Origin of the sequence: Streptomyces sp. NPDC002888 (genome assembly GCF_042888465.1) — a bacterium.
GTDB lineage: Bacteria > Actinomycetota > Actinomycetes > Streptomycetales > Streptomycetaceae > Streptomyces.
In genome coordinates this window covers 115,343-168,797 of sequence record NZ_JBIAPU010000022.1, presented here as the reverse complement: position 1 = coordinate 168,797, position 53,455 = coordinate 115,343, and the positions used below count along the sequence as shown (strand labels likewise).

At 69.6% G+C, this 53,455-nt stretch carries 56 protein-coding genes and 6 pseudogenes (2 of these 62 cut by a window edge); 33 read left to right on the top strand and 29 right to left on the bottom strand.

Going from position 1 to position 53,455, the window contains the following annotated elements:
- From ACFYWX_RS32050 to ACFYWX_RS32035, 4 genes and pseudogenes are all read left to right on the top strand, one after another.
- A pseudogene (locus ACFYWX_RS32050) lies at nucleotides 1–249 on the top strand (Tn3 family transposase); its annotated part reaches 90 nt to the left of the window's first position; the annotation flags it as partial.
- Nucleotides 250–328: 79 nt separating this feature from the next.
- Nucleotides 329–520, top strand: coding sequence for an AsnC family protein (locus ACFYWX_RS32045; RefSeq protein WP_389428112.1), 192 nt, complete (start codon nucleotides 329–331; stop codon nucleotides 518–520).
- Between the two features lie 2 nt (nucleotides 521–522).
- Nucleotides 523–804, top strand: coding sequence for an Lrp/AsnC ligand binding domain-containing protein (locus ACFYWX_RS32040; RefSeq protein WP_389428110.1), 282 nt, complete (start codon nucleotides 523–525; stop codon nucleotides 802–804).
- Between the two features lie 266 nt (nucleotides 805–1,070).
- A complete protein-coding gene (locus ACFYWX_RS32035; RefSeq protein ID WP_389428075.1) occupies nucleotides 1,071–1,940 on the top strand; it encodes a recombinase family protein in 870 nt (289 codons plus the stop codon).
- Between the two features lie 31 nt (nucleotides 1,941–1,971).
- Here the strand turns inward: ACFYWX_RS32035 and ACFYWX_RS32030 are convergent, their stop codons facing one another.
- The 3 genes from ACFYWX_RS32030 to ACFYWX_RS32020 form a co-directional block, all read right to left on the bottom strand.
- Nucleotides 1,972–2,268 (bottom strand): DUF6417 family protein, encoded by a 297-nt coding sequence (locus tag ACFYWX_RS32030; protein ID WP_389428073.1) that lies wholly within the window; start codon nucleotides 2,266–2,268, stop codon nucleotides 1,972–1,974.
- Nucleotides 2,269–2,528: 260 nt separating this feature from the next.
- Nucleotides 2,529–4,682 carry a PP2C family protein-serine/threonine phosphatase gene (locus tag ACFYWX_RS32025; RefSeq protein WP_389428071.1) on the bottom strand — a complete coding sequence of 718 codons (2,154 nt, stop codon included), beginning with the start codon at nucleotides 4,680–4,682 and terminating at the stop codon, nucleotides 2,529–2,531.
- Between the two features lie 664 nt (nucleotides 4,683–5,346).
- Entirely contained in the window at nucleotides 5,347–5,955 is a 609-nt protein-coding gene (locus tag ACFYWX_RS32020) for a TetR/AcrR family transcriptional regulator (RefSeq protein WP_389428069.1), read from the bottom strand.
- Nucleotides 5,956–6,001: 46 nt separating this feature from the next.
- Between ACFYWX_RS32020 and ACFYWX_RS32015 the strand changes: the two genes are divergently transcribed.
- Both ACFYWX_RS32015 and ACFYWX_RS32010 read left to right on the top strand, forming a co-directional pair.
- The gene (locus tag ACFYWX_RS32015) at nucleotides 6,002–6,466 is read left to right on the top strand and encodes an SRPBCC family protein (RefSeq protein ID WP_389428067.1); all 465 of its coding nucleotides are present in this window, start codon (nucleotides 6,002–6,004) and stop codon (nucleotides 6,464–6,466) included.
- A gap of 176 nt (nucleotides 6,467–6,642) precedes the next feature.
- Nucleotides 6,643–6,798 carry a hypothetical protein gene (locus tag ACFYWX_RS32010; RefSeq protein WP_389428065.1) on the top strand — a complete coding sequence of 52 codons (156 nt, stop codon included), beginning with the start codon at nucleotides 6,643–6,645 and terminating at the stop codon, nucleotides 6,796–6,798.
- Nucleotides 6,799–6,805: 7 nt separating this feature from the next.
- On the opposite strand, the gene ACFYWX_RS32005 is transcribed toward ACFYWX_RS32010, so the two are convergent.
- Nucleotides 6,806–7,201, bottom strand: a complete 396-nt coding sequence (locus ACFYWX_RS32005; protein WP_389428063.1) for a hypothetical protein — start codon at nucleotides 7,199–7,201, stop codon at nucleotides 6,806–6,808.
- Nucleotides 7,202–7,603: 402 nt separating this feature from the next.
- Between ACFYWX_RS32005 and ACFYWX_RS32000 the strand changes: the two genes are divergently transcribed.
- Nucleotides 7,604–8,251 carry a hypothetical protein gene (locus tag ACFYWX_RS32000; RefSeq protein ID WP_389428061.1) on the top strand — a complete coding sequence of 216 codons (648 nt, stop codon included), beginning with the start codon at nucleotides 7,604–7,606 and terminating at the stop codon, nucleotides 8,249–8,251.
- Between the two features lie 240 nt (nucleotides 8,252–8,491).
- Here the strand turns inward: ACFYWX_RS32000 and ACFYWX_RS31995 are convergent, their stop codons facing one another.
- Both ACFYWX_RS31995 and ACFYWX_RS31990 read right to left on the bottom strand, forming a co-directional pair.
- Nucleotides 8,492–8,869, bottom strand: a complete 378-nt coding sequence (locus ACFYWX_RS31995; protein WP_389428059.1) for a fic family toxin-antitoxin system, toxin component — start codon at nucleotides 8,867–8,869, stop codon at nucleotides 8,492–8,494.
- Nucleotides 8,869–9,108, bottom strand: a complete 240-nt coding sequence (locus tag ACFYWX_RS31990) for a hypothetical protein (RefSeq protein WP_389428057.1) — start codon at nucleotides 9,106–9,108, stop codon at nucleotides 8,869–8,871. Before ACFYWX_RS31990 ends, ACFYWX_RS31995 begins: the two co-directional genes overlap by 1 nt.
- Nucleotides 9,109–9,255: 147 nt before the next feature.
- Here ACFYWX_RS31990 and ACFYWX_RS31985 point away from each other — a divergent pair.
- The 3 genes and pseudogenes from ACFYWX_RS31985 to ACFYWX_RS31975 all read left to right on the top strand — a co-directional run.
- Nucleotides 9,256–9,432, top strand: a pseudogene (locus tag ACFYWX_RS31985) (nucleotide sugar dehydrogenase); the annotation flags it as partial.
- A 90-nt stretch (nucleotides 9,433–9,522) separates the two neighbouring features.
- A complete protein-coding gene (locus ACFYWX_RS31980; RefSeq protein WP_389428109.1) occupies nucleotides 9,523–9,867 on the top strand; it encodes a UDP binding domain-containing protein in 345 nt (114 codons plus the stop codon).
- Nucleotides 9,868–9,969: 102 nt separating this feature from the next.
- A pseudogene (locus ACFYWX_RS31975) lies at nucleotides 9,970–10,068 on the top strand (helix-turn-helix domain-containing protein); the annotation flags it as partial.
- Here the strand turns inward: ACFYWX_RS31975 and ACFYWX_RS31970 are convergent.
- Nucleotides 10,038–10,357: pseudogene (locus tag ACFYWX_RS31970) on the bottom strand (class I SAM-dependent methyltransferase); the annotation flags it as partial. The pseudogenes ACFYWX_RS31975 and ACFYWX_RS31970 sit on opposite strands and share 31 nt — an antisense overlap.
- A 203-nt stretch (nucleotides 10,358–10,560) precedes the next feature.
- Here ACFYWX_RS31970 and ACFYWX_RS31965 point away from each other — a divergent pair.
- The gene (locus ACFYWX_RS31965) at nucleotides 10,561–10,959 is read left to right on the top strand and encodes a nuclear transport factor 2 family protein (RefSeq protein WP_389428055.1); all 399 of its coding nucleotides are present in this window, start codon (nucleotides 10,561–10,563) and stop codon (nucleotides 10,957–10,959) included.
- Nucleotides 10,960–11,021: 62 nt separating this feature from the next.
- Here the strand turns inward: ACFYWX_RS31965 and ACFYWX_RS31960 are convergent, their stop codons facing one another.
- A complete protein-coding gene (locus ACFYWX_RS31960; protein WP_389428053.1) occupies nucleotides 11,022–12,299 on the bottom strand; it encodes an MFS transporter in 1,278 nt (425 codons plus the stop codon).
- A 170-nt stretch (nucleotides 12,300–12,469) separates the two neighbouring features.
- Between ACFYWX_RS31960 and ACFYWX_RS31955 the strand changes: the two genes are divergently transcribed.
- From ACFYWX_RS31955 to ACFYWX_RS31940, 4 genes are all read left to right on the top strand, one after another.
- Complete coding sequence (locus tag ACFYWX_RS31955; protein ID WP_389428051.1) at nucleotides 12,470–12,694, top strand: hypothetical protein; 225 nt, start codon at nucleotides 12,470–12,472, stop codon at nucleotides 12,692–12,694.
- A 57-nt stretch (nucleotides 12,695–12,751) separates the two neighbouring features.
- Nucleotides 12,752–12,937: a hypothetical protein gene (locus tag ACFYWX_RS31950; protein WP_389428049.1), complete on the top strand. Its 186-nt coding sequence runs from the start codon at nucleotides 12,752–12,754 to the stop codon at nucleotides 12,935–12,937.
- Between the two features lie 566 nt (nucleotides 12,938–13,503).
- Entirely contained in the window at nucleotides 13,504–14,037 is a 534-nt protein-coding gene (locus ACFYWX_RS31945; protein ID WP_389428047.1) for a transposase, read from the top strand.
- 88 nt (nucleotides 14,038–14,125) lie between these two features.
- Nucleotides 14,126–14,773 (top strand): Ku protein, encoded by a 648-nt coding sequence (locus ACFYWX_RS31940; RefSeq protein WP_389428045.1) that lies wholly within the window; start codon nucleotides 14,126–14,128, stop codon nucleotides 14,771–14,773.
- A 308-nt stretch (nucleotides 14,774–15,081) separates the two neighbouring features.
- Here the strand turns inward: ACFYWX_RS31940 and ACFYWX_RS31935 are convergent, their stop codons facing one another.
- Both ACFYWX_RS31935 and ACFYWX_RS31930 read right to left on the bottom strand, forming a co-directional pair.
- Entirely contained in the window at nucleotides 15,082–15,684 is a 603-nt protein-coding gene (locus ACFYWX_RS31935; protein WP_389428043.1) for a hypothetical protein, read from the bottom strand.
- 85 nt (nucleotides 15,685–15,769) lie between these two features.
- Entirely contained in the window at nucleotides 15,770–16,522 is a 753-nt protein-coding gene (locus tag ACFYWX_RS31930) for a hypothetical protein (protein WP_389428041.1), read from the bottom strand.
- Between the two features lie 216 nt (nucleotides 16,523–16,738).
- On the opposite strand from ACFYWX_RS31930, the gene ACFYWX_RS31925 reads away from it, so the two are divergent.
- Complete coding sequence (locus ACFYWX_RS31925) at nucleotides 16,739–17,203, top strand: hypothetical protein (protein ID WP_389428039.1); 465 nt, start codon at nucleotides 16,739–16,741, stop codon at nucleotides 17,201–17,203.
- 64 nt (nucleotides 17,204–17,267) lie between these two features.
- Here the strand turns inward: ACFYWX_RS31925 and ACFYWX_RS31920 are convergent, their stop codons facing one another.
- From ACFYWX_RS31920 to ACFYWX_RS31910, 3 genes are all read right to left on the bottom strand, one after another.
- Entirely contained in the window at nucleotides 17,268–17,624 is a 357-nt protein-coding gene (locus ACFYWX_RS31920; protein ID WP_389428037.1) for an SgcJ/EcaC family oxidoreductase, read from the bottom strand.
- An 18-nt stretch (nucleotides 17,625–17,642) separates the two neighbouring features.
- Complete coding sequence (locus tag ACFYWX_RS31915; protein ID WP_389428035.1) at nucleotides 17,643–18,707, bottom strand: GDSL-type esterase/lipase family protein; 1,065 nt, start codon at nucleotides 18,705–18,707, stop codon at nucleotides 17,643–17,645.
- Between the two features lie 143 nt (nucleotides 18,708–18,850).
- Entirely contained in the window at nucleotides 18,851–19,000 is a 150-nt protein-coding gene (locus ACFYWX_RS31910; protein WP_389428114.1) for a hypothetical protein, read from the bottom strand.
- Between ACFYWX_RS31910 and ACFYWX_RS31905 the strand changes: the two genes are divergently transcribed.
- Together ACFYWX_RS31905 and ACFYWX_RS31900 are read left to right on the top strand one after the other, a co-directional pair.
- Nucleotides 18,948–19,586 carry a hypothetical protein gene (locus tag ACFYWX_RS31905; RefSeq protein ID WP_389428033.1) on the top strand — a complete coding sequence of 213 codons (639 nt, stop codon included), beginning with the start codon at nucleotides 18,948–18,950 and terminating at the stop codon, nucleotides 19,584–19,586. The genes ACFYWX_RS31910 and ACFYWX_RS31905 overlap by 53 nt on opposite strands.
- Nucleotides 19,583–21,223 (top strand): MATE family efflux transporter, encoded by a 1,641-nt coding sequence (locus ACFYWX_RS31900; protein WP_389428031.1) that lies wholly within the window; start codon nucleotides 19,583–19,585, stop codon nucleotides 21,221–21,223. Before ACFYWX_RS31905 ends, ACFYWX_RS31900 begins: the two co-directional genes overlap by 4 nt.
- Before the next feature lie 285 nt (nucleotides 21,224–21,508).
- On the opposite strand, the gene ACFYWX_RS31895 is transcribed toward ACFYWX_RS31900, so the two are convergent.
- The 3 genes from ACFYWX_RS31895 to ACFYWX_RS31885 form a co-directional block, all read right to left on the bottom strand.
- Nucleotides 21,509–21,751: a hypothetical protein gene (locus tag ACFYWX_RS31895; RefSeq protein WP_389428029.1), complete on the bottom strand. Its 243-nt coding sequence runs from the start codon at nucleotides 21,749–21,751 to the stop codon at nucleotides 21,509–21,511.
- Between the two features lie 446 nt (nucleotides 21,752–22,197).
- Nucleotides 22,198–23,064, bottom strand: a complete 867-nt coding sequence (locus tag ACFYWX_RS31890) for a DNA gyrase subunit B (RefSeq protein WP_389428027.1) — start codon at nucleotides 23,062–23,064, stop codon at nucleotides 22,198–22,200.
- A gap of 762 nt (nucleotides 23,065–23,826) precedes the next feature.
- Nucleotides 23,827–24,105 carry a hypothetical protein gene (locus ACFYWX_RS31885; protein WP_389428026.1) on the bottom strand — a complete coding sequence of 93 codons (279 nt, stop codon included), beginning with the start codon at nucleotides 24,103–24,105 and terminating at the stop codon, nucleotides 23,827–23,829.
- A 173-nt stretch (nucleotides 24,106–24,278) separates the two neighbouring features.
- Between ACFYWX_RS31885 and ACFYWX_RS31880 the strand changes: the two genes are divergently transcribed.
- Both ACFYWX_RS31880 and ACFYWX_RS31875 read left to right on the top strand, forming a co-directional pair.
- Nucleotides 24,279–25,775: a hypothetical protein gene (locus ACFYWX_RS31880; RefSeq protein WP_389428025.1), complete on the top strand. Its 1,497-nt coding sequence runs from the start codon at nucleotides 24,279–24,281 to the stop codon at nucleotides 25,773–25,775.
- A 619-nt stretch (nucleotides 25,776–26,394) separates the two neighbouring features.
- A complete protein-coding gene (locus tag ACFYWX_RS31875) occupies nucleotides 26,395–27,684 on the top strand; it encodes a M48 family metallopeptidase (protein WP_389428024.1) in 1,290 nt (429 codons plus the stop codon).
- Nucleotides 27,685–27,774: 90 nt separating this feature from the next.
- Here the strand turns inward: ACFYWX_RS31875 and ACFYWX_RS31870 are convergent.
- Nucleotides 27,775–28,092: pseudogene (locus ACFYWX_RS31870) on the bottom strand (relaxase domain-containing protein); the annotation flags it as partial.
- A gap of 295 nt (nucleotides 28,093–28,387) precedes the next feature.
- On the opposite strand from ACFYWX_RS31870, the gene ACFYWX_RS31865 reads away from it, so the two are divergent.
- Together ACFYWX_RS31865 and ACFYWX_RS31860 are read left to right on the top strand one after the other, a co-directional pair.
- Nucleotides 28,388–29,554: a hypothetical protein gene (locus ACFYWX_RS31865; protein ID WP_389428022.1), complete on the top strand. Its 1,167-nt coding sequence runs from the start codon at nucleotides 28,388–28,390 to the stop codon at nucleotides 29,552–29,554.
- A gap of 258 nt (nucleotides 29,555–29,812) precedes the next feature.
- Nucleotides 29,813–30,240, top strand: a pseudogene (locus ACFYWX_RS31860) (transposase); the annotation flags it as partial.
- Nucleotides 30,241–30,269: 29 nt separating this feature from the next.
- Here the strand turns inward: ACFYWX_RS31860 and ACFYWX_RS31855 are convergent.
- Nucleotides 30,270–31,259 carry an aldo/keto reductase gene (locus ACFYWX_RS31855; RefSeq protein WP_389428020.1) on the bottom strand — a complete coding sequence of 330 codons (990 nt, stop codon included), beginning with the start codon at nucleotides 31,257–31,259 and terminating at the stop codon, nucleotides 30,270–30,272.
- Between the two features lie 790 nt (nucleotides 31,260–32,049).
- On the opposite strand from ACFYWX_RS31855, the gene ACFYWX_RS31850 reads away from it, so the two are divergent.
- Nucleotides 32,050–32,808, top strand: a complete 759-nt coding sequence (locus ACFYWX_RS31850) for a hypothetical protein (protein ID WP_389428018.1) — start codon at nucleotides 32,050–32,052, stop codon at nucleotides 32,806–32,808.
- The gene (locus ACFYWX_RS31845; protein WP_389428016.1) at nucleotides 32,801–33,184 is read left to right on the top strand and encodes a GntR family transcriptional regulator; all 384 of its coding nucleotides are present in this window, start codon (nucleotides 32,801–32,803) and stop codon (nucleotides 33,182–33,184) included. The genes ACFYWX_RS31850 and ACFYWX_RS31845 overlap by 8 nt, the downstream gene beginning before the upstream one ends.
- A gap of 288 nt (nucleotides 33,185–33,472) precedes the next feature.
- Here ACFYWX_RS31845 and ACFYWX_RS31840 read toward each other — a convergent pair whose 3' ends face one another.
- The 3 genes from ACFYWX_RS31840 to ACFYWX_RS31830 are packed head-to-tail and all read right to left on the bottom strand — an operon-like array spanning nucleotide 33,473 to nucleotide 35,068.
- Nucleotides 33,473–33,757 (bottom strand): hypothetical protein, encoded by a 285-nt coding sequence (locus ACFYWX_RS31840; protein ID WP_389428014.1) that lies wholly within the window; start codon nucleotides 33,755–33,757, stop codon nucleotides 33,473–33,475.
- A gap of 17 nt (nucleotides 33,758–33,774) precedes the next feature.
- Entirely contained in the window at nucleotides 33,775–34,470 is a 696-nt protein-coding gene (locus tag ACFYWX_RS31835; RefSeq protein ID WP_389428012.1) for a hypothetical protein, read from the bottom strand.
- A complete protein-coding gene (locus tag ACFYWX_RS31830) occupies nucleotides 34,463–35,068 on the bottom strand; it encodes an RNA polymerase sigma factor (protein WP_389428010.1) in 606 nt (201 codons plus the stop codon). Before ACFYWX_RS31830 ends, ACFYWX_RS31835 begins: the two co-directional genes overlap by 8 nt.
- A 388-nt stretch (nucleotides 35,069–35,456) precedes the next feature.
- On the opposite strand from ACFYWX_RS31830, the gene ACFYWX_RS31825 reads away from it, so the two are divergent.
- Nucleotides 35,457–35,795: a hypothetical protein gene (locus tag ACFYWX_RS31825; protein WP_389428008.1), complete on the top strand. Its 339-nt coding sequence runs from the start codon at nucleotides 35,457–35,459 to the stop codon at nucleotides 35,793–35,795.
- Nucleotide 35,796: 1 nt separating this feature from the next.
- Here the strand turns inward: ACFYWX_RS31825 and ACFYWX_RS31820 are convergent, their stop codons facing one another.
- Nucleotides 35,797–37,884, bottom strand: a complete 2,088-nt coding sequence (locus ACFYWX_RS31820) for an RICIN domain-containing protein (RefSeq protein ID WP_389428006.1) — start codon at nucleotides 37,882–37,884, stop codon at nucleotides 35,797–35,799.
- A 364-nt stretch (nucleotides 37,885–38,248) separates the two neighbouring features.
- On the opposite strand from ACFYWX_RS31820, the gene ACFYWX_RS31815 reads away from it, so the two are divergent.
- Nucleotides 38,249–39,238 (top strand): LacI family DNA-binding transcriptional regulator, encoded by a 990-nt coding sequence (locus ACFYWX_RS31815; protein ID WP_389428004.1) that lies wholly within the window; start codon nucleotides 38,249–38,251, stop codon nucleotides 39,236–39,238.
- A gap of 507 nt (nucleotides 39,239–39,745) precedes the next feature.
- Here the strand turns inward: ACFYWX_RS31815 and ACFYWX_RS31810 are convergent.
- The gene (locus ACFYWX_RS31810) at nucleotides 39,746–40,609 is read right to left on the bottom strand and encodes an endonuclease/exonuclease/phosphatase family protein (protein WP_389428108.1); all 864 of its coding nucleotides are present in this window, start codon (nucleotides 40,607–40,609) and stop codon (nucleotides 39,746–39,748) included.
- Between the two features lie 647 nt (nucleotides 40,610–41,256).
- Here ACFYWX_RS31810 and ACFYWX_RS31805 point away from each other — a divergent pair.
- Nucleotides 41,257–41,682, top strand: a complete 426-nt coding sequence (locus tag ACFYWX_RS31805; RefSeq protein ID WP_389428002.1) for a DUF6003 family protein — start codon at nucleotides 41,257–41,259, stop codon at nucleotides 41,680–41,682.
- Nucleotides 41,683–41,715: 33 nt separating this feature from the next.
- Here the strand turns inward: ACFYWX_RS31805 and ACFYWX_RS31800 are convergent, their stop codons facing one another.
- On the bottom strand, nucleotides 41,716–42,681 hold the full coding sequence (locus ACFYWX_RS31800) for a YihY/virulence factor BrkB family protein (RefSeq protein ID WP_389428000.1): 966 nt from the start codon (nucleotides 42,679–42,681) through the stop codon (nucleotides 41,716–41,718).
- Between the two features lie 221 nt (nucleotides 42,682–42,902).
- Here ACFYWX_RS31800 and ACFYWX_RS31795 point away from each other — a divergent pair, with 221 nt between their 5' ends.
- The 3 genes from ACFYWX_RS31795 to ACFYWX_RS31785 all read left to right on the top strand — a co-directional run bounded on the left by ACFYWX_RS31795 (nucleotide 42,903) and on the right by ACFYWX_RS31785 (nucleotide 44,793).
- Nucleotides 42,903–43,445, top strand: a complete 543-nt coding sequence (locus ACFYWX_RS31795; RefSeq protein WP_389427998.1) for a GNAT family N-acetyltransferase — start codon at nucleotides 42,903–42,905, stop codon at nucleotides 43,443–43,445.
- Nucleotides 43,446–43,576: 131 nt separating this feature from the next.
- Nucleotides 43,577–44,281, top strand: coding sequence for a DUF6215 domain-containing protein (locus tag ACFYWX_RS31790; protein ID WP_389427996.1), 705 nt, complete (start codon nucleotides 43,577–43,579; stop codon nucleotides 44,279–44,281).
- Between the two features lie 131 nt (nucleotides 44,282–44,412).
- Nucleotides 44,413–44,793, top strand: coding sequence for an antibiotic biosynthesis monooxygenase family protein (locus ACFYWX_RS31785; RefSeq protein ID WP_389427994.1), 381 nt, complete (start codon nucleotides 44,413–44,415; stop codon nucleotides 44,791–44,793).
- Between the two features lie 667 nt (nucleotides 44,794–45,460).
- Here ACFYWX_RS31785 and ACFYWX_RS31780 read toward each other — a convergent pair.
- Complete coding sequence (locus ACFYWX_RS31780; protein WP_389428107.1) at nucleotides 45,461–48,274, bottom strand: FtsX-like permease family protein; 2,814 nt, start codon at nucleotides 48,272–48,274, stop codon at nucleotides 45,461–45,463.
- A 5-nt stretch (nucleotides 48,275–48,279) separates the two neighbouring features.
- Nucleotides 48,280–48,978 carry an ABC transporter ATP-binding protein gene (locus ACFYWX_RS31775; protein WP_389427992.1) on the bottom strand — a complete coding sequence of 233 codons (699 nt, stop codon included), beginning with the start codon at nucleotides 48,976–48,978 and terminating at the stop codon, nucleotides 48,280–48,282.
- Between the two features lie 24 nt (nucleotides 48,979–49,002).
- On the opposite strand from ACFYWX_RS31775, the gene ACFYWX_RS31770 reads away from it, so the two are divergent.
- Nucleotides 49,003–49,620 carry a PadR family transcriptional regulator gene (locus ACFYWX_RS31770; RefSeq protein ID WP_389427990.1) on the top strand — a complete coding sequence of 206 codons (618 nt, stop codon included), beginning with the start codon at nucleotides 49,003–49,005 and terminating at the stop codon, nucleotides 49,618–49,620.
- On the opposite strand, the gene ACFYWX_RS31765 is transcribed toward ACFYWX_RS31770, so the two are convergent.
- From ACFYWX_RS31765 to ACFYWX_RS31755, 3 genes are all read right to left on the bottom strand, one after another.
- Nucleotides 49,601–49,750, bottom strand: coding sequence for a hypothetical protein (locus ACFYWX_RS31765; RefSeq protein WP_389427988.1), 150 nt, complete (start codon nucleotides 49,748–49,750; stop codon nucleotides 49,601–49,603). The genes ACFYWX_RS31770 and ACFYWX_RS31765 overlap by 20 nt on opposite strands.
- Nucleotides 49,751–49,827: 77 nt before the next feature.
- Nucleotides 49,828–51,030 (bottom strand): hypothetical protein, encoded by a 1,203-nt coding sequence (locus ACFYWX_RS31760; RefSeq protein ID WP_389427986.1) that lies wholly within the window; start codon nucleotides 51,028–51,030, stop codon nucleotides 49,828–49,830.
- A 125-nt stretch (nucleotides 51,031–51,155) separates the two neighbouring features.
- Entirely contained in the window at nucleotides 51,156–51,656 is a 501-nt protein-coding gene (locus ACFYWX_RS31755) for a MarR family winged helix-turn-helix transcriptional regulator (protein ID WP_389427984.1), read from the bottom strand.
- Nucleotides 51,657–51,769: 113 nt separating this feature from the next.
- Between ACFYWX_RS31755 and ACFYWX_RS31750 the strand changes: the two genes are divergently transcribed.
- The gene (locus ACFYWX_RS31750; RefSeq protein WP_389427982.1) at nucleotides 51,770–52,618 is read left to right on the top strand and encodes an alpha/beta fold hydrolase; all 849 of its coding nucleotides are present in this window, start codon (nucleotides 51,770–51,772) and stop codon (nucleotides 52,616–52,618) included.
- A 168-nt stretch (nucleotides 52,619–52,786) separates the two neighbouring features.
- Nucleotides 52,787–53,455 carry the 5' portion of an SAM-dependent methyltransferase gene (locus tag ACFYWX_RS31745; protein ID WP_389427980.1) on the top strand. Its footprint extends 147 nt past the window's final position, so the window shows 669 of its 816 coding nt (coding positions 1–669); its start codon is at nucleotides 52,787–52,789; the stop codon falls past the right edge of the window.

Sequence of the window (53,455 nt, the reverse complement as noted above, 5' to 3'; positions counted from 1 at the left end):
CGCCGTCTGCTGCCGGCCCTCTTTGCCCTGGGCACGAACATGGGAATCCGGGCGATCGTGGCGACTGGCGAACACGGCGAGAGCGAAGCCGCGCTGCGGCACGTCCGGCGGCACTTCATCACCGTCGACAACCTCCGGACCGCCGTCACCAGGCTGGTTAACTCCACCTTCTCTGCCCGCGACGCCGCATGGTGGGGCCGCGGCACCGCGTGCGCGTCGGACTCGAAGAAGTTCGGGTCCTGGTCCTCGAACTTCATGACCGAGTACCACGCCCGATACGGCGGCAACGGCGTGATGATCTACTGGCACGATCCGGTTTACGCCCACCATGTACGACCGCATCGACCGGGCGATCCTGGACCACCTCCAGCGCCACGGACGCACCCCCAACGTCGACCTCGCCGAGGCCGTACGCCTGTCCCCTCGTCCTGCCTGCGCCGCACCAAGGCGCTGGAGGAGGACGGCGTCCTGGCCGGCTACCGGGCCGATCTGGACCGCGAGCGCCTTGGCCTCGGGCTGACGGTGTTCCTCTCCCTCAAGGTCGAGCACTCCCGCACCACCTCCCAAGTGGTCGAAGAGGCACTCAAGGCGATCGAGCACGTGGTCGCCTGCCACGTGGTCTCCGGCGATGCCGACTTCTTCGTCGAACTCGCCGTGCCGGACCTGCGCACCTTCGAAAAGGTGCTCACGGACCAGATCCTGGCCATCGGTCCCGTTCGCGACGCCCGCAGCACCTTCTGCATCCGCACCGTCATCGACCGCGGCCCGCTACCCCTCAACTCCTGGCCCGCCCCGCGTGCATGACCGGACGACACGGCTTCATGCGCTTGAGGAACACCGGGATTCCCCGGCCCGAAGATGAAGCAGTAAGCCGATCGCCGCAGCGGCCAACTGAAGTACTCAATGGCACCGTCCTGCACATGGCCAAGCCGTCCGCCCAGCAGACCGTGTTTCATAGGTGATCGCTCATGAAACACCCGGCCGCCCGGCGGTTCACCTGCGGCGATCATGTTTCATGAGTCGTTGCAATGACTGGACGATCGAAAACAGTCACATGAAACAGTTTGGGTGTGACCGACGACTTCAAGCGCGTGGAAGCCCACGACTGCCCGATGTCTACCTGCGCCGCGCCGGCCGGCTCGCCGTGCCGCACCGGCAAAGGCATGGTGGCGGTGCAGTACCACACGGCCCGCTTCCGTCTCGTGCCGCAGCTCGCCAAGGCGCTCAACGTGCCGACCCCCGCCGTTCGGAAACCGGGATCGGCGTGGACCGAGCTTCCCCGGCCCGCCCGTGCCGGCGCCGAACTGGTCGGGCACGTCCGCCTCGGCTATGCCCGCGCCTCGACCGCGCGGCAGACTCTGGACGCGCAACTGGACTCCCTCGCCGAGGCCGGGGTAACCCGTGTCTTCTCGGAGAAGATCTCCACCTGCGCACGCACGCGCCCCGACTTGGAGGCCGCCGTGAAGCTCGCCGGGGAGATCCGCTCGTCCGGCGTCGCCGTCACCCTCGTCGTCCACGAGCACAAACGCCTCGGCCGCGGCATCGAACTCGCCATGCTCGCCGAGGAACTGAAGGCGAGCAATGTCGGCCTGGAGTTCCTCACTGGAGAGCTGAAGGGCTCGCACGATCCCTCCGGCATCGTGTTCACCGTGCTCGCCGCGATGTCCGGCATGGAACGCGAGTACATCCGAGACCGCACCCTCGAAGGCCACGAGTCCGCCCGCAAGCGTGGCAAGACCACCGGCGGCGCGGGCGTGACCGACGACGACATGCTGTCGATGGCCCTGCACCTGCGCGACCAGGAGATGAGCCTGCGCGACATCGCCAAGCAGCTCGTCATCACCACCGGCGCGAAGAAGGGCCAGCACCCCTCACCCGCCACCGTCATGCGAATGCTGCGCGAGCACGACGAGCAGGCCGCCGCTTTCGTGGAGGCATGATCACCTCGCTACTTTGCGGCTGGTGGCTGAGCTAGGACTTCGGGGCCGTGTCCCGGTGGGACGGCCGCACATGACCGAACGCCGCACTGCCCGTTGTGTGAGCGCCTCGCCATCGCCGGCGCGGTCGGCTGCTCTTCTTGCGTGCGGCGTTCTCGTGCGCGAACCGGTCCGCCTCCGGTGAGAGCAGATGGTCGTCCTCAGCGACAGTCAGCAGGAGCCCGAGCAGACCGTGCGCCTCCTCATGCGTCAGCAGGGCCAGCCGTGCGGCGGGGTGGTCCACGGGTGCGACGTCGATCTCGTCCAGATCGTGGCGGTCGTAATCGTCCATGACCGGGGCAACGCCACCCCGGCCAGCTGTTCACGCGCAAGCCGCATCGCGCGTAAAGCCCTGGCCGGGCGAGGGCACCGGCCGGTGCTGCAGAAGTGTGGTCGTGGAGGGCGTTCGCCTACGCGGCGAGAAGCTCTGCAAGGCTTCAGCCCAACGGCCGGGTTTGCCCGGAATAGCGGCTACGCATGGAAACTGCTGCAGCACGGCGCTTGTCCACTGATCTGGCAGGGCGAGCGATCGGGCCCGGGCGCCGGCGGGCTTCAGGTGCTTGCGCGAGGGGCCGGCTCGATGCGCAGCAGCAGGAGGGCGGTGTCGTCGGTGCGATCGTCTGAGGGCTGGGCTTGGTCGATCAGCGTGTCGGCGATGTCCTCGAGCTGGTGGCCGGCTTGGGAGAGGGCTGTGATGAGGGAGGTGAGGTTGCTGTCGTGGTGGGTGCCGGGGGCCTCGATGAGTCCGTCGGTGTAGAACGCGAGGACAGTGCCGGGGTGCAGGGCGACGTCGGTGGTGGGATAGGCGGCTGTGGGATCGGCCCCGAGCAGTGGTCCCGGGGGCACAGGGAGGATTTCGGTGTGCAGGTCGGGGTGGCGCACCAGGGGAGGGTGGTGTCCGGCGGTGGCCAGGCGGGCGCGGTGGTGTGCCAGGTCGAGGTGGGCGTACAGGCAGCTGGTGAGCAGGTCGGGGTCGAGGTCGGTGAGCAGCCGGTTGGTGCGGGCGAGGATGTCTCCAGGGGCGGCGCCGGCGACGGCGTGGGCGTGGACGGCGCTGCGGACCTGGCCCATGAGGGCGGCGGCACGCACGTTGTGGCCTTGGACGTCGCCGATGACGGCGGCGACCTCGGTCGGTGTCATGCGGATGAGGTCGTAGAAGTCGCCGCCGATGTCCATGCCGTGGCTGGCGGGGAGGTAGCGCGCGGCCCGGTCCAGACAGGGGATCTTTGGCAGGTTGCGGGGCAGGAGCCTGGCCTGGAGGCCGTGTGCGAGCTGGTGTTTTGCGTCGTACAGGCGTGCCCGGTCCAGGGCCTGGGCGATCAGGGTGCCGAAGGTGGTGAGGGTGAGGCGTTCCTCGGTGGTGAAGGGGTGGGGCTGGTCGTAGCCGAGCACGCAGGTGCCCACGGGCTGCCCAGAGGCGGCCAGGGGCAGAAAGGCCCAGGCGGCCATACGGTCGTCCGCCCTGGCCTGGGCGGGAGATGCCTGCGTCAGCTCCTTCCGGGAGGCGAAGAACGACGGCGTCCCGGTGGCCAGGCCCGGTATGCCTGGCGTGTCCGCGGTCAAGGGTCTGTGGTCGAGGCGGCGCAGCCACTCGGTGGTGAAGCCGCGGGCGCCAAGGATCTGCACCCTGCCGGCTTCCGGGACGAGCAGTGCGAAGGCCTGGGCGTCGAAGGCGAGGAGCAACTGGTCGGCCACCACCTCGACGACGTCGTGGACGTCCACGGTTTCGGTCAGGGCGGCGGCCACGTGCATCAGGTGGTAGATCGCGCCCGGCCTGGTGGGCTCGGCCGACCGGGCCTCGGAAGGGCGTGGGTCCGGGGGACGGTGTTCGGGCCGGGTGGTGGTGATGCGCACGCTGACGCCGGTGGGGTCCGGGTAGAGCTGGAAGAGCAGGCACCCGCCGGCGGGCCGGGTGGCGGTGAACGAAGTCGGCCGCTGGCTGATGACCGTATCCCGGTGCTGGTGCTCGTAGCCCGGCTCGCCCAGCCATGACAGGGCCTCCCACAGCCGGGCGCCCAGCAGACGCGGGATGCTCTCGCCCACGAGATCGGCTGCGGTGCGGTCGATGAAGGTGATCCGTCCTTCCGGGTCCAAGGCGCATCCGCCCTCGGGAAGGCGGGTGACGAAGTCCACCACGGCGTGGTCCTCGGCCGGGCCTTCCGCATCGCGGGGTGCCGGAGGCAGGTAGCGGGGCTCGGGTGCAGGCACGAGAGGGTGTCCGGCTTCAGCGGTGTCCTCGAGCAGTCTGGTGAGGCGATCAGCGGCGGCGCCGATTGTGTGGCGCTCGACGCGGCTGAGCTCGGGCGGCCTCCCGTGCGGCCAGACCAGCACCATGGCCCCCCACACGGTGGTCCCCGTGGCGAGGGGGGCGAAGGCCGTGGCATACGGATACGGAAGGAGCATGAGGATCTGTGGATAGCGACGTGCGTAGTCCTCGCCCGAACCGATCCACACCAGGCGCCGCTCGCGTACCGCATCGACTGTCGGACTCGGAATCGCAGCGGTCAGACTCAGGCGCTGCAGCGGCTTGGCCCACTCCGGAGGCGCTCCGCTGGCCACCTCCAGGCTCAGGACCTCGCCGCCGGGCTCCGCCAGATAGACCGCACCGATGTGCGCGCTCAGACGCTCCATGATCCAGGCGAGGGTCTGGTCAAGCAGATACCGTACGGCGGCCTGCTCGAGGTCCTCGGCAGTGTGATCCGTCATATGCACTCCAGCACCACAAGACCCTTATCAGAAGAATATGCCGAATACGCCGACCGTCATTCCGGGTGGACCCGCCGTTCGCGAAGGCGTCGCTGTGACGGCAGCACAAACGGCGCGGTCGCCGAGCCTTTCAGTCATCTGACCAGCACCTGGGGTTCGAAGCACCCACTGAAGCCCGGGCCCTCTAGGGCACCGGCCGGGGCAGGAGGGTGTGGTCGTGAACGGCGGTCGCCTACGCGGCGAAAGGCTCTGCGGGGCTTCAGCCGAACGATCGTCCCTCGCAGGCAGTGGGTGAGGCCTGGGGACACCGTCCCCTTCACCATCACGCCCGCTCCGCTCCCGCGGGCATTCCCGCCCCGACCGGACAGGCCCGCGAGCTCCCGTCCCGGCTCGGGGGAAACACGGGACGGGAGCTCACCACCCATCTTCCTCGCATCGCGGCCGTACTGCTGCCTTTAGGGCGCTGCGTGGTCTGCGGCTGACGCTCCCGCGTCCCGGCGCGGGCTGGTTCATGGCATCCCGGACCGGTGCACGGGGTACGGGCCGCTGACCTGCGGTGTCTCATGAAAGAACTAGGACATCAGTCGGTCGGCCTGCGGTTGGTGAGATCCCGCAGGGCGGCCGGCAGGACTCTGCAGGGACGGGAGTGAGTGGCCAGACTTGGTCACTCCGGGCCGTAGTACAGCCGGAGGAACTCCTCCATCGCCGCGTCGACGCCGGCGCGGTCGCCAGTGGCGAGCAGGTCGAGCAGCAGACCGCGGACGGTGGCGAGTCCCAGTCTCGCGCGGTTCCGGGCCGCGAAAGGGTCCGCGCCCGCGGTGACCTCGGCGGATACGAGCGGTTCCAGCCAGTCCGCCACGAGCCCTTCCAGGATCGGGACGGCCTCGGGGCGGCCCCGCAGCGCGTACCCGCAGATTTCGAAGAAGAGCCGCTCCTGACCGGCCAGCCGAGGGTCCGTCAGCTGCTGCCAGAGGAGCCGCGCGACATCAGCGGGCGAGAGGCCGGGCTCCGTGCGGAGCCGTGACAGCAGATCGCGCTGGCGCCGCTCCGACGTCCGGACTATCTCGACGAGCAGCTGTTCCTTGGTGCCGAAGTAGTGGATCAGCATGCGATGGCTGACACCGATCGCGGCGCCAAGGCGGCGCAGGCTCAGGTCCGCGATGCCGTATGCCGCGACGTGGTCGACGGCCGCGTCCACCAGTTGAGCGCGCCGGTCCCCGCCCGTGCCGTGCGCGGCCTCGCCCTCGGGATGCGAGTCATCCGTATTCACCACATCGCAAGTGTACCAATTGGTACATGACCTATGTACCGTGTGGTACATGAGGTCTGTCACCGTGTCGATCAATGTCCCGCACACACCCGAGCAGGTCTACGACTTCCTCGATGTCATGACTCACCACGAGCGGTTCACGAACCACTATCTGACCGACTGGCGCTACAGCGGGCCCGGCCGCGGCATAGGATCGTGCGCCACTGTCACCGCCGCGCTGGGTGGCGTGAAGACCGACGTCACCATCGAGGTCATCGAGGCCGATGCGCCGCGGCGCATCGTCGAACGGAACGTCAGCGCGGCCGGCCGGCGCATGGCCCGCGGCATCTACACCATCGAACCGCTGCGAGCCGGCGGGACCCACGTCTCGTTCACGTACGCCTGGGTGCTCGCCCCTCTCGCCGACCGCCTGCTGGCGCCTGTCATCCGGGCCACGATGCGGCGCGCCAACCGCACGGTCATGCGGCGCCTGGCCGCCGAGCTGGCTCACCATGTGTCCGCTGCCGGATCCTGACCTTGGCGGGCTGGAGCAGTGACGAAGCAGTGCTGGAACGCTGTCTGGCTCACGGCGAAGCCCATCGGACCGACAGTCCCCACGTGATGGTCACCCGTTAGACGAAGTCCGGCCGGGGCCCGGCGTCCACGGCCTATGTCAGTCACGTTCTGGATGCCTGCGGCTTCCCGCCCCGAATGATCCGCTGCACTCGACTGCTCGACCTGGTCAACACCATGGGCCCCAAACTCGTCGCCGCCGGGTTCGGTATGGATCCCGAGGCCACCATGTTCTATCTGTCCGACCGCGCCGACGAGACCCGCTTGTCAGGGTGGGCGACAACCAAGGATTGACCTCTGGTCAGAGTTCGTAGGGGTAGAGAGCGATCTTCTCGCGCTCGATGAAGAGCTCGACCCAAGTGCCGGCGACATATTCGGGCAGCGGATCACCAAGGTCCAGCAGGATATGCGTGCCGTCCAGGTCCAGCAGGGCGGCACCGTCCTCTGTGAGGCTCAGTCGGCCCCGCAGCACAACGCAGTGCCCGCCAGTCCGGAGCCCAGGACCGATACCAGCAGCCGACTTCGCGTTCCGCCCCCAGACGATGTCCTCGTCGATGGTCCACTCGACGTGGTACTCGCCAGGCTCTGCGGCCCGATCCCCGCACCAGCGAACTGCGGTGTGACCAAACGAGGTTCGGACATCGGCCAGCCAGGAGGTTCCGGGAAACCTCGCGACCTTCACCAGTTCGATCAGCACGGGTCGATCATGCAGTATCCAAGGCGCCACCGGAACCCATGAAGTTTCGGTGCCGCCTGGCACAGGTTCGCCGGAACATGCGCCCTTTACTGAAACTTTCGTTCGAGGCTATGGTCACGCTGTTCTTCTCCTCCCGTTCCGTTAGAACGTGGAAACCCTCCGAGTGGGGCAGCGTAGGACGTCACGGCCAGTTCGCAGGCCCCGCTTGCGGCCCACGTATGTTTGAGGCCAGATCGCGACGCACGCTGGAGGAGAACAACTTGCTCCGCTTGTCCGTACTATCTACGGGCAGGTCTCCGCGCGTTGGCTCGATTCCGTCGTCCCGCAGACCTCCGCCCGGGAAGCACACGTGTTTGCAGGCTCTGCACCTTTGGCCCTGAACCGAGGAAGGTTGTGCGCCGCATGTCTGAGAACGCCTCCATCACCGAACTGACATCGCAGTACACCGCTCAAGTGACCGCCGATCTCGAACGCAACGCCAAGGAACAGGAACGCATCGGCAGCGAAATCGCCGCGCTGCAGGAGCAGTTGGCGGCCCTCCAGCGTGACCACACGGTGTTGGTCAGCATTCAGCGTGCGATCGACGCGGCACCGGCTCCCGCTGAGCGTGCGGCTGGATCTGACAGCGTCACGGTGCCCACCCCTCGCAAGAAGACAGCCGCGCAAGCCTCGAGCGGCAGGCGGGAACGGACGAAGAAGGCCGCAGCCGAGCCGCATCCCTCCCCGGCAGGCAAGCCGGCTGCCCGCAAGCACGGAGGCAGGATCACCGCAGCGAAGAAGACGGGACAGCCGACGCTGGTCGACTTGGTCCGCCGTCACCTCGCAGAACAGAGCGAACCGCGCTCGGCGGCGGAGGTCGCCACAGCCCTCGGCCAGGACCATCCGGAACGCGGTATCAAGACAAACGTTGTGCGCACCACGATCGAAGGGCTGGTCGCCAAAAGCCAGGCTCAGCGCACCAAGCAGGGCGCCTCCGTCTTCTACACCGCTCCCGACGCCCCGGAACAGGCCGCCCAGAGTGAGCAGCAGCCGGCACCAGCTGATGCCTGACAGCGCCGCAGCGCACGCCTTCGTCTGCCGATGTGGCTGAGCAAGGAGGTCCTGACCGTCTGCCCCGGGCTCGACGCCGGCGCACGGCACGTCTGCGACTTCGCCAATGATGCGTGAACTGCGCGGTTTCTCCGGAAGGCGCCTCGGTATGCGGCCGGGCACGTTCGTACAAGGGCTCAACCACTTTGCGCGGCCGGTATTATGTCCGGCGCCCGAGCAGTGATGCCGGGCCTGCGGGCGTCAGGTGGCGGTGGGCCAGGTTCGCAGCAGGGCGGCGATCTTCCTGACGGTGCAGGTGGGGTCAAGGAGCAGGTCCTTGAGGGCGACGGCGTCCTCGCGGGCAGGTTTGACGGGAATCCCGGCGGCTTCGAGGTACATGACGCCCGTGGCGGCGGCGACAGCCATGTTGGAGCGCTCCAGCCAGCGGCACCGGCCCAGCGTGTGCACCAAGGCGGCGGCTTTGGCGTAGGGACCGTCGTAGACGGGCTGCTCAAACAGCTCGGCCCGGTGGCGGGCGACCGCCGAGACCGGAACGCCGTAGTCGTCAGGGGCCGGATCGTTCGCCCCGGCCGCCTCGGCGACCTGCAGGATCCAGGGAACGTCGATGTGCAGATCCATCAGGCCGCGCGCGCTCCCCGAGGCGCCTGCTGGGCGTCTTCAGCCTCATCGAAGACCGCCTGGTGTTCAGTCAGGAAACGGGCGGCCGCATCCACCGCACGGGCGCGCAGGCCGCTGGCATCATCCTGCACAAGCCTGGCGAGGTAGTCACCGATGCTCAACCCCAGGTCGGCGGCGCGCTTCTTCGCGAGTTCCGCAACGTCCTCATCTACACGCGCGCCCAGCTGTGTCTTCGCCATACCAGCATGGTAACAGCCGTTACCACGATGTGGGGGTGACAGCAGCAGGAGCGGCGGTCTCGTCCGTCCAGTCCCCGTCGAAGAGGGCGGCGATCATGCGCTCGTGATCAGCGTCAAGCTGCCCGGCCCGGTGCTTGGTGCGAGCCTTGGCGAGCCAGGCTCCGATCCATGCTGCGGGCTGTCGGGCTCGACCATCGTCTGGGCAGTCACTTCCTGCGGCCGGGGATCGGCTGGGGCGGTTCCTGCTTCCCGAAGGATTCCGAGGCGCTGCGGCAGCTGGCCAGCAACACCGGCTTCCACCCGCCGCTGCTGTCGGCGGTGATCGACGTGAACAACATCCAAAAGCGCCGGGCGATCCAGAAGCTGAAGGACGAGATCGGTGACCTGGCCGGCGCGCGGGTGGCGCTGCTGGGGATGGCGTTCAAGCCGGGGACGGACGACATGCGCGAGGCGCCGTCGACGGTGCTGGCCGCGCGGCTGCTTGCCGAGGGCGCTGAGGTGCGGTGCTGGGATCCGCTGGCACGCCCGGACAAGGCGGAGCTGTGGACGTCTGCGGTCCGGTACGCGAGCCCTGAGAAGGCGCTGGAGGGGGCGGACGCGGCGGTCGTGGTGACGGAGTGGCCGCAGCTGCGGGATGCGGACTGGGCCCGCGTGGCCCCGACGATGCGGCGGCCGGTGGTGTTCGACGGCCGGAACCTGCTGGAGCTGCGGCGCATGCGGTCACTCGGATTCACATACATGGCGGTGGGCCGGCCGTAGCGGGGCCGCCGCGGGAAGCAGGCTGCCCCGGCCGGGATGGAAGGTTGTCCGTTCCGGCCGGGGCAGCGGTTGCAACCGCAGTTCCTCGTGACGTGTCCATTCGAGATCGGCCTGGCCTGCTTGGACCCTCGGTGGGCGGGAGGCCGTCCCCGCCGACTCAGCCCTGACGAGGAGGACTTCGTCGTGGCGACGGCCACCACCTGCCGGACGCCGGCCGCGGAGGCCTGCTCCAGCAGGTCGTCGAGGAACTTCGTCCTGATGATGATGGAGAACCTCACGCCCAGCCAGCGCCGCCGGGAGGCCTCGTCCCCGCGCGGCGGCAGGGCCGAGTCCGGCCCGAGCCCGCCGGCGGTGGCGAAGGCCAGCGCCAGCGCCAGCGGGTCATGGAACAGACGTTCTCCCGCGCGGTCTCCAGGGCCCGTACCTGGGCCGCCCCGACCGCCGTGGCCCACACTCCGGACGGCTGTACCCGCCCCCGCTCCTCAGCCATCGCAGCAGCCTAGTGCGGTGGCCGGATAGGCCCACCGCACTAGACGTGCCGACCAGGCCGGTGAACCTGATTAGTTCTCTTCCCTCGTCGCAGCGATGGCCTTTTGACGTCCCCGCCGGACGGCGGCGTTCAGATCTGCAGGGGTGGGGAAGGCGCGGTTGGCAAAGGTTCGTGCGCCGCAGTCTGATCAGGAAGGCCACACCATGGCAGACACCGCACAAGCGACAGCCGTCCCTGGCTGGGTCCTGGAGTTCATGGACGCCATCGACACCCTGGAGTTCGGCGAGGGCTTCGCGCCACTGACCGACAACACCGACATGTACTTCGGCACCGCGCACATCCACGGCGTCGAGGCCATCAAGGAGTTCTTCGTCAAGATCGACGCGCCGCTGATCATCAGCCATGAGGTCCTGGAGTTCTGGACCGCGGGCGACGGCGTCCGTCTGCTGCGCGGTGAGGCGGCCATGGCCAAGAAGAGCGAACCGGAGCGGGTGGTGCGCGCCCCCTTCATGCACATCTTCTACCTCGACCGGGAAGAGCCGGCGCGCATCCGGACACTCCGTGTCACCGCGGGTCCGCTGCAGACCGACGCCGTGATGTGACCCGGCTCAGGGGCAGGCCCCACAGACACGGGGGTACGAGCCCGGCGCCGTCGTGGTGGCCGCTAGGTTTGCTCTACCGTGCGATGACCGTTTGCGGCTGACGGCTGATCGTCTGGTGTCAGGCGGTTGATGCGATACACATCTGGGACGCAGAGGTTCAGGACAGTCGCAGCAGCAATCATTCCTGCGCAGGTCAGCAGCACTGCCTGGCTGCTCCATGAGTGGGCCGCAAGGGCGGTGATGAGGTAACCGACGGGGATGGCCAGGCGTTCCCCGACACCGTTGAAGGCGCTCATGCGACCCTGTTCCGCCTGAGGCACGCGCTGTTGGAACGCAGTGGTCCAGGCGACGATCGCGATATCGAGCCCGACCCCTGCCAGTGCAGCGGCCAGCAGGACGAGAGCCAGCGGCACCGTGCAGGCCATGGCGGCCAAGGGGAGCGCGAGAGCACCGGCCGCGGCGACCGCGACCGTAAGCAGCCGGTACGGCTTCCAGCGCAGACAGACGAGGGTCCCCGCCAGCAGACCGCACGTGAAGGCCGCCTGGATCAGGCCCCAGTCGCGGGCGCCCGCGTACTCCGCCGCGGCCACGAGCGGGCCGAGAAGCTGGAAACCCGCCAGCCACGCAGCGACCAGGACCGTGCCGGCAGCCGTATAGGTCCACAGCCAGGTACGCGACCAGAAGCCCACCCAGCCCGCCCGCAGATCCCTCAGGACACCGCCAGTTGTGACGAGCGGGGCATCCAGACGCAGGCCGAGAAGCAGGACGGCCGCGACGGCGAACGTGAACGCATCCCAAGCCAGTGCCCATGCCGCGCCGCTCGCAGCGACGATGACACCGCCAACCACTGGACCCAGTACCTTGACCGCGTTGCTCGGCAGCCTGAGCAACGCGTTGGCCTGCTGCAGGTGCTGCTCCGGAACGATCTGCGCAACGGCGCCCTGCGCAGCCGGCACGATGAACGACGACGCCGTTCCCGAGACGAAACCGCATGCTGCGATCGACACTGTCGTCGCATGTCCGGTGGCCACGGTGGCGGCCAGCGCACCCTGCGCGCCGGCCGCCAGCAGATTCCCCATGAAGAGGAGCCAGCTGCGAGACAGGCGGTCCGCGAACAAGCCGCCCACGAGCAGGAACACGATCGTGGGGACGGTGTTCGTGGCAAGCACCACACCAAGAGACCCCGCTCCACCGCCCTGTTCAATGACAGCGTAGGCCAGGGCAAGAGGGGCCATCGCAGACCCTGTCGCCGAGATGAGATTGGCCGACACGAACCGCCGGAAACCCACGATCTTGAACAGCGTGCTGATCGGCTTCGGTAACTCGTCAGCGGTTTTCATGATCTCCCCAGGGCTCGGCGCAGCGAGCACCCTAGTGCAGAAGCGCGCCGCACCGAACGTCAGTGACCAGAGTTGGCCGACACCCCCTCACCTCCGCAAAGACCAAGCACCACGCTTCCACCAACAGCGAGTTCGGCCACCCGCACGCAATGGCGGGCCCTGCCCCAGCTGTGAATAGCGCAGCTTTCGAACACTGCTGCTTCACCAGTAGAGCCGAGACGACCGAGGCGATCGTCGGCGCGGTCACGGGAAGCCCGGCCGCTCCCCACACCCTGCTGCTCGGCAGCTACGACGACGGACACCTGCGGTACACAGGCCGCACCACCAACCTCACCCAGGCGGCCAGTGGCAGACTCGTCGGCCTGCTCGCCCCGGCCTGGCGCGGCCATCCCTGAACGGGCTGCTCGTTCTCCGCCGGGTGGGGCCGCCGGGAGAAGCTGAACGTCACGCTGGTGGAACCCGAACTGGCCGTGGAAGTCGGCATCGACGTCGCCCGCGACGCCTCCGGCCGGTGGCGTCACCCGCACGCCTGCACCGCGCCCGCCCCGACCTCTCCCCCGCCGACATCCCCACATGACGTCGCCGCCGCACTGACGGCGGCACGGGCGCGGCGGCCCCGCCGACGCGCAACCAGCTGAGCGCGCCCCGATCCCCTCGCCCGCCGCCCGGGATGGCGCACGTCGGGTATGCCTCGAACCCGGCGTTCACCGCGGAGGTGGATTTCAGCTTACGTGTCCGTCTCTGCACTGATCCCATGATGCTGGTGCGCTGGCACGCGGGGCGCAGGAGGGGGGAAGGGGGTAGGCAAACGCAGCGCGCAGGCGACGCTGAGAAGGGTAGCTGCAGCCACCACGAGGGTAATGACCGCAGGACTCGCGTAATTCAGGAGGGCGCCATCCCCGGCCGCCCCGCCGACCGATCCGAAGTTGTAGCCGGAACTGATCCAGGAATTGGCTTCGGTCTGTCGGTGAGCCAGGAGCTGATCCACAAGCAGGTAGGCGATGACGAACAACGGAGTCATCGCGAGGCCTACTGCTGGGACGGCCAGCCATCGAAGAGGTGTGTGCATGGTGGCTCCGACCACAGCGGCGGTGTTGATGTGGCCTGTGTCAGCCGCAGCGGCAGGAAGGAGCACGCCCAGGCTGCCACCGACCAGACACCCGTACGAGGCGTTGCGTGACCCGGACCCGGGCCACGGCCCCCGGTGCGCACCCCGAGCTCCGACTGGTGCCACACCGCCGACGGGCTGAACCCGGCGCCGCGGGACAAGCAGCTCAGCCAGCGCTTCGAGACCCTGGAGGCGATCACACGTAGGCGACAGCACTCGCGCCAGAACACCGCCGCGGCGAGGGCCCTCTACGGCGGCCTCAGCCGATGGCGGATCGACGTCGCCCGGCTGCGGCGCGCGCTGGCCTCGATGCCGTTGCCGAGGGCGGCGGACGGACGGATCGTGCTGGCAGCGGACGTCTCACCGTGGCTGCGTCCGGACTCCAACGCCTGCCCTGACCGGTCGTTCTGCCACACAATCGGCCGGGGTGAGGGCAAGCACCAGATGGTGCCCGGCCGGCCGTACTCGATCGTGGCCGCGCTGGAGACCGGCCGCACCTCGTGGACAGCGGCGCTGGACGCGGTCCGCCTCCGGCCCAGCGCCGACGTCGCCGCGGTGACCACGGACCAGATCCGCGAGGTCGTCGAACGGATCATTGCCGCGGGCCAGTGGAGATCTGGACGGGTGTGATCACATTCGGGCTGGTCAGCGTGCCGATCAACGTGCAGTCGGCCACCGAGTCCACAGCATCCAGTTCCACCAGTACCACTTGGAAGACATGGGCCGAGTCCGGGTGCGGAAGGTGTGCGAGGTCGAGGACCGCGAGGTCAGCCAGAGCGAGATTGGCAAGGGCTACCAGCTCACCAAGGACCAGGTCATCCCCATCACGGACGATGAGCCGGCGAACATGCCGTTGCCGACGGCCAAGGCGATCGAGATCCGGGCATTCGTGCCCCTGAAGCCGATCGACCCGATCCAGATCGGGGAGGGCTACTACCTCCAGCCGAGCGGGCAGGTCGCGGCCAAGCCGTACAAGCTGCTCCGCCAGGCCCTGGGCCGCTCGTCGAAGGTCGCCATCGCCAAGTACGCGTGGTCGGGGCGGGAGCGGCTGGGCCTGCTGCGGGTGCGGGACGACGTGATCCTCCTGCATGCCATGCGCCGGCCCGACGAGATCAGCGACCCGACCGAGCTGCTCCCACCGCCCGTCGAGGTGTCCGACGACGAGATCGAGGGTGCGCTCGCCCTCATGGACACCATGACCCGCGACGACCTCAACGACGCTGAGTTCCGCGACACGTACACAGAAGACCTGGCGCAGATCATCGAGGCCAAGCGCGAGGACCGCGAGCTGCCAGAGGCGCCACAGCCAGAGCAGCCAGCCGCGGTACTCGACCTGATGGCCGCCCTGAATGAGTCCGTGGCCTAGGCGCGACAGTCCCGCAGCGAGTCCGATGCCCCGACCCCAGCCCAGAAGACGCCCTCTGGGGCACAGCCGGCGAAGCAGACCACGAAGAAAGCCGCGGCGAAGGAAGCGGCGGGGCGCCGTCCGCGGAGCGCCTGAGCCAAGGAGCACACATGTATCGCGGCCAGGAACGCCGTGCGAGACACGGCACGGGTCACGCCGACCCCACCGTCTCGGGGACGAGGCCGGCGACGATCGTGAGGGTGACGATGCCCACCATGGCGGTGCGGGTTCGGCTGCGGATTGTGCGGCGTTTGCTCAAGGCCTGCTCGTTAGTCCCCCAGGTTTTCTGGCGGCACGGTCGCTGTCACCGCTGCGGGCAGCTGGCCATTCAGGATTTCCTGGCGTGGCAGTGACAGCCCGAAGCGCTGCTGCAAGGCGGTCAGGGTCGCACGCAACGAGTCGAACTCCTCGCTCACGTCATCATCGAGAAGTCCGGCTTCTTCGAACGCCGGGAGCAGGAACGCCATGCCCTCGTCTGGGGTGTCACCGATGTCGAAGCGACCGACCGTTTGGCCGTCGCGGTAGTACCAGCACTCCCTGGGCGGGTCGTCCGGCTTCGGGGTCAGGTGCAAGACTTCGACCCCGCCTGCGGAGACGTCGGGGTGAGCCCACCAAGCCTTGGAGGGCCAGCCCTGCTCCACCGCATATGACCAGCCCGCGCATTCACCGAAGCGGGCCACGCGGGCTGATTCGCGGTCGTTGAACGTCAGCCGCTCGGCCTCGGCGAAGGTGATCGGGTCGAGCACTTCTCCGGGCCGGGCGCCGAGCCGGACAACGAGGTCGCCTGGGCCGATGCCGCGTGCGAAGGTGACGAACAAGATGGGGGCGTCTCCGCGCCAGGCGTCGGTCAGCCACGTGATGCCGTCGCTCAATGTCTTCTCCTGGTTTCAGGGGTGCGACTGGGGCGGGAGGGTGCGGCCGCCCCGCCCCCAGTCTGCGTCGTGTCCTACCAGCCGGTCACGGCTTCGGAACGGCGCACGACACAGTCACCTTGGACGCGTCGCAGTGCGCGAACTCAGGGAAGGCCACCCAGTACTCGTCCTTGTCCAGCAGACGGTACTTCGATGCCGAGGAGAACGTTCCGGAGAACGGCTGCATCGACTGGGTGTTCTGGTAATTCGACATCGACGAGCGTCCGCAGACTTCCTTCCACGTCGGAGAAGCGGTACGCATGTCGTCGTACAGCCTCCAGTCGCCCGTCGCGATGCGGGAGGCGTAGGTCTGCACGCAGTCGTTGCCGGTGTCTACCTCGTTCATGCCGCCCAGGGAGGCGGGCATACCGCCCGAGTTGTAGGAGCCGGCGTAGGCGAACTCATCGCAGCTGTCGGTGTCGCTCGTGTCGATCGGGGTGGTGTCGAGGTTGCCGTAGGTCTTGGCCCAGCCATCCGGGCAGATGACCTTCCGGTTCAGATCCGAATCCCGCACGGACGCAAGCAGGTACTTGATCGGCTTACCCACTGCCTTGCAGCCGGGGTGGTTGGGCAGCTTCGACTGGATCAGCCAGGCGTGCGCGACGGCGGCCAGCGTCTTGGCGAAGTTCATCACCCAGGTCGGCTTGGACGTCGTTTGGTACGGGGCTTCCTGTCCCGCGTGCACGCCAAGATGTACGTCCGGCCGGAGTTCATCGCCGTCCCCGAAACGGACCCCGGCCTTCACGACATCGGCGCTGGTGGCCGCGGTGAAGTACCCGGCCTTCGTGGCGATGCGCACGGGCGGGCGGTCCGGACCGGGGGCAGGAGGGTCTGCGCCTGCCCGGTGGCGTAGTTGGGGGCGGTATCCACTTACCGCAGGCGGGAGGCGACCGCACGGGGCAGCCGCCTCCGGGTGGCTTTGTTCACGAGTTCCCTCAGCCCTCGTTCGCCGAGGTGGAACAGGCGCTTACGATCGCCGCGATGACCAGTCGTCTGTCGCTTCGAGGGATCTCTCATGGCCGAACTTGTCCTGCAGCAGCACCTGAACGCCGATGTGGGTTATCACGCATTCGGGTTCCAGGAGTCTGATGACGCCGAGTTGCCGGTTCCTTTTCCAGACGGCTTCGCGCGGGGCGTGTTCCTCAACGCCTTTCCGGGGCGCCTGGACATCTACAGCGCCGGTCACACGCACACCGCCTCGGTCGACGTCGAGGTGTGGAACGGGCAGCCGCCCGCACAGGACCGCGCGGCGTGGGACGAGCAGGCCGAGGCCGACTTCGAGTCGGCCAGCGGTGAGGTCGCGGTGTGGTCGATGAGTCTGGGACGCACCGAAGAGGTCTTCGCTCTCGGCTCGCCAGGCCTGTGGCGGGTTCGGGTGAGCTGCGCCGGCCGAACGGAGGCCGCTGCCCTGTCGGAAGAGGATGGGACCGGCGTGGGCGTGGAGAGGTACCTGGTGCAGTGTTGGCCCGCCCGCCCCTGAGCGCGGCACGGCGGGGGCGGCCGGTGGAGCCGCCACCGCTCGTGCCCGTCTCAGGAGACGATCTTCACGATGAAGGCGTCGTTGTCGTCCAGCCCGTCGATGACGCGGTTCTTGGCGTAGAAGCTGAGCAGGATGCTGCCGCCCGCACCGCCGCCATATCCGGCCGGATGAAGACCACGTGCAGCACCTCGTAGGTCAGCACCTCGTAGGTCACCGTCGTGTCTTTCATCCCCCCGGGCAGCATCTGGTGCGTGAACGCCGAGATCTCGTCCCGCCCGTCGAGCCGCTTGCCGTGGCCCGTCGTCCAGATCGCGTCCTCGCAAAACAACGACACGAACTCGCCCGGGAGTTCGTTGCGCTGGGAGTGCTCGATCGTGGCGACGACCTGCGCGATCGCTTCGAGGTCCGTGTCCGTATCCATGCGGATCATCATGAAATTTCAAGCGGACTTGGGGTCAGACGTCGAACACGTGGCCGTCGCCGAAGGCGTGCCCGCCGCAGCCGGCGTACTCGCGAGGAAGCCGAAGGTGGTGCTCGCCCCCACCGCCACCGTGCCGTTCCACCCGGCGTTGCGCACCGTCGTCCCGGTCAGCGCGCCGTTCCAGACCTGGGTGAGCCGGCTGCCCGTCGGGAGTACGAGGGTCACCGCCCAGGAAGAGATCGCCGCCGTGGACGAGGTGTTGGTGACCGTTACCTCACCCTGGTAGCCGCCCTGCCACACCGACACCGCCCGGAAGGCCGCCGAGCAGCCACCGCTCCCGGGGTCCCCGGGGTCCCCCGGGTCGCCCGGGGTGAGCAGGGCCGCCAGCGCCGGGTACCAGCGGGCCGCCATCTTGGCGTCGCCGGAGGCGTTGGGGTGGACGCCGTCGTAGGTGTCGGTGGCCGTGTCGAAGCCCGTCCACTGGTCGACGACGGTGACCGGCGACTGCGCGGTGGTGATGCCATGCGCCCAGGCCGGAATGCGCTGGTTGAAGGCCACCGTACGAGCGGCGCACTCGGCACAGCTGCTCGGGTTGATCGGGATGAGCTGGGCGACCAGCACCTTCATCCCCGGGTTGCTGGCCCGCATCTGGCCGACCAGCTTGGTGTACGCGGCGAGGATGGTGTCCGGCGCGATGCTGCTCCAGACGTCGTTGGTGCCGAAGTGCATGACAACGATGTCCGGCTGGGTCGCCGCCAGCCAGCCGGGCAGCAGGTTCTGGTCGGCTGTGGCGGTGGCCTGGAAGCCGCCGTGGCCTTCGTTGTCGGCGTCGTGCGTGAGGGCGCAGCTCTGGGCGTTCAGTGTGCCGACGAAGTCGATGTCGGTGTAACCAGCGTTCTGCAGCTGGTTCCAGAGGAGGGAGCGCCAGCAGCCCGGGGAGCCGGTGATGGAGTCGCCGAGCGGCATGATCCGTACCGGGGTCGCGGCGGCGGCGGACGGGGCGCCGGCCAGGCCGAAGCCGGCGGCGAAGGCGAGCAGGGCGGCCAGGAAAGTGGCGAGGAGGCGGTGGTGTCTGCTGCGCACGGGGTGTCCTTCCCGAGGTGGGCGGGAGTGGGAGTGCGAGTGGGGTACGCACATATGGGAGCGCTCCCATACATGCGTATTGTTCATCAAGCCACCGTTGTCACTAACACGTCAATAACCCGGACAGGCCCGGACCAAGTCCGTCACGGCGCGAAGAACGCCGCCACCTCGGCCTCCGAGACCTCCCCCAGCGTCGCCGGGGCCCAGCGCTGGCTGCGCGCGACGGGGAAGACCATCGGGATGGTCACCGTCGAACCGGGCTCGTCACGGGGCGGTACCGAGGTGTCGTACACCCTTCTGCCGAAGTGGTGGGGGCGCGGCCTGGGGCGGGAGGTCGTCGCCGCCGCAGCCGAATGGGCGCGCGCTCTTCCCCGCGACAATCCGTGTGGCCGTGACGCAGAGCGCGAACACGGCGTCCCGGCGCGTACTGGAGGCCGTCGGCCTGGTGATGAGCGGCGAAGTCGTCGAGTACGGCGAGCGGGCAGTCGGTGTATCGATCCCTCTTGCGACCATCAGCGATACATGGCCGGTCGGGGTGGGAAGGCCGCTGGCGAGATTATCGGCCGTACGGACTCTGGGGCTCGTCACGGAGGATCGTTTAAAGAGCCGTGCGGAGCAGCTCGCCCGCCCCGATGGGAGGTCAAACGGCGGGGCACGCGGAGCCCCACGAGGTGGGCGGCGGCTGCCTCTTCTTCGGAAGAGGAAGTCGAGGTGCACCCTCAGCACCTTACGGGCGCCTTCATGCCGGTCATCGTGGCGGGACCACACAGCGGCCATCGCGGCCGTCGCCACGAGAAGGACCCAGCGGTTCTGCTGGCCGTCGCCGCACTCGAGCGCCGGCTCACCGGAGCGCTCCAGCACGGCGCTGACATCCAGTGACGCAGCGGCGAGGGGCGTCCGCCCCAGCGCAACGCTGTTCGATACATCAGCGGCAGAAGGGCACCATGACGAAGTCCAGGGAGACGACGGAACCGAAGAAGAGCGCGGAGCGACCGGAGAGCGCCGTAAGACGCATCGCCGGCGCGGCTCTTCCCCTCTATCTGACGATGATCTCCTCGTCAGCCGGGGCCCTTGTCGACACGGCGGTGCTCGGGCAGCACACCACGGCATCGCTCGCCGCCTTCACCGTCGCCATGGCCGTGTTCACGCCGTCCACCGCGGCGGTGAACGGCGTGATGCGCGGTGTCATGCCGTTCGTGGCCTCCCATCACGATGATCCGGACGTACTGCTGCCGACCGTACGAAACGGGACCTGGCTCGCGATGGTAGTGGGCACCGTCGCGGCCGTGGCTGTGCTCTGTGGTCCGTTCATAGGCGCGTTGACGGGGGTACCCCGCGCCGTTCTCGACGACCTGGGCTGGTTCCCGGCGCTGCTGGCCTGCAGCCTGGTGTGCACCGCGGTCGCTTCGTCGGCCGTCTCCGTCCTGGTCGGACTGGGACGGGGGAAGCTCGTCATGCGGGCGGGCCTGTGGGGCACGGGGACGGCGGTCGTGGTGTCCCTTCTGCTCGTGCCGGGTGCCGGCCCGCTTCCTTCTCTCGGGCTCACGGGAGCCGGCGTGGCCATTTTTGCCTCCAACGTCATGACCGCGGCTGTCGCCCAGATCTCGCTGCGCCGCTCGACGGTGCTGGCGGGGTACTCGTTGAACCCCGGCATGCCGGTACTCCGGGACACGCTGGCGCTGGCCAAGGTGGGCCTTCCGCTCGCCGGGACTGTGCTGATCAAGTTCGCCGTACTCGGTGTTCTGGGGTTCGCCGCCGCCAGGCTCGGTGCCGGGGCGCTTGAAGGCCACACTCGGAAATTACCGAGTCCCGCCGGGAGGACGTGGATAGCCTCAGCATGCGAATCGTCCAACGGGGAGGGGCAGGGCATGCCGGGGCAGGACTGGATCGCACGTGCGGGAGAGTTGTTCGAAGCGGCGATGTTCGGCGGGGACACGTCCGCGCTGGAGCGGTCCGATGACGCGCTGGACGCGATCGAGGCACCGCTCTCCATGGCGCGGGGAAAGGTGTTGCACGTCCGCTTCCTGAACGACCGCGAAGAGAACAGCCAGGAACTGGTGCTGTTCGAGCGCGCGGCCGAGTTGTACCAGCGTATCGGGGACGCGTCGGGTGAGGCGGACGCGTTGTTCTGGGTCGGCTGCTGGCATCAGGTGGTGAAGGGCGATGGCGCCACCGGCAAGCCCTACTTCGAGCGCTCATACGCGCTGGCGAAATCCGTCGACGACCGGATGACGATGTCCTACGCGATACGCCATCTCGGCTTTGCCGACAAGGATGCAGGCCGGTTCGATCAGGCCCGCGAGCGGTTGACCGAATCGGTGACGCTGCGCCGGGAGATCGGCTTCAGGCCCGGGGAAGCAGCCGGCCTGGTGGCGCTGGCCTACCTCTCGGCCGAGACCGGCGACCGATCGGCGGCGCACGACCACCTCGATGAGGCCGAGTCGGTCGCCGAGGGGTGCGGTGCCAAGGCCGTGTTGGGGTGGATCGCACATGCCCGCACGCTCATCCGCCCCTAGAAGGTCCAGCGGCCTCGTGGAGTGCCTAGCGGCCATGACGTCCTGACCCATCCGATCCGTAGCCAGGGACTCGGCCATGAGCAGCCCCCTCGCGGGAGGTACGTGACTGAGCTGCAGCGTACGCGCACCCGGTCGGTCAACCTGCGCCCGCCTGCAGGAAGGGAGACAGCCAGACACGCATGCCGAGCTGCCGATAGGCGTCTGCGTTATCCCGAATCATCCACCAGTTCCGGTGGGTGAACTGCAGCGAGGTCGACTGGCTGGGGTGGCGCTTGTACCCAAGGACTAACAGATCTCCGTCAGGTCGGGCGGGAAGGCCAGGTGGCCCGTCACGGCGAACGCTTCGTAAACGACAAGCGCATACCAGTCGACACCGGGGATGCTCCGAACCGTGTGCTCGTCCGTCCAGTCGGAGAGAGGGTTGGCGAGATACTTGACCTGTACGTACTCGCCGGCGGCCGATATCAGGTCGTAGTTCGCCTGCACCCGGGATTCGGCGAGCCGGCCTCCCCACAAGGCTGCCACCATGTGCTCGGCAAACTCGGCCAGGGGGTCTCAGTTCGACTGGCCGAGCGCATCGAAGACCTGTACTCCACAGCTCGTAAGCGCCGTGCCGCTATGGCGGTCGTCGGACCTGAGCGTGTCGCCCGGTCAGCCACCGAAGTCGTCCGCAACGTGGCGGTGATGAGAAACGAGGTCATGCACCTGCGCCGTTTCGGACGTCGAACAGGCGCTGGAGCTGTTCACTAGGGCAGCCCGTGCAGCCCTTGAGGACGACGGCGACGAGGCGACCGGATCAGGATGAGAGCTGCCGGACGGTGTCCTTCTCCGCAGCGACGTACAGGGCGTGCTCCTGGCCCTCGGGCGGGCCTCCGCCGGGCCGTCGCGGCTGTGCCGCGACGCTCTCACCGCGTCACGGCACCCCGCGTATCGCCCACTCGGCATGGTTCGCCGCGCAGGGCATCCGCCGCCGGTCATTCCCGGTGGCGGTCCCGGATGATCCGGTCGACGATCGCCGCGGCCCGGTCCGGGCGTTCCTCGAACCAGGCGCCGAGATGCTCCCGGACGGCCTCCCCGACGCAGGCGCGCACTTCGGCGCCGCCGAGCCATCCGCGGATGGGGCCGAGGAACTCGGGGCGGTCCAGCTTCACCGACACGACCGCGGTGAGGCCCTCGCCGATCCGGTCGGCACCGGGGCTGGCGTCCTGCGGCGTCAGCAGGGCCCGACTGCGTGCCCAGGCGGCGACCGCGGCCGCCACCCCGTCGTGGAAGCCGTCCACGTGCATGCCACCCTCGCGGGTGAACCGGCTGTTGGCGAAGCTGCGCAACCGCTCCTCGCGCGAGCCGCCCCACATGAGGGCGACCTCCCTCGTGCCAGCCATCCGCGGGTCCTCTCGCTCGAAGGCAATGACGTCCGGCTCCAGGGCCGCGTCCGTCTCGGCGTGGAGGGCGGCCACGAAGTCCCTCACCCCCTCCGGGAACCGGAATCGCACCTTACGGGCCCCTCCCGCCGGACGTTCGTCGGTCAGCGAGATCTCCAAGCCCCGGTTGAGGAAGGCAACTTGCCGGAAGCGCTCCGCCAGCACGGCGAACGAGCACCGCGTCGTCTCGAAGATCTCGGCGTCCGGCCAGAAGGCGACGGTCGTCCCGCGTGTGCCCGTGGGGCCCACGGCGGCGGGCGGGGCGAGAGCGACGCCACGGGCGTGCTCCTGAACCCGGCGGACTCCCCCGCACCGCGCCTCGGCCGTCAGCCGGCTGGACAGGGCGTTGGCGACGAAGAGCCCCCACACTGAAGTGGCCCAAGAGCGCGATGCGCCGGCCAGCGGGCTCCGGTCCGGCATGCAGGCTCGTCAGCAGAGCTTCGAGGCCCGGGACACTGCCGCCCCCGGCGTCCTCGAAGGGAACCTCCGCCCCGTCGTCCGCCACTCGGACGCCGCCGTCGGGTGTGAGCGTGACGTCGACGCAGCCGCCACCCGTGGCCAGAACCGCGTTCACCGCCCGGCCGACGACGTCGAACACCATCTGGTGCAGGCCGCGTTCACCGGTCGAGCCGACCCACATCCCTGGCCGCTTGCGAACGGCTTCCCGGCCGTCCAGCACCTCGCTGTCGGCAGCGTCGTACAGCATGCCTTCCCCACTCACGAAGACCCCTCCCGCAGGAGTCCGGCAGATCTCCACAGCCTATGAGGAATCCAAGAAAACGCCAGGTCAGAAGCTTTTCATCGAGGCCGCAGACGGGCGGGTCGGGACCTGCCGGGGAAGCGTCGCCCCAGGGAGCGCGCACCGTGTCCGTCGCGTGGCCGAGGGCCCGTCAAAGCCGCGCACGACCCCATTCCGAGCACCCCTCAGGCCACCAATTCCATTACGTGACGGGTCGCGTAGGGACGCCGCCTCATCCCGCCCGTCTGCGACGGGCCGTCATGAAGGCGCACCTGATCACGATGGCCGACGTTGGTCCCCAGAAAGGCGCTGCGACTCACCCGAGCGAGGACCTCAGCGGCTGTCCCACGCTCTCGGCCCGGCTCCCGCTCGCCGGTACAGTCGTGCGCGAGGGGCGGAAGCTACTGGGATTGGCTTGCGCCCCTCGCGACCGGTGAAGGGTCTCAGTCCGCCGGCTCCCGCAGGACGACACGGGAGAAGAACTCCTCCAGGGCCTGCGCGTCGAGTTCACCGTTCCTGCTCACGGATCGCTGCAGCACTTCGCCCGTCAGCTGAGCGGGGATACCGAACTGCGCCTTGAACTTGCCGCCCCTGCACCTCTGGACGCGGACCGAGGCAGCGAAGTCCTCCAGGACGGCATGGCGGATGGTCAGCCCGAGGGCGTCGGTGGGAATGATCCGGTTGAGGCTGTCGGCGACCTCGAAGGCCAGTTGGTCGGCCACCTCCCGAACTGCCGGCTCGTTGCGGTGCCGAAGGACCCAGCGCTTGCGGATGTCGGGCCGCTGCCACAGGAAGCGGCAGAAGCCTGGAAGCCTCCTTCACCCGGGACCAGCTGTATGAGGCGGCGCAGGTCCACGGGCAGGAACGGGCGCTGCTGATGGACGGGGTGCGGGACGTGAGCGCCAGGGTGACGGCGCTGGGGCAGCAGGTCGACGGGCTGGACAACCACTGGACGGCGGACTTCGCCCGGCAGGGCAAGACGGTGGTGCACACGCTGCGGGGAAAACACCCGCGGGCGCACGAGGTCTCGCCGATCACGTTGACGCTTGCCGGGAGCGGTCCTCTGGCGCCGGATGTGGCGAAGGCCGTGCGGCGCAGCCTGGGATACGGCCTGCCCGAGGAAGTGGTGCTGCCGCGCGGGGCGGTGGAGAGCCTGACGGTCAGCGGGCCGGAGTGGCTGTCCAGGGCGCACCGGGACGTCGAGGTGCGGTGGCAGCCGGCGGACAAGGTACCGCTGGCCGAGACGGCAGCAGAGGTGGTCTTTCTCGACGGCGAGCAGGTCACCGCTTCCTACCCGGGCACCCTGGCGCATGTGGGGCGCGGCAGTGTCGGCCGGTCCGTCACCGTGGGCCTGGACGGCGGCATGGAGCTGATGATCCCCGACGCCTGTAGTGCTCCGGCTTCCCTGCGGTTCACCGAAGACGGCCGTGTCCCGAAGGAGCAGGGCGTTCAGCAGTCCCAGCGTCGACGGGGTGGAGGCGACCCGGGCGGCCATGGCGTCCGCTCGGTACGCCAACGGTCCGGCGGAGCTGTCGCTCAGCCTGCTCAGCAGCCGGTGGAGTCGGTACGCGCCATGAGCCACCAGGTCCTGGAGCGGCCGGGCCAGCGCCGAGCCAACGGCGATCACCGCGATGCTGTCGCGGCGGTTGCCGATGCCGCCCGGTATGAACGCGTCGACCGTGTGCGGAGCTGCTTCGCTCAGCTGATCGGACCCGGGCCGGACCACGTCCTCCCAGACCGTGAGCGAGTCCAGGGCGGTGTGGATCCAGCCGGCGGCACGGCGTCCCGCGCCTGCGGCACGGCCGAGTTCATGGCCGAGCAGAGCGAGCCGCTCGTCCGGTGTGAGGGCCTCCCAGAGCGGGAGGCCCTACACCAGCACGCGGCGCCGGCGCGGGCCGACACTCAGGAAGCGGGAGCCGTACCGCGCGTCGACGGCGATCAGGTCCACCGGCCGGGCGCCGAGCTCGGCGGCGATCCGGTCGGTGACCGCGAACAAGCCGGGCGCCGTGGTGCGGTCGAGAGCGTTCTTCGGTGCCCGCCCGAGACGTGGGCGCAACGCCAAGGCGATCAGCAGTTCGACGGCACCCAGGATCCGCTGCGGCAAGTTACCTGCCACCAGCAGCCAGGCGCCCGTCCCCGCGAGAGCGACGGTGACCAGGTTGACCGCCGTGGCGAGCGCGAGCGCGCCGTACAGAGCGGCATTCCATGGCACGGCTCCGGTTCGGTGCGCCAACGCGCGCTGGTAGGCGCGTTCCTGACAGGCCGATCCACGGGCCCTGGTCCTGCGGCTCTCGTCCGCGCCGGTCGGGTCAAGGTTCCAGTCGCAGGCCCGACACCAGATGCTGAACCTGGGGTCCGCGGCTGGAAGTGCCGCGCGGCACTGGGGACATGAGAGGTCTGCATCCTCATTCACAAGTTGTGATCTTGCGCCTGGGAGAGGAGCGGCGGCAGACCTCCACCGAAGTTATCGACAGACTCTTGCCTTGCCGCATAGAACCGGTTTGCCCGCGGCAGTCGGACGATGAGACAGCCGCGGGCACCCTACGAATGAGCAGTACGCCCAGAGCAGGCCCACCGGGCGCTGGCACTGGCCACCGAGTCGGCCTTGCAGAAGCGCCCCAAGGTCCCCGAGCAAGTACCGCGTTCCCAGTCTGGGAACCCAGCGGCGCGACGTCGACGAACCCGCGGTGGCCGTACGGCCCGCTGCCCCCCGTTCAGCGCGTTCCGTCATTTCCGGTGCCGCATTTCGTCGGTTCCCCCACCCTGGTACAACGGCGCCGTCACCGCTGCCGCGCCTGAGTACCCCACCACCTTCTGTTTCAACTGCGCCACCAGCCTTCACCGCCCTGTGCGAGATCTGCGGCCAGCCGTTCCGTGCTGTGGACGAATTGTCCATCTGCGGCAACTGCCTCTCTCTCGGATCAGCCTTCACTGCGGCCCCGCCGTGTGATCAGATCGGCCCGTACCAGCAGGTAGCGGCCCGGGGAGGGGCCGCTGAGGAGGGGGAAACCGTGAAGCCCGACATCGTCAGAGAGACGACACAGCCGTGCCCGGAATGCGGCACGGAGATCCGCGGCGACAGCCGGTTCACCGTCTGGTGCGCCGCCTGCGACTGGAACGTGGACCCCGAGGAGCCGCGGCCGGATACGGGACAGCTGGACCGAGCCGAGCGCGCCCTGGCCCGACGACATGGCGAGCAGCTGCTCGCCGAGATGCTGAGCGGGCGGGAACCGCGCCCGTGGCACGACGCATCGGCGGTGACGGCCACCGTGCTCGCCTTGACCGTGCACGGCCTCACCCTCGCGCTTGCCGTCGGCGGTGTCTGGTGCGTGATGGCGGGCTGGGGTAGCGCCGGCATGGTGGCGGGTCTGGTGCCCTTGGTGCTGGCCTGGGCGCTCGCCCCGAGGGTTCGCCGCCTGCCCGACGACCGGCCCGTGCTGTTCCGGGCCGACGCGCCCGAACTCTTCGCCCTGGTGGACGAGGTGGCGCAGGCGGTCGACACCCGGAGCGTGCACGCGATCGCCGTGGACGGGAGCATCAACGCCGCCGTCATGACGTACGGTGTGCGCGGCCGGCGGCTGCTGGTGCTGGGCATACCGCTGTGGGAGGTCCTCACGCCCGGGGAGCGGATCGCGCTGCTCGGCCACGAGCTGGCCCACTACGCCAACGGCGACACGCGCAACGGCCTGGTGGTGGGCACGGCGGTGCAGGCCCTGTCCCTCTGGCACCACACCCTCCGGCCGCTTCCGCACCCGTCCGCGATCGAGATGGCCGTCAATGCCGTTTACGTGGTGCCACGCCTACTGGTCCGGGGGGTGCTCGTGCTGCTCGTCCGGCTGACGTCGCGGGCCGGGATCCGGGCGGAGTACCTCGCCGACAGGCTGGCCGCCCGCACCGCTTCCACGCAGGCGGCGGTGGGCCTCATGGACCGGTTGCTCATCACCGGGTCGCTCAGCGTCCTGCTGCGCAGCGAGGCCAACCGTGCCGCCCTCGGCGGGTCGAGGTCCGCCCGGGAGGCCACGGCCCGGGCCGACGAGCTGTGGGGGCTGCTCATCGCGTACGCGGCGTCCGTCCCGGAGCACGAATACGAACGGCAGCGGCGCGCCGGAGCCCGGCGCGGGCACCAGGTCGACACCACCCACCCGCCAACCCATCTGCGGCGCGCCTGCCTGCTCGTCGGGGAGCCCGTGGCGGCGGCGGTGGTGCCGCAGGCCCGCCGGACCGAGCGGATCGCCACGGAACTCGCCGCGGCCCGCACCGAGGTGGCACGGCGCCTGCTGCGCGACGGCCTCGGGGACTGAGCCCTCGCGGGCCGCCCCTGCCGCGTCTGGGGCCTCTCGTTTGGATCATGCCGGGCCCGCGGGGTCTGGCACCACGCCCTGATCCGGCCACCAGCCGATGAGCCGCTGGTCGGTCCCGGTGATCTCCATGACCGGCCTCCTGCCGGGCATCACCTCCCGCGGCTCCCACGCCCACCCGAGCCTCGCGGACACCTCCTCCATGAAGTGGAGGGCGTAGCGGGTGCCGGCCGCGACGATGTGCTCCAGCCTGGAGTCCGCAGACAAGTTGCCCCACGTCCCCTTGTCGTCCGGACGCCGGGCGCGGCTGGAGACGACCGCATGGTCATGGAGCAAGGGCTTCCCGGCTCTGGACTCATAGGGCCGGAACACCGCAACAATCCTGTCCTTCACCGGGGCACGATGCTTGCCGCAGCCGGGGGCGAGTCTGGTCGTTTCGGGCGCACGGACGATGGCCCAGCGGGCTGACGTCGTCGTCGAAGTGAGGACTTTGCAGCCGGGGCCTTTGGTGTCCTGCCACACCATCGGGTCATCACGGTGCGCTGAGCGTCGGCCACGAGGTCGATGCCGTGGGTCGCCGCTACGGGTCGCCTCATGTGGAGATCCGGCCTACCGCCAGCCGCCAGCCGGGCGTGCGTGCCTGCGTGTGTGCAACAAGATGCACCCGCCATCGCATTGATACACATGGGGGAGCGGTTCCTCCGGGATGGGAGAGAGCACAGTGACGGTCAAACGCAGGATCGCCGGGCAACTGGCAGGGGTTGGGGCGATCACGATGGTGATCAGCGGACCCGCCACGGCCGGGCCGGCAGGTGGCGGGGCGTGGGCGGAGACGTCGACGGGCCAGGTCTCGGTGATGAGCGTGGCTCAGCCGAGCCCGTCAAAGACCTGGGCCGGCGGCGCCGCGATCGTCGAGAATCCCCAGGATGGCACGATCCGGTTTACGCCCACCATGTACGAGCGCGACCTCGCCGGAGGCGGGGCGTGGAAGCAGACAGTGCTCCAGGGCGCCGACGCGTGGAACAGCAGAATCAACGACATCGCCACCGCGGCCGACGGCTCGGCGTTCTTCGTCGGTGACCAGGGGTCGGACGGCCAAGGCGTCCTGGTCGGGCGCTATGTGGCGGGCGCCTGGCAACTGACTCCCAGCACGGGTCTGCCTGCCGGGACAGTCGAAGCCAGTTTGCTCTCGGTGAGTTCGGCCTCCGGCCGGGACGCCTGGGCTGTAGGCCAGGGCTACACGCAGGACACTTTCACCCATATCCCGGTCGTACAGCACTGGGACGGCCGGCAGTGGCGGTCCGTGCAGATCCCGGGGTCGGCGAACTGGGGCCTGAACCAGGTCAAGGAGGTGGCGCCGGACGACGTCTGGATAGTCGGCGTGGATTACGACACCGGTCAGGCCGTCGCCGTGCACTGGGACGGCCACCGGTGGACGCGGACGCCCACCCCGGCGTTCCCCGACTCGGCGGTCCTCTTCGACGTCGCCGCCCGCACACCGACGGACGTCTGGGCGGTGGGATGGTCCCGCGACACCGACAAGCAGCGCCCGGCGGGACTGGCCCTGCACTGGGACGGCACCTCGTGGACCCAGGTTCCCCTGCCCGCGGGCACCTTCTCACTGCAGGCCGTGACCCTGCGGCCGCACGGCGGGCTCGCTGTCGTGGGCGGCAACGACGACGCGGCTGTCGGCATGACCTGGACTCCCGCCACGGGTTGGCAATCGCTCGGCCTGCCCGAGAACGATCCGCAACTCCCCCTCGGCGTCAGCTCTGTGGTGTCCTCCGGCACGCACCTGACCGTTGGCGGATGGCATTACCTGTCCAGCGACGACGGCGACTCGTTCACGAGCGGCGCCATCCTGACCAGGTAGAACGGCTTTGACTACGTGGAGGTGTACGAGGACGACCCGCCACGCCCGCTGCGGGACGCCTTCCTGCTCCGGGGTGCACTGCGCGCGGCTCAGAATGCCTTCCACGTCGCATCGTTCAGGGCCGGAGGCTCAGGCACAGCGGTCGCCGCAACGAACGCCGCAGGATTCCTGGCCAGCGACGGTGCCGGGGCGGCGTGGCAGAGGTCGGCTGCTCACTAAGAGAGTGTCCTACGTGGCCAGTTGGCGGTTGTGCTGGGCATGGGGAGTGGAGGGTGGGGAGGGATTGTTCCGGACGGCTTGTGGGAGGTCGTGAGGCCGTTGCTGCCGCCGGCGCGGGTGCGTCCGCAAGGTGGCGGGGCCGCGGACATCGATGATGAGGCGGTCTTCGCCGCGATCATCTGCGTATTGGTCAGCGGCTGTGCCTGGCGGGCGTTGCCGCCGTGCTTCGGAGCGTCGAAGCCGACCGTGCATCGCCGGTTTGCCATCCAATCCCGCGCCGGCGTGTGGGGAAGGCTGCATCACAGGGTCCTCCAACTCCTGGACGGACGGGGACTAATCAACCTCTCCCGTACGGTCCTCGACTCCGCCCACATCCGCGCTGAAAGGGGGGCGAACTTTCAGGTCCGAGCCCCGTGGACCGAGGTAGGCTGTGGCCGGCCAGCCGGGCCCTCACCTGCGCCGACGGCAGAACCTGGCAGCTGCTGCCGCGCCCCGGCTAGCGATTGACGGTTCGCATCCCCGCCTCGTCATACCGCTCGCCCGCCGCTTCGGGCAGCTCCGCATCGATGCGGGCCAGGTCGTCCTCGGTCAGCGCGATACCGACCGCGGCGGCGTTCTGTTCCAGGTAGGTGCGGCGCTTGGTGCCCGGGATCGGCACCAGGTCCTCGCCCTGGGCCAGCACCCAGGCGATGGCCAGCTGGGCCGGGGTCACGTCCTTCTCGGCGGCGATCTCCTTCACCTTTGCCGCCAGCCGCAGGTTCGCCTCCAGGTTGGCGTCCTTGAAGCGCGGGTTCTCGCGGCGCCAGTCGCTCGCGTCCAGCTCGTCGGGCGAGGTGAACCGCCCGGCGAGGAAACCGCGGCCGAGCGGCGAGTACGGCACGAAGCCGATGCCCAGCTCCCGGCAGGCGGGCAGCACCTCGGCCTCCACGTCCCGTGACCACAGCGAGTACTCGCTCTGCACCGCGGTGACCGGGTGCACGGCGTGGGCGCGCCGGATGGTCTGCGCGCTCGCCTCGCTCAGGCCGATGTGGCGCACCTTGCCCTGGGCGACCAGCTCGCCCAGCGCGCCGACTGTCTCCTCGATGGGGACGTTCGGGTCGACCCGGTGCTGGTAGTACAGGTCGATGTGGTCGGTCCCCAGACGCTTCAGGGAGCCGTGGACCGAGCTGCGGACGTGCTCGGCCGAGCCGTCCTGCGGGCCGACCGTGCTGATGTCGCCGGGTACGGCGTCATCCATCCGGTAGTTGAATTTCGTCGCGATCACGTACTCGTCGCGATGCCCCCGGATCGCCTCGCCGAGGAGCGACTCGTTGGTGAGCGGCCCGTACATCTGCGCGGTGTCGAGGAAGTTCACCCCGAGGTCGAGGGCGCGCCGGATGGTCGCGATCCCCTCCTGCTGATCGGCGGATCCGTAGAACGCGGACATGCCCATGCACCCCAGGCCGATGGCCGATACCTGGAGATCCCGCAGACTGCGCTTCTGCATACCGTGTCCCATGCCTTTCCCTGCACACTCGTTCGTCGTTCCAACGGCACGAAGCCCCTCATCCATTGAGCGACAGAGTCCACCGCCCGGCATCCCGTGAGAGGCACCGGGCGGCACGGGCTCCGTGCGCCGCGGTGTCTGCGACGCTACGACCTGGAGCGCACTCCAGCGCAAGTCTCAACCGTTCAGGCGGACCGCCGGCTCGGACAGGTCGTTCCGCGTGACCACCGGGGTAATGCCTGCTCCAGGCTCCAGCCCCTTATCAGGAAGGCCCTCGAACGAGGGCGCCTATCGATACTGCGGCACCTGCTCCGCCGCAGGCCCCCTGCACTGTGCAGATGATTGCGCTGACCGCCCCCCTCTGCCGGCCGATTGGCCCATCGACCCAGGACCGCCTCACCCCCCCCCACGCCTCTTGCTCAGACCTGGAACACCACCTGCCCACCAGCAATACGCCACTGCCTGACAACGCACCACTGCACCCGCGAGAAACACGAGATCTTTTCCATGCGACTGCAGGACCTCAGGCCGGCGCCCCGGACAACCAAACCGAACTCACCAGCAGACGGCGCAGGTCACCCCCGCGACGCCACCCCGACACAGCTCCGCTTTCGGCTTCTCAGGTTCTCAGCCCAAAGACAGGACACCGGACCGGAGCAGTCACGCCCCTGAAGATCACTGCTTGGTCACACGTGCCCAAGTCACCGCTTGTACCAATCATTTGACACAAGAACTCACCCCGGGCCATCTTGTACTCGACACTTGATACAAGTACCGACCCGGGGGATCCATGCTCGAGACCGTCCCGCCCGAAAGACTTTTGGCCCGCGCCGACCTCTGCGCCCGCTGGGCCGGACTGACCCTGGGCGCCGGGGTCGCCCAAGCACTGGCCACCATGAACAGCAACGACATGGCCATGCCCTTCGTTTCCGCCGTCACCGCCTTCGGGCTGTGCGCAGTGGGCGGGGTGCTCCTCGGGGACTCGCTCACGCCCGCCCCGCAGGACGCCGTCCGCACCGCCGGCCTCACCCTGCGCCGGGTCCGCGACCACGTACCGCCCCGGATGGCCCCGCTACTCATCTTCCAGTCGGTCTGCGTGGTGGTCCTGCTGGCCATCGGGGCCGCCGTGGCCGACCCCGACACCGCAGGCCGGGCGGGCCGGGCCCTCGCCGTCACCTGCACCATCGGCCCCACCCGGCACCTCGGCCCCTGGCCCGGCCTCTACTACGCCACCCCAATCCTTGTCTCCCTCACCCTCGGCACCGCCGCCTGCGTCTGGGCCCTGCGCCGCATCGCCCACCGCCCCGGCGAGAACCAGCAGCGCCATGACCGCAGCTGGGCGATCACCGCGGCTTGGGGACTGCTCATCTCCAGCCAGCTGCTGCTCGTCCTGGGGATGATCAGCAGAGTGCTGTTCTACTCGAGATGCGCCGGAATGCTGGGCAACATCACCGCCCTGGTGATCTACCCCCTGGGCCTGCTGAGCCTGTTCACCCTGGGCTGGTGCCTGTTCACCATCGTCGCCCCCCGGGCCGTGGACGATGAATGACCGGGCCGTCCGCGTCGACACCACCAGCCAGGTACCGCCGTACGAGCAGATCCGCGCCCAGCTCGCCGCCCTGATCCTCACCGGCCGGCTGACCGAGGGCGAACGCCTGCCGACCGTACGCCAGCTCGCCGCCGACCTCGGCCTGGCACCCGGCACCGTGGCCCGCGCCTACCGCGCACTGGAGGCCGCCGAGCTGATCCGCACCCGCCGCGGCGCCGGCACACGGGTAGCGGCCCTCCCCACGGAGCCGGCCGGCTTCGATCCCGGCCAACTCACCACACTGGCCCGCGACTTCGCCTCCTCCGCCCGCGCCCTCGGCGCCGACACCGAGGCCATCCTGACCGCCGTACGCGAGGCGGTGGAGCAGCAGGCGTAGACGCGGCGGGGCGGACGCCGGGGGCATCACCGCAACCGGCGCCCCCGACGGCCCCCGACGATCGCGTCAGCGTGCGGCGTCTTCCGCGGCTCACACTGGGGAGCAGCAAGAGCAGCAACAGGAAGGCTGTCGGCAATACAGCCCTGGCGGCCAGCAGCAGGACGGGCGAACCGGTCCGGCCCCGACGCCACCTTCAAGGGCGGCCTCGTCGGCTAAGCGCACAGACCGCCGGCCGGCCAGCAATCCGGTCGCGCAGAACAAGCACCGGCTGGCCGACCGACCGGCACGTCATGCGAGACCAGTCCCGGAGCCGGCCGGCGAGGCGAGGCGGTCGCCGCGGGCCGCAATCTGCAGGAACATGGCGCACACGGTCGCTGCGACGGCGAGGCCGGCCGGGCTGCCCAGGACGGGGAAGCCCGCGCGGACGGGGACGGCGACGTGCGGCGGGAACAGCGCGCAGGCGTAGAGCGTGGCGGCGTCGAAGCCCTCCGGGGCACTGCCCCATCCTGCCCGTCCCTCCCCGTTCATCAGCCGCAGGACGCTGTGAGGCTGGCCCAGCGCAGTCCCGGGCATCGCGCCGTCCGGCGGGGTCAGGGCCGGGCAAGGCAGTCACCCCAGAGTGCGGCCAGCCGTGCCGGGATCTCGCCGATGGCGGCGCAGCCCCGGGAATCGCGCGGGAGCCCGTCGCCGGCTGCAAAGGTCCACGCGCCGCCCTTGGCCTGGGTGAAGTACTTTTCCGCGCCCCCCTCGTCCTGGAGCTGGACCAGCTCGTTCTCCGTGGCGCCGGCCGTCGGTGTGAAGGAGGTCCCCGCGTAGAAGACGCCGTCGCACTCGCCGTAGTAAAAGGTGCCCCTGACCGGGGCGATGTGCACCAGCCCCGGCTGCGATCGCCGGTACGCCAGGGTCACCGCGTCCTTGACCTCCTGTGGCACCACCAGGGAACGGCACGGCGGTGGAGGGGTGGTCGACGGGAGTGTGGCCGCCGGGTCGTCCGGCGCCGCGCCGGGGGTCTTCGGGGTCACGGCCGGCGGGGCCGTGGACGTGGCCGGTGTGGCCGGGTCCACGACCGCCTCGGGCAAAGGGGCCTGGTGGGAATGGGCGGTGACGGCGAAGGCACCGCCGCTCACCGCGGCAACCAGGGCGACGGCCAGTGCGGCGGTGGCCATCCGGTGACGGCGCCGCAGCTCGTCGCCGCGAGAGCGGACCACCGCGGCGGGCCGGGCGCTGGTTCGCGCGGCGAGCTCCTCAGACCCTCCCCGGAGGATGGCCTCGAAGTCCTCAGTCATGGTGGTGCACCTCCTGGCAGGCAAAGCCGGGGACATCGGTTGCGACAGCGGGAGCGCTGCCCGGTGGTGCGAGCGCCGGCGGCAAACCGGGCGAGCGGCCGGCACCGCCCGGCCGGTCGCCCGCGATGTCGGACAGATGCTGCGCCATCGCCTGGCGCCCGCGCGACAGCCGCGCCTTGACCGTTCCCGGCGCCACCTCGGTTTCACGCGCAGTCTCCTCGACGGACAACCCGACCAGGTGATGCAGCACGATCGCCCGCCGTTGCTCGTAGGGGATGCGCCGCAACGCCACGACGATCGCCACGTAGTCAGGACTGACACCGGGCACCTCGTCGGGCATGCCGTGGCGGCGGTGGGCCGTGAGCCGGTTGGCCGCCTTCCGCCAGACGCTCACCCGGATACGGCAGGCCACCGAACGCACCCATGCCTGCGGGTCCGCATAGCCCGATACCTTCTCCCAGTTCTGCCAGGCCCGGGCGAAGGCCTCCTGCACCAGGTCCTCCGCCTCGGCGAGACTGCCTGTCATCGCGTACATCTGGCTGGTCAGCCGACGCACATAGCCGGCATAGAAATCGTCGAAGACGCGTGCATCGCGCATTGCCCCCTCCACATCACTGGTCTGAAGGGCCGTGCCCTCACCGCCTTGTCACGCCCGAGAAGGGTGCAAGGTTGCACAGCAGCAGCCACACGACTGCCCCCACACCCGTGGGCCCCCGCAGTCGTGGGCTCCGGCACAGGCCGAGCTCCTGCTGTCCCACCGCATCACGGGTCGGAGGCCGATGCCGTGCAGGGCGTCGACGGGCAGCGGCCCCGGCCACGCGGCGACGGCGTCGGGTTCGATGGAGAGGACGTCGCCGGGCGCGGGGACCTGCACTGTGGCCGCGACCGTGACAGTGGAGTTGCGCCGGGGTCCCGCACGGCTCGCTGCGCTCGTTCGGCCTGTTCATGCTGGTCAAGGGTGCATCGTCCGACGCACGGTACGCGGGGTGCTCGAGCAGGCCCGCGGCCGTATCGTCCTCAACTCCTCAACTCCCGGCCTCACCCAGACGGACACGACCCGCTCCCTCACCCAGCAGCACCACCGCAACCTCCTCACCCGCACCCCGGCCGGCCGCCCGGTCCACCCCGACGGGATGGCCGACGCGGTGGCGTTCCTGGCCGGCGCGGGCCATGTGCGCGGCGCGGTGACCCCGCTGGGCAGGGGTGCGGGACCAGGGGCACTGCGGCAGGGCCTGTGTCACCGCCCCCTGTATCGCCGTCCGCGCATGACGAAACCCCAGGTCAGCGACCTGGGGTTTCGTTGGCGTGGGCCACCGGGCCGATGAGTTACCCGGTCCGTGAACCGTCGTCGTCCCGCGCGGCGGCGCCCGTCACGCCGGTCACCTTCCAGCGCTGGTTGGAGCCGGAGTTCGGCCACCACACCCCGACGCCCGCGCCGTCGTTCGTGGACTGGCCGGAGACGTCCGGGAGCTGGCCGGTGGCGGCGTTGACAAGGGTCCAGGTGCCGTCGCCGGTCGTCGACATGATCCACTGGGCGGCCGTGTCGGGGCGGCCCTCGGCAGGCTCGGCCACCAGGGCGCCGTCGCGGACCGCCAGGCGCTTCTCTCCCCCGGCGGTGGTGAAGGCGTACCGCGTCCGGTTGTCCGTGCCCCGGCCGATCCGGTCCGGCTGCCACTGCTGAGCGCTGGGGTCGGCCGCGTCGGCGGACTTGATGACGAGGCCCTTGCCGTCGGCGGCGACGGTGAGGTCCTTGCCGCTCTGGACGCCGGTCAGCCGGTAGGTGTGGCCCTCCTGCAGCTCCGCCGCGTCCTTCGCGACGCCGGAGACGCCCTTGACGAGGAAGGAGGTCACGGACTGGGCGGGCACGGTGATGGTGGCCTGCTTGCCGGTGACGGGCACGGCCTTCTGCCGGGCGAGCTTGCCGTCGGCGCTGGTCACCACCGGAGTGACGGTGGCGTTCTTGGAGACCCTGCCGAACTTCGACAGGTCGAGCGTGACGTCACGGGCCGCGGTGGTGCTGTTGACGTGGACGACGGTCGCCCGGTCGCCCTTCTGGGAGAGCGCGGCGGTGCTGGAGGTGTCGTCGGTCTTGATCAGCCGGTCGCCGGGCTTGATGTAGTGGGTGAAGTTGCGGGCGGTGTCGAACTTGGTGTTGGTGTGGATGGGACACGTTTCGAGGGTGTCCTTGGAGGTGCAGCTGAACGGAAGCTGGATCTCGCCCCAGTTGCCGCCCTTCGCGGACTCGCCGCCGGGCTTCATGTTGTCGTAGTCCTCGACGGGCTGCCAGAACACCCAGGCGCGGGGCTCCAGTTCCCGCAGGTCGTCGACCATGCGCTGGGCCAGGCCGAGGCCGGGCCGCATGTCCGTGAAGCTCTGGCCGTCGCCCCAGTCGCCCTCGACCTCGCTCATCCACAGCGGCTTGTCGGCCGCCTTGGCCAGGTCGCGCACGGTGGTGCGCTGGCTGGTGCCGTAGGTGTGGACGTTCATCTGGCCGACGAGGTCGCGCACGTCCTGGGGGTAGGAGTTCCAGTTGTTGGCGAAGATGCCGGGGTTGGTCTCGTCCATCGCGGAGATCTCCGCGTTCGTCCGGGACTTCTCCAGGGTCGGGCCCAGCGCGCGGATCACCTTCTGCTGGAGCTCGGGACCGATGTGGGCCCCTTCCTGACGGCCGCCGGTCGGCTGGCCGTCCGCTCCGAGCTTGGTGCCCCAGTAGCCGGTGTTCGGCTCGTTGAACGGGTCCAGGGTGTCGACCTTGATGCCGTGCGCCTTCTCCAGCCGCTCGGTGGCGCCCACCAGGTACTTGGCGAAGTCGTCGACGGAGTCGGTCTTCAGCTGGTCGGCGTTCGCGTCGAAGTTGCCGGAGACGTAGCCGCTGTTGGTCATGAACCAGGGCGGCGAGTTGCTGAACGCCTCCCAGTGGGTGATGTCCTTCTTGATGCGGTCCACCCACCAGCGCTGGGTGGCGTCGGCGTTCTTGTTCCAGTCGGCGGGGTCGTCGGCGTTCCACCAGTCGACGTCCTGGCGGGTGGTGCCCGCCGGGGCCTTCCACCAGCCCTCGACCGCTCCGCCGGGGCGGAGGTAGTCCTTGACGTCCGGGGCGTTGCCGCCGCCGATGTTGTAGCGGGCGATGTTCAGGGCGAGGCCGTCGTCCCCGAAGAGGAGTTTGGCGAGCTTCTCCCGTATCGCGGGCGGGTAGTCGCCGGTGGCGTTGGCGAACCACACCAGGCTGGTGCCCCAGCCCTCGAACTTCTCCTGCTGATAGGAGGGGTCGGGCCGGACGGTGACCGAGGCCGCAGCGGCCGTCGTCCCGGCGTACGCGGCCGGCAGCGACGTGGTGGCCATGACGGTCCCGGTCGCGAGGGCGGTGATGCCGATGGCTCCGAGGAGCCGTCTCGTGCGGGTGCGGTGTGCCATCTCCAGTACTCCAGCTCTTCTGTGTGCCGCGCGTCCCGGCGAGACACGAAAGATCGGGGCCCGCATGATGCGGTTTGGTGCGTTTCGATGCGCTCTCGTATGGTTCTTGGGCGGTAATGTTTACGTAAACATCCCAGGCGCGATGTCTACACTGTCCGAATCTCGGCGGTCAAGGAGTCGTACCGAACGAGCACCGCACGGCCGGGGAACCTGGGGGGACAAGATGGACACAGCTGACCGTGACAGGGCGCAAGCGGCAACGGGCCGCGCGGGAAGCGCTGACCGTGACAGCACGCCGGCGGGAACGGGCCGCGCGGGAAGCCGTACGACAAGACGCGCCGCGCGCCCCCGGCAGGGCCCCTCCATGGCCGACGTCGCCCACCTCGCCGGCGTCTCCTCCCAGACGGTCTCGCGCGTCTCCAACGGCTTCCCCGGCGTGACCGAGCAGACCCGCGCCCAGGTTCTGGCCGCGATGCGGGAGTTGGGCTACCGGCCCAACAGCGCCGCGCGGGCACTCAAACGCGGCGAGTTCCGCACCCTCGGCGTGATCACCTTCTCCCTGTCCACCATGGGCAACATCCGCACCCTTGACGCGATCGCCACCTCCGCCGCCGCGGAGGGTTACGCCGTCACGCTCCTGCCCGTCGCCGTGCCCACCCAGGACGAGGTGAACGGCGCCTTCTCCCGGCTGGGAGAACTCGCCGTGGACGCCGTCATCGTCATCATGGAGACCCACCTGCTCGACGCGGCGACCGTCTCGCTGCCGCCCGGCGTCCAGGTCGTGGTGGCCGACTCCGACGCCGGCGACCGCTACACCGTGGTCGACACCGACCAGGCAGGCGGAGCACGTGACGCCGTACGGCATCTGCTGGACCTCGGCCACGCCACGGTGTGGCACCTGGCCGGCCCGGAGGACTCCTTCGCGGCCCAGCGCCGCGCCAACGCCTGGCGCACCACCCTCACCGAGGCCGGCCTCGTCCCACCCCCCCTGGTACGCGGTGACTGGTCGGCGCAGTCCGGCTACCGGGCCGGTCTCCACCTCGCCGGCCAGCCGGACTGCACAGCAGTGTTCGCCGCCAACGACCAGATGGCACTGGGCCTGCTGCGCGCCCTGCACGAACGCGGCCAAAGAGTTCCCGACGACGTCAGCGTCGTCGGGTTCGACGACATCCCCGAAGCCGCCTCCTTCCTGCCACCCCTCACCACCATCCACCAGGACTTCACCGAAGTAGGACGACGCTGCGTCGAGAAAATACTCAGCAAAATACGCCAGGACCCGCCAGAGCACGGCACCACGCTCGTCCCCACCCGACTCGTGCCACGCCACAGCACCGCACCACCACAGAAACACTGACGACAACTCCACAGCCCTGGCCACCACCACCGTCACCCCTGCCCCCCTCCCGCAGTGAAACCCAGCTCGCCCGTTTCCCGGCAAGACCGCCGGGCCCACCGCGAACCGCCCTGCCAGACACGGCTGATCGCCGACAAACACTCGACCTGACACACCAGCACCTGGCCCATCGAACGAACACGAACCCCGCCACCGGCGGGCGCAGTTGCCGTTGTACGCGGGCGGAAAGACGCTGCTGTGCTCCCGTCTCGGCACCATCCCACCACCCGCTCACAGGAGGAACTGCAGTCTGAGCACGAAGGTCCGGGCCGTCGCCTGCGCCTCCACCCGCCTCGAACCGGCCCGCGATCCGGGCCACGCTCCGGCCCGACATCACCCGCCAACGGGCAGCATCCGCTCTGTGAACCTGCGGCCACCGCATGCTCGTCATGAGTCCGGACAAACCTTGGTGATCACGCGGTGGCCCGTTCCAACTGGCTCCGAGGTGCCAGCGGTCGCGGAAGCGCTTTACGTTGGGTCCAGGTCGGTGTACAGCAGGTGGTGGTCTGAGTACGGGGTGGGCTGCACGCGGTGCGTGAGCGCGGCGATGCCTCGCAGGAAGACGTAGTCGAACTTGCGGTCCCAGTCGGTGGTCGGCTTGCAGGTGCCGACAGACGAGGGATGACACTGGGGGTCTGTATCCGCGGCCAGCGCCCATATCCGGGCGAGTTCAGCAGCGCCGGGCACGGCGTTGAAGTCACCGAGAACGATCGCGCGGTCCTGCCGGGCGACCTCCGCGGCCAGTACGCCCGTCTGGTCTGCTCGGACTGCTTCCTGACGCCGCTGGGCGAGGTGAGTGTTGAAGACCCGGACGGGCCGGTCGCCCACCACGGTGGTGACTGCCATGTACCCACGGTCCTCGGACCCGCCGTCGGGGTATTCCACGCTGACGCGGTCTGTCATCGGTGCCGCCGAGAGGACCGCCTGGCCGAAGGCTCCCGGACTCCACGGCGCTCCCCCGCAACGGCCCCAATTCCGAAGAACCATCCCGTACTCGACGTGGTAAACCAGCCCGTAAAGGCTCTCCAGATAATCCCGGATCCTCTCGACGTCACGCACGCATGCTTCTTGCAGGCCTATCACCTGGGGCGCATACGTGGCGATCTCCGCTGCCCGGTCAGCGTTGCTTTCCCCGCAGGGGTTGCAGATGTTCCACGTCATGACCCGGTTCGGTACGACATCCCTGACGGCATCGACAGGCAGTGGCCTGACGAAGAGGGCACTGCTCGATGCACTGGGGCCGACGAGCACCAAGCAGACCACGGCCATGGCACCCGCGAACAACCGCGTGCCCCTTCCGATCACCGACGCCTCCTCGATGTGGACACACATGACATCTGACGCTGCGCCGCGGCGTAGAGAAGAGGTCTGTCGTGGCGGGAGCGTGACGCTCGGCTCGGGGAAACACCAGAAGACCTCCTCACACCCGTCCCGTGCAAGAGCGTTGGAGGGCACGTGAAGGAGCATGCCGCGCAACGTGGGTACTGCACAGATGCCTTGTCACGCTACAACACCCGAAACTGACTCAGGGCTCCTTTTCAGAGTGCTGAGTTCTTGCAGCACCGGCAACCACGATGAACGGCAGGCGTTCACCAAGGTACTGGGCAGCGGTCATCTCGATCCGGACGGCAGCGACCGGGCCGACACCGTGATCGCGTTCGCTGAGGCAGAGCGGGCCGCCGTGAGCCTGGTCGACGGCCGCCGCTTCATCACGTTCGACTCACTCGTGCCCGGCAAGGGGTATGGGCACTTCAGCCGAACGCAGCTCGACTGGCTCCGCGACGTGCCGGGAACACCTGCACCCCAGAGCTCCGTCCTGGTCTTGCGTCACCCGCCGATCACACCGGGTGTGGAGGTCCGTCCAGCAGGCCCTGGGACTGCGGAATCCGTCAGACCTCCTCGGCATGGTGAGCGGGCGATAATCCGGGTGCGGCGGGGTAATGGGACGTCGATCAGCCCCCGTTGAGAAGGAGCCGAGGATGACCGACGACGCCTACCTGTTCCTGCTTGACGATGCGTCAGCGCCGCTCGGCGTGGCCCCCGCCGCCGTCGGTGATCTCGCGTGCATGGAGACTCCGGCGGTACGCGCGTGGCTGGATGCTTACGGAAGCACGCCGGCCTCCCCGTATCTGCGCCTGCTGCCACCGGAGGAGACAGCGGCCATCCCGGAGGGAGCGGAACGGCTGCCCGTCCCGCTGAGCGACGAGGAACTGAGCCGGGTCCGCCACCGGATGGCACCGGAGCCGCTTGCCCGGGTCGAGGAGGAGCTGCTCGCCTACCGCGACTGTGCGGAAGGCCGGGACGGCCTGATCGGACGCGCGCTGGCCGCCGGCGTGCCACCGCACCGCATCGCCGAACTGACCGGGGTGGATCCCGCGACGGTGACTGCCGAGGCGGGCGGCTGACGACGCGTCGGCGGCCTTGGCTGTCGTCCGGCCTCACGCACCTGGTCCGGGGTCTGGCTGGACAGCTGAGCCGATGCCGGCGCGGGCCGCTTCCAGCTGCGCGGCGAACGCGATGCCGAGGAAGAGTGCCACGGCGGTGAGGTTGGCCCACAACAGCAGGGCGATGAAGGCGGTGAGCGGTCCGTACACGGCGCCGAAGGCACCGCTCTCCTCGACGTACAGCGCGAGCAGCCATGTGGCCGACACCCACAGCAGGAGGTGCACGGCCGAGCCGAAGGCAAGCCAGGTGTAGCCGGGCTGGACGCGGCGGGGCGACCAACGGAAGATCACGGCGGAGGCCACCCAGGCCAGCGCGAGCCCCACGGGGATGTCGAGGACAGCCCACCATTGCGGCCCGCTGCCCTCCCCACCGGCGGAGTCCGCCACCGCGTCGCCCACGGCCTCGCCGGCGACGAGTACGACGAACCCCAGCACCAAGGGCAGACCGGCGGCGAGTGCGAGAACGATCGCCCGCGCGTACTTGCGCGGGAAGGGACGATCGCGCTCGATGCCGTAGATACGGTTGGCACCGCGCTCGATCTGGCCCATGGCCGAGGCGAGGTTCAACAGCGCGAAGCCCAGACCGAGCCACAGGGCGAGCGTGCTCCAGACATCGCCGTGAGCCGTGCGCCGCGTCCCTTCGAAGGCGTCCTCGACGATCTCCGCGCTGGCACCGGGCACGATCCGGCCGAGCGTGAACTCGATGATGCGGCCCAGGCCCTCGGTGTGCACCGACGTGGCCAGCCCGACGAGCGCCACCGTGCACGGAACCAGCCCGAGCACCACCTGGAAGGCGAGGGCCCGCGCGTTGGTGAAGCCGTCCGCGTAACGGAACCGTGCGAAGGAGTCGGCCAGCAGCCGCAGCCCCCCGTAGTGGCGCAAGGCGGTGAACGCCTCGTCTCCTGAGAGCTCGTCTCCGATCATGTCCCGGGTCTGTGGGACGTGGACGGCGGTACCCATGGCGTGGACGCTCCTTGTCGTACGGCTGCTCCCTGTCCGGTTGCCCCGTGAACCTTCCCGTGCGACCTCGTAAAGCTTCTTCGAGCACGGCTTCGTCACCATGCTGATGGTCGCCCCCAGTGCCCGGTCGGGGTGTGAGAGTCCTCGGAAAACAGTGGTGAGCCTTTGCCTGCCCCCGGTTATCCTGCCTCGTCCTGAACAGGCCAGGGAGGTCACCCACCATGAGCAGCACCACGTCGTCCTTTCCCGAGCGGATCGAGCTCTCGGAGGAGGGTCTCGTCCTCCGCGACTGGACGGAGGCAGACTTGGCCACGATGCCGGAGCTGTTTGACCACCCCGACATCGCGTACTGGACACCGCTCGTCTCCCCCTTCGACGAAGCGGCCGCCCGCGCACGGCTGGACCGGGCTCGGACATTGCGGGCGGAGGGCAGGACCATCCTGCTCGCCATCACCCTCGACGGCGGCGTACCGCTCGGCGAGGTGATGCTGCGGCGTGCCCCCGAGGGCACGGAACTCGGCTACGCGGTCGGCCCGGCGCACCGCGGCCAGGGGCTGGCGGCCCGGGCGGTTCGGGTGATGGCCGCGTATGCCTTCGAGCAGCTGGGCGCGGGGCAGGTGATCCTCGAGCTGGAGGCCGAGAACGCCGCCAGCGTCGCCGTGGCCACCAAAGCGGGCTTCAGACTGCTCGACGTGCCGCTGATCACGGGCGAGGAGAAGGGGCGGCCCTACGCCCTGCAGACGTGGGGTCTGAACCGCCCCTGAGCCGCAATCGTCGGGAAGGTGAACCGGCTGCCAGGAAACTTGCTTCCCCGTGACCCGATCACCCGTTAGGCTCCCCCGGCGCGCGTCCGGCGCGCGCTGGGGACCAGGGGGTACCGGGGGTAATGGGTGACATGGCCGAGGAAGTCGCCGTGGCCGAGAAGGGCCCGAACGCGTGGGCTCAGGTCATCTCGGCAGTCGTGGTAGCAGCGGCCCTGGCGGGGGGACTTTGGGCGCTACAGAAGACCTCCGGGGCTGACGCCGCGGGCCCCGCCTGCTCGACGTCGAAGCCCACGCAGTCCACGAAGGACACGAAGGACACGCGCAAGAACGCGAAGTATCTCTCCGGAGGCCAGCTCTGCACCGTGCTGAACCGCCCGGACCTGCCGACGCTGCTCGGCACGCCGGGGGAGGAGGCGAAGTCGGTCGGAAGCGGTGACAACTCGTTCTCGCTCGCCAGTGGCGACGTGCCCACCCCCGAGGCGGACGTCACGCTGACGACGTACTCCGTGCAGCTCTCGGCGTCCTACGACGACCTCCCGGTCACCGGGATGGCCGGCCTCCTGGGCGGCAACGCGAGGGAGCGGACGGTCCTCGGGCGCCCGGCGGTCCTCTACTCGAACCGGACCATTGCCTTCCGCTTCAATCTCGGCGGCGGCAAGGCCGACGGCGCTCCCGGCCACATCGCCCGCAGCCTGGTGATCGCCCAGGACCCGAAGGACGGCGGCGGCTCCTACGAGATCGCCATCTGGCGCCAGGACTCCGTACCGCCCGACGACGCGACGCTGCTGCGCGTCGCGGAAAAGGTGCTGCCCACGGTCCCGGGGTGGACGGCCTAGAGGGGCCGGCTGATCCGTTCAGCTTGGCTCTCACTCGTTCCGCCCCTGGGCGTTCAAGACGATAAGCAGCTGTCGAAGACCATCGCCCGCTACGCCCGTGTCGAGGGCGCACCCCGCCTTACAGTGGCGCCATGAGCAATCACTCCGAAGCGCCTGTCACGCCCGTCGAGGCCTATGAACCCCCCTACTACGTGGCTGTCTTCACTGCGGTGCGAACCCAGGACCAGAGCGGCTACAGCGAGACCGCCGCACGCATGGAAGACCTGGTGAAGGACGTCCCTGGGTTCCTGGGGATGGACCAGGCGCACACTCCTGGTGGGCTGTCCATCACCGTCGGGTACTTCCGTGACGCCGACGCCCTCACGGAGTGGCGGAGCAACGCCGAGCACCGCGCGGCGCAAAAGCGCGGGCAAGTCGAGTGGTACGAGAGCTACACGCTGCATGTGGCGAAAGTGGAGCGGAGCCACGGGTTCATGCGAGCGAAGGTCCCGCAGAGCCCGACAGCAAGCTGACCGACCGAAGTCACCTCAGCGACCGTCCCGTCACAAGCTCGCATCGAACGGGTCGGCGTGCCCCCTCGCGAGACCGATCTAGCGGGAAACCGCAGGGAATGATGAGCAATCACGGGCACCGCGAGCAGGCAATGCCCAGGAGCTGGAGCCGCCCGCTGGGTCGCCCGCGACGACCTGACGGACCATGACCTGACGACGCTCTACCACCAGTGGCGTGCCGACCACCTGCGGCCGTGGTTCGATGCCCAGGCGGGAGCCGGCCGAGCCAGCCGGGAACGGCTCAGGGCCGGCATCCTCGGCAGGCGGCCACCCGCCTTGACCGGCGACGCTCTCCTCAGCGCCGCCAGCCTCACGGTGTCCTCAGGCCGCCGGCCGAACGTCATGATTCCTCCCCTACGTCGACCAGGTAGCCGCCGGAGCGGTGCAGCAGCCGACGGCCGGGCGCCCGGGGTGGCGGTCCCGGCTCCAGGAGTCGGCACAGCGGGCCCACCTGACGGCGGACCACGTTCAAGTCGGCTGCTGCACGGATCGTCGATCAGCTCGGACCGTTACTCGCCCTGCGGCCGCGCGCTGAACAGCTTCCGCGCCGGGTCCCGGTGGCTGGAGCCGTCGTCGATGCGGAAGAGACGGCAGCCGGGAGTGTGGCGCAAGCCCTGCTGATGGCCGCTCATTCCCTCGCCAGCAGCTGGGCCGGGGCGATACGGGACATGGCCCGGATGGGAAAGGAGAGGACGCCGCAGACCAGGCCGACCCCGGCCAGGGTCGCCAGCAGGGCGGCACCGCTCATCGTCAACAGCCGTCCCTCCCAGAGTCCCTGACCGATCATCAGGACCGTGGAGAGTCCGGCGACGGCGCCGGTCAGGCCGCCCAGCAGGGCGAGGCCGGCGCCCTCGTACAGGGCGAGCCTGCCGAGTTCCCGCCGCGACCAGCCGGTGGCGCTCAGTACGGCGAGGTCGGCGGCCCGCTCCCGCTGGGAGAGGACCAGGACGTCCACGGCGCCGGCCGCGCCGAGCAGCAGTGACAGGGCGACGCTGAGGTAGTCGGCGGTACGGGCCTGGGCGACGACGGCGTTGCCGAGAAGTGAGCCGGCCACCTCGCCGCGGAAGGCGAGGGTGAGGGAGAGCAGCACGGTGAACGCGGCCACGCCGAGCGCCAGACCGGCCGCGCCCAGCACGGTACGGCCGGGGGCGCGCAGCAGGTTGCGCAGCGCGAGGCCGACGACCGAGCGGACGGCGACCGCCCGGCGGGTGCCGGTCACCGGGGGTGTGACCGCGTCCAGCGGCTGTACGCGGGTCGCCCGCCAGGCGGGCAGCACGCCCGCGGACAGCGCGAGCAGCAGGGCGACGGGCAGCACGAGGGCCGCCTTAGCCGCCGAGGTGGGCAGGCCGAGCAGGGCACCCAGGGCGTAGGCGAGGAGGGCGCCGAGCGTGCCCGCGCCGAGTCCGATCACCGCCAGTTCACCGAGGATCAGCCGGAGGATCTCCGGCGCGCTCCAGCCGACGCAGCGCAGGGTGCCGATCTCGGTGCGGCGTGAGCGTACGGAGGCCAGGGCGGCCTGGGCGAGGAAGAGTCCGCAGACCACCAGGACCAGCCCGAACAGCACCGCGCTCTTGGTGTCCACGGCCCGCAGGATCCGCAGGGCGACGCCCTGGGCGACCCAGTACTCGGTGACCTTGACGTCCCTTTGCAGGGTCACGGTCTGCGGGGCGGGCGAACTGCCGACGGTGACGTCCACCTGGAGCTTCGGGTAGGCGGTGCGGATCTGTCCGGCGACGGAGTTGACCCGGGCGCGGGAGGCGGGGTCGACCCCGGTCACTCCGGCCACCCGGATGCGGATGGCGCTGACGGGTGCCTTCTCCTGGGCGGTGGGCTTTCTGCGGCTGTGCGTGATGACGGAGAGCGAGTCGAGGGTGGTGAGCAGGGTGGGCGGCGGGCTGAGGTAGCCGCCGAGGTTGCGGTCGGGGCGCAGCGGCTGGTTGCCGAGGGCGGCCCGGGAGGCCGCGTCGGTGCCGGTGACCTGCGGGGACCGGTAGGTCTCCAGAGGGACCTGGGAGAGGGTCGAGAAGCCGCGCAGCTTGTCGGTGTCGTAGCGGCCGACGATGTTCAGGACCGGTGTGGGACCGCGTCCGGCGTCCTTGCCCTCGCACGTCTGGAAGGCCAGGCAGTCCGTCGAGGCATGGGGGGTCACCTCGCGGAACTGGGTACCGGTGTTCTCCTCGGGGACGTTCTGCGTCAGGTCGTCCCCGAGGAGTGAATTCCACAGGCCGGGCGGCTGGGCGGGCCGGGTTCGTACGGTGAGCCCGTCCTTCGTGGCGCGGTAGTCGACGGGTCCGACGGTCCAGTAGAGGTCCGCCACCAGGCTGTCGGCGTCCCTGACGGCGCCGAAGCCGGTGGCGAGGTCGGCGGTCACCTCGCCGACGGCGTCGGCGTGCAGGCCGTTGACGTAGTCGTGAGCCTGAGCGCTGGCCAGCTTGGCGGGCAGGGCGGCGGGATCGTCGACGTCGAGCCGCTGGACGGTCGCGTTCAGGGTGCCGGCGGTGAGGGTGCGGCTGCTGAGAATGACAGGGACCTGGTAATCGTGCTGCCGTTCGGACTCCACCGGGTTCAGGTCGAAGGCGTCGGGCCCCCAGAAGGGCTTGTCCTTTTTGGTGAGCATCCGGCCGGAGGTGACGGCGCCGCCCAGACCGACCAGCCGGTCCTCGGCGACCGGGTCGATCGCCGACAGGAGCACCGGGTAGGCGACCGGGATCTGCGCCGTGGCCTTGCCGTCCCCCGGTACGCAGGTCATCTGGGAGCGGGCGTCGGGGGTGAAAGCCGTCTTGGGAACGGGGTTCCAGTCGAACAGCGGCTGGGGCAGCCGCTCACCCAGGTTGTCGAAGGTTTCCCCCCTCTTGTCCTCGTTGTAGAACCAGCACACCGCGTACTTCTTGTCGCCGGCGATCTCGTGCTGGAGGTCGGGCCAGGTGTTGTCGGCCTCGTTCCACTTCTCGTACGTGACGATGGGGTTGCGGGTGAGGTAGACGTACTGGTCGGCCATCGGGTAGCTGCCGAGTCCGGCCTTCAACGTCGGTGTGAGGCGCAGGAGTTGGGCGGGCGCGTCGCTGTCGCGGAAGGCGGAGACGTCGACCGGGACCGTGCTCTGCACCATCAGGTAGCCGATGTTGGCGACCGGGGCGGCCGTCTCGACCCCGGCGAGGGACTTGATGCGTTCGTACTGGCCGAGGGTGATGCCGCCGAAGATGCCGGACAGGAAGTTGGCCTCGACCAGGCCCTGTTCCTTCTCGAGATCGGTGCCGGCGCCCGGCGGGCGGACCAGGATGTCGTAGGCGGAGCGGGAGCTGTCCTCGACCAGGCCGGTCGTGCGGGCCTGGCTGGTGGTGACCGTCGAGGTGAGCAGGGTGAAGCTGGTGGCGGCGACCAGGATGCCCGAGGCGAGCGCCAGGGCGCGGGAGCGACGGCGCCACAGCTGGGACAGGATCATGGCGATCACGGACGCAGGCCTCCGAGCCGGTCGAACACGTCGTCGCTGGCGGCGAGTCGCTCGTCGGCGACGATCCGGCCGTCGTGCAGCCGGACGATCCGGTCGCAGCTCACGGCGACCTCGGGGTCATGGGTGGTGAGCAGCAGGGTCATGCCGTAGCGCTCGCGCAGGGAGAGCAGCAGGTCGATGATCTCCCTGCCGGTCGCGCTGTCGAGGTTGCCGGTCGGTTCGTCCGCGAGGACGAGGCCCGGGCGGTTGATCAACGCCCGGGCTGTCGCGACCCGTTGCTGCTGGCCACCGGAGAGTTCGGACGGCAGCGCGTCGGCGCGGGCGGCGAGGCCCACCGCCTCCAGGAGTTCCATGGCACGGGCGCGTCGGTCGAAGTCCACGCGGCGGGGCAGCACGGGCGCGAGGACGTTGTCCAGCACGGTGAGCGCGGGCAGCAGGTGGAAGCGCTGGAACACGAAACCGATCCGGCGCCGGTGTGCGTCCAGTCGACGTGCCGTCAGCTCCTCGCCGTCGACCTCGATCGTCCCCTCGTCGGGCCGGTCCATGCCGCCGACCAGATGCAGCACGGTGGACTTCCCGGAGCCCGACGGGCCGGTGACCGCGACCGCCTCGCCGTCGTCGATCTCCACATCGACGGCGTCCAGGGCGACCAGCCCCGGATACCGGCGGGTCACGCCCGTCAACCTCACGCTCACTGCCGCTCCTCCTACATTGTGCCAATGCAGCGGTACATTGTCACAATCCAGGAGGTGTGTACATTGCCGCTGCACCACGCCGTGCTCGCCCTGCTGACCGAGGGTGAGAGTCACGGCTACGAGCTCAAGGGGCGCTTCGAAGAGGCCATCGGCCCGCAGTGGGGCGGGCTCAACATCGGCCACCTCTACCAGATCCTCGACCGGCTGGTCCGTGACGGATTCGTCAGCCGCTCCCAGGTGGCCCAGCCGGACCGGCCCGACAAGACCCTCTACCGGCTCACCCCGGCCGGGCAGGACGAGGTGCTCGGCTGGGCGACGAGTGCCTGGGTGCGTACGAGCGGGTTCCGCGACGAGCTGTTCCTGAAGCTGTTCGGCGCCTCGGCGCTCGGCGCCGAGGCGCTGGACGCGTTCGTCGCGGCGCAGCGCCAGACCTATCTCTCCGAACTCGCCGGGCTGACCCGGCTGCGCCGCACCCACACCGGCGACCCGCTGGTGTCGCTCCTCCTCGACGCGGCCATCGGCCACACCAAGGCCGACCTCGAGGTGGTCGAGGGCGCGGCCGAGCGGCTCACGCCGACGGCCGGGCGGGGTGCAGCCGCCGCCGACGGCGACTCCACGGAAGTCAGCCGTCGCCCGGCCTGAGCGGGCTCACCTGCGGGACCGACGCCTTGCCCGGGTTGGAGACCTTGCCGCCCCTCCAGGACACCTTGATCGACGCGGTCTCGTCGGGCGGGGTGACGAGGACGGCCGTGGGGGTCACGGTCGCACCCATGCGGGCGCGCGGTGTCCCGAGACACCATCGTCACGCCGGAGACCCTGCCCCGGCATCCGCGGGCGAACCCGCGCCGGTCAGAGGGTCACCCGGTAGACGCTCCGCTCTCCGGGGTGCTCGCCGAGCGACCACAGGGAGCCGCCGGAGTGCACGTCGTAGCTCAGGTCCTCCGGGCCCGTCGAGAGCCGGGCCTGCGGTGTCTCGCCCAGCGGGCCGCCGAGGGGGGACTGGATCCACAGGTCGCCTTGCCTGCGAGGGCCGTTCTCCGCTCCCTTGTTGGCCGAGTAGTAGGCCGTGGTGTTCCCCACGGTGACCGCTCCCTGGACCCGGGGCGTGCGCAGGGTCCAGTACACCCTGCTCCGTACGTCGGCGATCTCACCCGCACCGTTGAGGTTCCAGCGCACCGCTCTGCCGTCCGGGCTGGTGTCCAGGTACTCGCTGACCACGAGCGACGGGACGAATCCCGGTTCCCGGTCCAGAGCGACCTGTGAGAACTTCAGCCGGTCCCCCGCGTTCTCGTAGATGTGATGCATCGGCAGGACGTACCGGTGGTCGTAGGCGGCGTAGTTCCTCCTCGCGGGGTTGTAGCCGCACCAGTCGCCCGCGGAGACCTGGAACATCCTGGTGGTGTCGAACACGCTGAGGCCATAGCGCGTGTTGGCCACGAAGAGCCACTTGCCGTACCAGGCGATGCCTCCGGCGTGGAACTTCACCGGCACGAAATCGGCCCGCCTGCCCTGGGCCTTGACCGGCTCGACGAGCAGGACGTGCCGGTATTTCGGCCGCCGAGGGTCATGGGTTACGTCGATGAAGCTGATCCGGGCGCCCTTGTGGGCGTTGCTGTCCTTGGCGTACCAGGACACGGCGACGGCCTTCTCGCCGCTGCCCGGCAGCCTGCCGCCGTAGGCGTCATAGCTGGTCGTCACGCCCTGCGGGAACCAGCTCTTCGTCGTGCCGTCCCGGGTCGCCGGGTCCCACGCGAAGCTGTAGTCCAGATTGCTTGGTTTCGCTCCATTCCAGCGGGCGACCCGAGTGCCCCTGCTCCTCGCCCCCGCGAGCACATGCCGGACCAGCTCCACATCGCGCAGCCTGCGCGAGAGACTGTCGGCCGCGTCCTGCCAGCTGCTCTGGAGCGGCGACCCCACGCGGTCGACCCGCTTCAGCACGAACTCGGCCTCCGGCGCCGCATGGGCGGACGACGGCGCCAGCAGCCCGCCCGCCGTGGCCATGAGGGGAGCCGCGGCCATGCTCTTGAGTAACGCTCTGCGTGTGGTGTCCATGGCCAGGGAACCGTAGGAGCGGACGTCGCGGTTCGGCACCCCTCACCCTGTCCGGGACTGCCCTCCCCTCCCCCACCAGGCACGATCCTTCTGTCCGGGACAACGCCGGCCCTCGCCACGCGGCCCTACGACTTGGCGGTGGCGGTTGCGCCCGGGCCGTCGAGGGCGCGGGCGCGGGCGGCGGCCGCCGGGGTCAGGTGGCGGGCCAGCACGTCGAGGGCGGCGGCGATCTCACGGAGTGTGTCCGGGGTGGGTTCGGCGCCGTCGGAGTCGGTGAGGGCGGCGGTGAGGGCGTCGTCGATGGTGGCGGCGCGGACCTCGGCCACTCGGGCGGAAGGCCTCGCGGCGGGACGGATGAGACGGCGGCGCCGGTCGGCCGGATCGGGCGCCGTGTCGACCGAGCCCGCCTCCTCCAACCGGGCGACGGCGGTGGAGACCTGACTCTGCGGCAGGCCCGTCCGAGCGGCGACCTCGCCGACGGTCGTGCCGGGATGAGCAACGATGTCACCGAGGGCGACGAGCACCGAGCGGTCCGAGCCCCGCTGCCGCGATTGCGGCTGGGGCATCGCCTGTTCGCCGATCTTCATCAGAGTGCGGCCCAGCAGGAACAGTTCGACTCCGTTCATGGTGACGATGATACATCTTTATTGATGCATCTTTATTGATGCATCTAATTCGATGGGTTACTGTCGTGGTGTCAGTCGGAGACGCCGACTGCCGCCTGCAAGGGGGAATCACCGTGGCCACGACCACCGCCACCGCCCGCACGCTCTCCGTCCCGGGCGCCACCCTTCACTTCCAAGTCGAAGGCAGCGGCCCCGTCCTGCTGCTGTCCCAGAGCGGCGAAGGCGACGCCGACCGCAGCGTCGACCTCGTCCCGCACCTGGCCGACACCTTCACCGTGGTCACCTACGACCGCCGCGGCCTGTCACGCAGCACGCTCGACGACCCCGTCCGCCCCGTCACCATGGCCGACCACGCCGACGACGTCGCGCGACTGCTCGCGGAGGTGGGTGGCGGGCCTGCGGCGCTGGCCGGGTTCAGCATGGGTGCCGCGATCGGTCTCCAGGTCGTGGCCCGGCATCCGGGAGCACTGCACACACTGATCGCACACGAGCCGGTGACCCCGAACCTGCTGCCCGACGCCGACCGCGCCCAGCACGCAGCCGAACTGACGGCCATCCAGGAAGCCCACACAGCCGGAGGCCTGCCGGCGGCGTTCGCCGCGATCAGCCGGCACCTCGGCATCGACCCGGTCCACGAGAAGACCGAGGACGGCCTCACCCCGCAGCCCATGACACCCCGACGCCAGGCCAACTTCGCCCACTTCATCGGTACGGAGTTCACCGCCGTCATCACCGACGGCTTCACCCCGGCGGAGCACGTGCGGGCCGCAGCCCGGGCCGGGACACGGATCGTCCCCGCGGTGGGCCGGGACACCCCTCCGACCGTCCACACCCACCGCTGCGCGCTCGCGCTGGCAGAGCTGCTGGGCACGGAGACGGTCCTCTTCCCGGGCGGCCACAACGGGAACACCGCGTTCCCCGGGGCAACGGCGCGCGTACTCAAGGCCGCACTCATCCGATGACGCGTCCGGAGGGGCCCCGGCATCAAGGAGTGAGCCGGGGCCGATTACGTTTCGGGCAAGCACCGCTCGATCCCACCGGAAGCGTGAACTGATGTACGTACCCGCTCCGTTGGGGCGTAAGTTGTGCATTGAACTATCGATGCCTCGGCTGAAAGACGGACGCCACTCATGACCGACCATGCGAGCACGCCAGGACCAGCGGTGCACCAGAAGATCGACACGTCGGTGCCGCACTCGGCCCGGATCTGGAACTACTGGCTGGGCGGCAAGGACAACTACCCCGTCGACGAGGAGGCCGGCGACGCCTACACCGCGGTCTTTCCCGGCATCGTCACCATCGCCCGCAGCAGCCGCGCCTTTCTGCGCCGCAACATCACGTACCTGGTCGCCGAGGCGGGCATTCGGCAGTTCCTGGACGTCGGAACGGGTCTGCCGACGGCCGACAACACCCATGAGGTCGCGCAGCGGATCGCCCCCGAGACCCGGATCGTCTACGTCGACAACGACCCGCTGGTGCTGGCGCACGCCCGCGCCCTGCTCTACTCGACTCCGCAGGGGGCGACGGCCTACGTCGAGGCCAACGTCCTGGACCCGGACCGCATTCTGGAGGCCGCGGCCGCGACGCTGGACCTCACCCGTCCCACCGGCCTCATCCTCAGCAACATCCTGGGACACGTCGCCGACTACGACCAGGCCCGTTCCATCGTGAACCGTCTGATGGGCGCGCTGCCGTCCGGCAGTTTCCTCTCCATCAACGACGGTTCGCGGGGCATCGACCCGGTCTTCGAGCAGGCGCAGGACGCCTACAACGAGAGCGGCGCCGTCCCCTACAACCTG

Bases quoted from the DNA above. Each gene is read 5' to 3' on its own strand.
- ACFYWX_RS32045 (WP_389428112.1), top strand. From the start codon at position 329: ATGTACGACCGCATCGACCGGGCGATCCTGGACCACCTCCAGCGCCAC.
- ACFYWX_RS31865 (WP_389428022.1), top strand. From the start codon at position 28,388: ATGGGAGAGAGCACAGTGACGGTCAAACGCAGGATCGCCGGGCAACTG.
- ACFYWX_RS31995 (WP_389428059.1), bottom strand. From the start codon at position 8,869: ATGGATCTGCACATCGACGTTCCCTGGATCCTGCAGGTCGCCGAGGCG.
- ACFYWX_RS32010 (WP_389428065.1), top strand. From the start codon at position 6,643: ATGATCCGCTGCACTCGACTGCTCGACCTGGTCAACACCATGGGCCCC.
- ACFYWX_RS31810 (WP_389428108.1), bottom strand. From the start codon at position 40,609: ATGTGTGTCCACATCGAGGAGGCGTCGGTGATCGGAAGGGGCACGCGG.
- ACFYWX_RS31780 (WP_389428107.1), bottom strand. From the start codon at position 48,274: ATGATCCTGTCCCAGCTGTGGCGCCGTCGCTCCCGCGCCCTGGCGCTC.
- ACFYWX_RS31770 (WP_389427990.1), top strand. From the start codon at position 49,003: ATGCAGCGGTACATTGTCACAATCCAGGAGGTGTGTACATTGCCGCTG.
- ACFYWX_RS31990 (WP_389428057.1), bottom strand. From the start codon at position 9,108: ATGGCGAAGACACAGCTGGGCGCGCGTGTAGATGAGGACGTTGCGGAA.
- ACFYWX_RS31820 (WP_389428006.1), bottom strand. From the start codon at position 37,884: ATGGCACACCGCACCCGCACGAGACGGCTCCTCGGAGCCATCGGCATC.
- ACFYWX_RS31760 (WP_389427986.1), bottom strand. From the start codon at position 51,030: ATGGACACCACACGCAGAGCGTTACTCAAGAGCATGGCCGCGGCTCCC.
- ACFYWX_RS31790 (WP_389427996.1), top strand. From the start codon at position 43,577: ATGGCCGAGGAAGTCGCCGTGGCCGAGAAGGGCCCGAACGCGTGGGCT.
- ACFYWX_RS31920 (WP_389428037.1), bottom strand. From the start codon at position 17,624: ATGGATACGGACACGGACCTCGAAGCGATCGCGCAGGTCGTCGCCACG.
- ACFYWX_RS32015 (WP_389428067.1), top strand. From the start codon at position 6,002: ATGAGGTCTGTCACCGTGTCGATCAATGTCCCGCACACACCCGAGCAG.
- ACFYWX_RS32030 (WP_389428073.1), bottom strand. From the start codon at position 2,268: ATGGACGATTACGACCGCCACGATCTGGACGAGATCGACGTCGCACCC.
- ACFYWX_RS31980 (WP_389428109.1), top strand. From the start codon at position 9,523: ATGGCGTTCAAGCCGGGGACGGACGACATGCGCGAGGCGCCGTCGACG.
- ACFYWX_RS32000 (WP_389428061.1), top strand. From the start codon at position 7,604: ATGTCTGAGAACGCCTCCATCACCGAACTGACATCGCAGTACACCGCT.
- ACFYWX_RS31795 (WP_389427998.1), top strand. From the start codon at position 42,903: ATGAGCAGCACCACGTCGTCCTTTCCCGAGCGGATCGAGCTCTCGGAG.
- ACFYWX_RS31850 (WP_389428018.1), top strand. From the start codon at position 32,050: ATGCTCGAGACCGTCCCGCCCGAAAGACTTTTGGCCCGCGCCGACCTC.
- ACFYWX_RS31755 (WP_389427984.1), bottom strand. From the start codon at position 51,656: ATGAACGGAGTCGAACTGTTCCTGCTGGGCCGCACTCTGATGAAGATC.
- ACFYWX_RS31845 (WP_389428016.1), top strand. From the start codon at position 32,801: ATGAATGACCGGGCCGTCCGCGTCGACACCACCAGCCAGGTACCGCCG.
- ACFYWX_RS31815 (WP_389428004.1), top strand. From the start codon at position 38,249: ATGGCCGACGTCGCCCACCTCGCCGGCGTCTCCTCCCAGACGGTCTCG.
- ACFYWX_RS31800 (WP_389428000.1), bottom strand. From the start codon at position 42,681: ATGGGTACCGCCGTCCACGTCCCACAGACCCGGGACATGATCGGAGAC.
- ACFYWX_RS31895 (WP_389428029.1), bottom strand. From the start codon at position 21,751: ATGGTGGCAGCCTTGTGGGGAGGCCGGCTCGCCGAATCCCGGGTGCAG.
- ACFYWX_RS31840 (WP_389428014.1), bottom strand. From the start codon at position 33,757: ATGCCCGGGACTGCGCTGGGCCAGCCTCACAGCGTCCTGCGGCTGATG.
- ACFYWX_RS31905 (WP_389428033.1), top strand. From the start codon at position 18,948: ATGGTCACCGTCGAACCGGGCTCGTCACGGGGCGGTACCGAGGTGTCG.
- ACFYWX_RS31835 (WP_389428012.1), bottom strand. From the start codon at position 34,470: ATGACTGAGGACTTCGAGGCCATCCTCCGGGGAGGGTCTGAGGAGCTC.
- ACFYWX_RS31805 (WP_389428002.1), top strand. From the start codon at position 41,257: ATGACCGACGACGCCTACCTGTTCCTGCTTGACGATGCGTCAGCGCCG.
- ACFYWX_RS31890 (WP_389428027.1), bottom strand. From the start codon at position 23,064: ATGCCGGACCGGAGCCCGCTGGCCGGCGCATCGCGCTCTTGGGCCACT.
- ACFYWX_RS31925 (WP_389428039.1), top strand. From the start codon at position 16,739: ATGGCCGAACTTGTCCTGCAGCAGCACCTGAACGCCGATGTGGGTTAT.
- ACFYWX_RS31785 (WP_389427994.1), top strand. From the start codon at position 44,413: ATGAGCAATCACTCCGAAGCGCCTGTCACGCCCGTCGAGGCCTATGAA.
- ACFYWX_RS31940 (WP_389428045.1), top strand. From the start codon at position 14,126: ATGGGCCGAGTCCGGGTGCGGAAGGTGTGCGAGGTCGAGGACCGCGAG.
- ACFYWX_RS32025 (WP_389428071.1), bottom strand. From the start codon at position 4,682: ATGACGGATCACACTGCCGAGGACCTCGAGCAGGCCGCCGTACGGTAT.
- ACFYWX_RS31960 (WP_389428053.1), bottom strand. From the start codon at position 12,299: ATGAAAACCGCTGACGAGTTACCGAAGCCGATCAGCACGCTGTTCAAG.
- ACFYWX_RS31830 (WP_389428010.1), bottom strand. From the start codon at position 35,068: ATGCGCGATGCACGCGTCTTCGACGATTTCTATGCCGGCTATGTGCGT.
- ACFYWX_RS31765 (WP_389427988.1), bottom strand. From the start codon at position 49,750: ATGGGTGCGACCGTGACCCCCACGGCCGTCCTCGTCACCCCGCCCGAC.
- ACFYWX_RS31965 (WP_389428055.1), top strand. From the start codon at position 10,561: ATGGCAGACACCGCACAAGCGACAGCCGTCCCTGGCTGGGTCCTGGAG.
- ACFYWX_RS31855 (WP_389428020.1), bottom strand. From the start codon at position 31,259: ATGCAGAAGCGCAGTCTGCGGGATCTCCAGGTATCGGCCATCGGCCTG.